This is a genomic window from Sorangium sp. So ce375 (assembly GCF_051473855.1).
GTDB lineage: Bacteria > Myxococcota_A > Polyangia > Polyangiales > Polyangiaceae > Sorangium.
The window spans coordinates 3,115,051-3,172,721 of record NZ_CP150335.1 but is presented as its reverse complement, the minus strand read 5'-3'; the positions used below and the strand labels follow the sequence as shown (position 1 = coordinate 3,172,721).

Here is a 57,671-nt window from a genome sequence, read left to right as displayed (position 1 = left end):
GCGGTGATCATCGCCGGCCAGGCGGCGAGCCACTGTGTCCGCAGCTCGATCGAGGACATCTTGACGGAGATCGCGCTCACCGACCGCGCGCTCGCCAAGAAGATCTACGTGATGACCGACTGCATGTCGTCGGTCACCGTGCCTGACGGCAAGGGGGGCTTTGCCGTCGACTTCACCGCCGAGGCGGACAAGGCGCTCGCCCGCTTCGCCGCCGCCGGCATGAACCTCGTGAAGAGCACCGACCCGATCGCGTGCCTGGGCGCATGACCTTGGAGGATCCGATGAGCAAGAACAGAGAGGACGAGGACCGGATGAAAGGCAATGGCTCGCTCGACATCGAGCAGCTCTTCGAGGCGGCGCGGGACGAGGGCGCGCTCTCGCCCGAGGCGATGCAGGCGCTGCACATCACCGACCTGGGCGCGCAGATCCAGGCCGGCTTCGGCGTGCAGGTGGACGACGTCGCGTCGTCGGAGGTGGTGCTGGTCACGGTGATGCCCGACGACTCGGGCTCCATCAAATTCGCGGGCAACGCCCCGTCGGTGCGCGACGGGCACAACCTCGTGGTGGGCGCCCTCGCCGACTCCAAGCAGCGCGACTCCATCCTGGCGCACAACCGCTACCTGAACGGGACGGTGCTGTATCCGTACTGCCCAATCGCCCAGGCCGTGAAGATGGACACGAAGAACTACGACCCGATGCTCGGCACGCCCCTCTACGATCAGACGGTGGTGCTGCTCGGGACGGTGATCGCGAAGGCGCAGGAGTTCGCGCTGAGCGGCGTCCCGGCGCGCACGGTCACGCTGATCATCTCGGACGGCGCCGACGCGGGCTCGACCTGGGCGAAGGCCAAGGACGTGAACGCGCTCGTCCGCGACATGCGGCGCGCCGAGGCGCACATCGTCGCTGCGATCGGGATCGACGACGGGAACACCGACTTCCGCGCCGTCTTCCGCGACATGGGGATCGAGGACCGCTGGATCCTGACGCCGAAGAGCGACGCGGCGGACATCCGCAAGGCGTTCGCGCTGTTCTCCCAGTCGGCGGTGCGCGCCAGCCAGGGCGGCGCGTCGTTCTCGAAGGCGGCGGCCGGCGGCTTCGGCGGGTGAACGGCGCTCGCCCCGGGCTCGCCGCGCGCGCTGGCGCGGCCCCCGGGACGCCGGGCGCCGCGCGGCGCGCGGCGGCCTGATACGTCGCAGGCGCGATCCGGCGGCGGGCTCGCCGGAGATCGCCCGAGATCCGGTCCGACGCGGCGCGCGCGCCGAGCTACACAGTCCTGTCGCGATCCTGTGGCCGATCCCGCTGCCGTGAGCTGGGTACCCTCAGCGCGCATTCGGACCGGCTCCGGCGGCGCCGGCCGTGGAGGGAAAGATGATTTCCAAGCTGATCCGAGGGCAGTTCCTGATCCTGGGCAAAGAGCCCGACGGCGACAGCATCCGTTTCGTACCGGACGACGCGCTGCTGTTCGACGACCTGTACCGGTATCATCGCATGCGGTTCAACGAGCACGATGGGAGCATCCAGCTCCGGCTGGAGGGGATCGACGCGCCCGAGACGCACTACGGCCCGAAGTACGCGCAGCCGCTCGGGGAGGCGGCGCGCAACGCGCTGCTGGAGACGCTCGGGTACGATTTACGCAAGATCGAATGGTCCGGACAGAAGGTCGTCGTCGACGAGAACGCTCCTGTCCGGGGCGCGATCATCACCGACGGCGCGGACGCGAACGGCAGGCCCATATCGTACGTCTTTCGAGAGGACGCCGAGGTCCTCGCCCCGTTGAGCGACGGCGCGGAGCTCGCGCCCTCGGTCCAGGCCGTCGAGCAGTCGTCCAACTACGCGATGGTGACGAGCGGCCACGCTTACACGACCTTCTACACCTCGATGCCGAAGAAGCTCCGTCGCTACGTCCGGACGGCGGCCACCGAGGCCAAGCGGCACAGAAGGGGGGTATGGGCGGCCGACAGCACGGATCAGTTCTGGTTGAGCGAGATCGAGGACGTCGCCGTCCCGGCCGGCGCGCTGATCTTGCCGAAGCTCTTTCGCAGATGCGTCGATTACATCAAGTCCGGGTTCGACGGCACGATCGAGGAGTGGATGAGGGCGCGCGACTCGGGTCCGCGCCCCGAGAACGATCGGGTGCTCCTCGAGTCGGTCGGCTTCGAGACGTCGCTGAGCGAGCTCGTGGAGACGGTCAACGGCTATGTCCGGCTCAAGCACGATCTCCTCGACCTCGTGTTCGTCGAGAAGTGATCTCGCGGCGTCGGCTCGGCCCCACCGGCCGGCCGTCGCGTCGATGGGCTGACGTCCCGCGCACGCGCGTGGGTGCTCGGTCCCGCGCCTCCGACGCGCCCATGGCTCGTCGTCCTCGACGGCGGCCGCCTGCGGCCTCGGCGGACGACCCGGGTCATGCAGCGGCCTCCCAGGGGACGACACCGTAACGGCGGCGCAGCTCCTCGAGATCGACCGCCATGTCGGACCAGAAGTCCCAGTCGTCCATCAGGTCGATGTTCATCTTCGTCCCGCGAACGAACGATCGCACGAGCTCGTCGGCGAGCCCGGGCGTCGCGAGCATCCCCTGCTGCGATGGCGCGAGCACGGTGAGCTGGACGCCTTGCTGGAGCTGCACCAGCAAGAACACGAGGATACCGAACGGGTTCTCGCGGCGATACCCCGCCTGGAAGGCGATCGTCATCGCCTCCCCGCGCAGGTCCGTGCCGTAACCGGCGATGATGTGGCTCAGATCGTGGGTGAGCACGCCCTCGGGCACGCCGCGCTTCTCGCCGGGGAACGAGAAGCCGTTCTCTCGATAGAAGATGAAGAGCGCCTTGCCGAGGGTGCCCTCCCCGTACGCCTCCAGGGCGCGGTAGCGCGCCGCGACTGGCTCGTTCTCCAGGATGCCCGCGAAGCTCGCGACGTTCCGGGCGAGCCCGTAGAGGCCGCCTTCATCGAGCATGCGCCGCACGTTCTTGCCGAGCAGCGAGCTCCGGCTGATATCGATGCGCAGGAGGAGCAGCTGCCGCTCGTAGAGGCGGTGCAGCTGGCGGACCGCGTCCGGCCGCGCCCCGAGCGCCGCGGCGAAGCGCTCGACCTCGAGCAGCTCGCGCTCGTCGACGCGCTCGCCGCACAGGGTCATGGCGCAGAGACCGTTGACGAGCTGCTCGCGCAGCGCGGGGTGCTCGACGGCGCGCGCCAGCTCCTCGGGCGCTATCGGAGCGAGCGCGTCGATGTCGACGTCGGTGTGGAGGAGGTGCCGCTGCACCGCGGCGATCGCGTCGCGTCGCGACCCGTCGAGGGGGCCGGCCGAGGTAAGGACGACCTTGATGGCACGCAGTCCCGCGTGCGCCTGCTCTTGGCTCGGAACGATGTAGGTCATGCGAAGAAAGATGATGCCGAGCGCGCGTGTCGTCCTTGACCGAAGGCGCCAATATCTTGACCGCGCGCGCCGCCTGCACCGAGCCGCCGAGCCGCGGGGCCGCGCTCGCTCGATGTCGCGGCGGCGCCGCCCGGGAGGACCTTCGCACCCGCCCTCTTGCTCTTGATGTCCGCCGTCGCGCCTGGTAGCCGTGCTCTCGCCGTGCGGCCGCCCGTGCTCCTCTCCCCTCCGCGCGGGCGCCGGAGCGGCCGCGGCGCCGAGGTGGGTTGATCATGACGGTCGTGCGGTGGAAGGCATTGGAGCGGCGCGTGATCCAGCACTCGCCGTGGCGGAGGATCGAGGATGTCGCCTTCGAGCTTCCGGACGGACAGGTCCGCACGTTCTCGCTCAAGAAAGAGGGGCGAGTCGTCTGCGTCCTCGCCATCTCCCGCGAGAAGAGGGTGATCCTGGCGCGCCAGTACAGGCCGGGGCCCGATCGGATCCTCGACGAGCTCCCCGGGGGCGGCGTCGAGCCGGGGGAGGCCCCGGAGGAGGCGGCGGCGCGCGAGCTGCTCGAGGAGACAGGGTATGTCGCAGGACGGCTCCTGCCGCTCGGCCGGCCGCTGGAGTGCGCTTACTCGACCATCGAACGACATGCGTTCCTGGCCGTGGATTGCGTGCGCCACGGGGCGCAAGCGCTGGATGAGACGGAGTTCATCGACGTGGTAGAGAAGCCCATCGCGGACTTCGTGGAGCAGCTCAGGGAGGGCGCCTGCACGGACCCGGAGGTCGGGTGGATGGGGCTTTACGAGCTGGGCTGTCTGAAGGCGAGCGCGTGATCCACGCGCGCCCGCGCGAGCACGCCGGCGCCGCGATCCCCGCCGGTCGCTGGCTGCGCTATGGTGGAGGCCATGCGCAGGCACGATCACGTCCTCCTCGCTCCGGGCGCCGGCGCGTCCGGTCGCACGGCCCACGCGCCCCCGGCCGGCAGGGCGCGCCCGCACGTCGATGACCGGCTGGCCCCGCCCGAGACGCGGGTGGAGTACCTCCACGGCGTCGAGGTCTACGCCGCCCCGGCCGATCCGCCGCACGCGACGCAGCATTTCGATCTGACCTACGTCCTCGGCGCCCATGTCGCCGAGGGCTACCGGGGCGCCGTCGACATGCTGACCCGGACCGACCTCGGCAGCGATTATGCGGCCGACGCCAGCATCTTCGCGCAGAAGCCAGACCGCGCGGGACGCCGGCGGCTGGAAGAGCTGGCCTTCGAGGTCAGCGACAAGCAGGCCCTCGCCGTCCCGACCAGCAAGGCGCGCCTGCTGATCGAGCGCGGCGTGCGGCGGGTGTTCTGCATCCTGGTGAAGCAGCGTCGGGTGATGGAATGGTCGCGTGAGACCGACGGCTGGCGCCCCCTGCCGAAGGATGCGGTCATCGAGGATCCTTGCCTCGTGCGCCCGCTGCCGATCCAGTCGCTCCTCGACGCCGCGTCCTCGGACGACGCCGTAGCCCGCGCGCTGCTCGACAAGCGCGTGCCCGCGCTCGAGGCGGCGCTCGCGGAGGGCGAGGCCCGCGGCGAGGCCCGCGGCGAAGCGCGCGGTGAGGCCCGCGGCGAGGCGCGCGGTGAGGCCCGCGGCGAAGCGCGGGGCGAGGCGCGCGGCGAGATCAAGATGGCGCAGGAGGCCATCCTCACGGTGCTGGCGTCGCGCGGGGTCGCGGCGCCGGCCGAGGTCGCTCGCGCGATCACCGGCTGCGACGATCTGAACAAGCTACGGCGATGGCTCAAGCGCGCGGCCATCGCGACGACCGCGGCCGAGGTCGTCGCCGGCTCCCGGCGCAAACGCTGAGCGAGGGCCGCCGCGGCGCGGGCGAGCGATGGACGCCGCGTCCGCGCGCCCCGTCACTCGTGATCCCCCCTGCCGCGGCGCACGTGCTTCTTCTCGCCCGTGCGCCGCTTCTCGTCGAGCCGCCGCGCCTTCGACGCCCGCGTCGGCCGCGTCGGCCTCCGCGTCGCCGGCACCTCGAGCGCGCGCAGGATCAGCGCGCGCAGCTTCTCGCGCGCGTCGTCCAGGTTGCGCAGCTGGTCACGAGTTAGCTGGCTCACGATGAAAAGCCGCCCCTCGGCGTCGAGCCGGCCGCGCGCCAGCGCGCGCAACCTCGCCTTTGCGTCGTCGGCGAGCTCCGGCCATCCGTCGAAGTCGAAGCGCAGCTCGACCTTGGAGGCGACCTTGTTGACGTTCTGACCGCCGGGCCCTGACGCGCGCACGGCGCTCCAGCTGAGGAGCGCCGCCGGAGCGGTCAGCGCATCGTTGACGACGAGGGGGTGAGACACGGCGGCTCTCTTTCCTGCGGGCGGCGCGAGCGCCTGACGCCTAGCACGCGATCCGAGCGGGCTCCACACCGGCCCCGGCCACCGCCCTGCGTGTGCGGCCACGGTCGCGGCATGGAGCGCGGGCGGGCCCACGAGGGCGCGGTGCTGCTGTCCGCCCTCTACCCGTCTAGGGAGATCTCCTATGCGTTCAGCAGCGGCTATGCCCCCACCGAGCACCGCTGTCGCGTGGCCCGCGCCGACGGCCGGCGCCTGCCCGAGATCGACGGGCTCCCGGCCGCCGAGGTCTACAACCGCTGGACCGGCGGCCTGATCTCCGCGCAGCTCGGCGGCGGGACGATCCTCGAGCACACGGCGCTCCACCCCCTCGGGCGGCCCTCGGGCTGGATCGGCAAGGTCCCCCAGTTCGTGCTCATCCACCCGGACACCGTGCAGAAGGACAACTCCATGACGCTCGGCGCGAACATCAACGAGGGCGACGAGCTCGTGCTCATGCAGGGATCGCGCGAGAGCGTGATCGGCCGGGTCCGCTCCGTGGTCGACGCCGCGCTGGGGGCCGCGCCGCCCTCGTTCCGCGCGCAGGGAGCGCTCGTGATCTTCTGCGCGGGGTGCATGCTCGCCGTGCGCGACGAGCTCGATCGCGTGGTCGAGGGGGTGACCGCGTCGCTCGGGGCGACACCGTTCCTCGGCAGGTTCACCTTCGGCGAACAGGGGTGCTTCACCCGGGGCAAGAACCAGCACGCGAACCTCTCCATCGGCGTCATCCTGCTCGGAGCCTGAGGTGTGATGGAAGAGGCTGCCCGCGAGACCATCGCCGAGCTGCAACGCGCGCATGAGGAGGAGCGTGCGCTCCGGCTGGAGGCCGAAGGGCTCGCGGAGGTGCTCCTGCGCTTCACGGAGCCGGGCAGCTTCGCGGAGACGCTGGCGCGCGTCGTCGAGGCGACCGCGCAGCGGCTCGGCGCCGCCGCCGGCTTCGTGATCGCGTTCGGTGAGGGGGCGGGCGGCCGCGTCCTCGTCGCGACCGATCCGAGCCTGCCGGCGACCGCGTGGGAGGCCGGGCCCGCGTTCACGCGCGCGCTCGAGGGCCGGCCGGTGGCCAGCTTCGACCTCCGCCAGCTCGCCGAGTGGCAGCGCCAGCCGGCGCCCCTGCTCGAGCGCTACGGCTCCGGGCTCCACGCGCCGCTGCAGGCCGGCGCCCTGCGGTCGCTGCTCGTGCTGGTCCATCCGGACCGCGCCTTCTTCGACGCGCGCCACGTCAGCCTGGTGCGCCGCCTCCTGCCCGCGGCGTCGCAGGCGCTCGCGCGCGCCCGCGCCGAGGAGGAGCTCGCCCACGCGCGCGAGCTCGCGCACGAGCGGGAGATCACCGAGAAGCTGACCCTCATCGAGAGCCAGCGCGCCGCGATCCGGGCGCTGTCCATGCCCATCCTCGAGGTCTCGAGCCGGATCCTCTGCGTCCCCGTGATCGGCTTCGTCGACGAGGAGCGGTGCGCGCACCTGATGGAGCGGCTCCTCGCCGCCGTGATGGCCAGGCGGGCGCGCGCGGTGGTCATCGATGTCACCGGCCTCGACCGGATGGAGGCGAGCGCGCTCACGCTCTTCCTGCGGGTGGCGACGGCGGTGAGGCTGCTCGGCTGCACCTGCGTGCTCGCCGGCATCGGCCCGGACGTCGCCCGGGATCTCGTGCGAGAGGGCGTGGCGTCCGGCGACGTCGTGACGTACCGCCGCCTACACGACGCGCTGAGGGAGCTGCTCCCGCGCTCGAGCCGGTGAGCCGGTAGAGGACGCAGGCCCATCCCTGGGCGTCGCAACGGCGCGGAGGCACCCCCGCGCCGTTACCGGACCGGGCGCCCACTGCGGGGCCCAGCCGCGTCCCGTGGCCAGATCCGGCGCCCGCGCGCAGCTCAGGAGAGCTTGCGCCGCGCCGACTCCCACCCGCGCCGCACGGCGCTCTTGGCCTCGTCCCAGGTGCGCCCGCCCTTGAGGTCGTTCCACTCCTCCTTGAGCTTGCGCTCGACCCGATCGTCCCAGTCGGTGTGATCGCTGTAATGGCTCGCCGCGCCCCAGCCGTAGCGCAGCCCCGGCTCGACCTGGTCCCAGTCGCTGTTCGGCGCGTAGCGCGGCGGGATCGGCTGCTTGCCGAGCGCCTGCTTCACCGTGTCGCCGACGTCCTGGTTGAGCTCCTGCCCCTTGTCGTCGGTGAAGTCCGCCTTTGTCTGCTCCCAGTCGCGGCGCAGCGCTTCCTTCACGCGCTCCCAACCGGAGGCCTTCTGCTCATCCCACCACCTCGGATTGCTCGCCTGGATCATCGGTACCTCCAATCGACTCCCGTTGAACGAGCGCCGGCCCGAAAAGGCCGAGCGCTGCCGTGGGCCTGGCGATACACGAAGGGTGCCGCCCCGAGCATCTGCCCGAAACCGCCGTGAATCTGGCTGCTTACAGCGATGTGCCCGGTCCCGGATCGCCCCTCTCCCGGGCCCTGGCGGAGGCTCGCCCGCGGCAGGCCGTCACAGATGGGACAAGCTGCCTCGACGCCCCCTCGGGCGTTCCCCGCATCGGCGGACACGGCAGCGGGGCCGCTGCCGGCTCACCGAGGTCGTGCTCGAGCGAGCCGCCGGTCCGGCGCCGGTGCCTCGTCAGGCGCGCCTCGATCGCGCGCGGCCGGTCTCCGAGCCGCCCGAATCAGCCGGCCGGCGGCCCCGGAAAGCGCTCGGCCATGAACGCCCGCCACGCGGGCTCGTCGCGCGCCGCCGCGGCAGCAGCCTTGTCGCCGTACAGGTACACGCGGATCGGCAGGAAGACCTGGCCGGCCATGGGAAGGGCGAACAGGTGGGCGATGCCGGGCGCCGGATCCTCGAGCCGGAGGAGCAGCTCCGGGTGCTCGCTCGGCCCGACGCGCTCGACCACACCCGCGAACGGCGGCGCGCCTGCGGCGGAGCTCACCCGCTGGCCCTCCGCCACGCCAGCGAGCCCGAGCGGGCCGATCAGCGCATCCCATGTCGCGGACCGGGGCTCGGCTCCGGCGCCCATCAGCTGGAACGCCGCGCAGCGCTGGCCACGGAAATGGGCGAGATAGAGCCGCAGGATGCGGAAGAAGGCCGCCCAGCCGTGCATGTGGCCCTCGAACTGGTTGTCCCAGTCATCGGTGCTCGCGAACCAGCTGTGCACCACGCGAACGACGCACGTCCCGCCGGACTGCGCCTCCACGATCCACTCGGTGGCGACCTTGGGGCCGCCTGGTCCCATGTCCTCCCGGGCCTCGGCCGTGAACGCGCGAGGCGGATCCCAGGCCGTGATGGTCGCGACCGCGTCCATGCTCGCGCCCGGGCCGAAGTGGGAGACGGTCGCGCCGCCTTCGCGCTCATCGACCTCGCTCGGCACGAACCACGACGAGATCCCGGGCCCGGTGGCGATGGCCGCCCACACCTCTTCGGGGCTGCCGGGGACCTCGACCTCGGCCTGGACGTGCCGACGGCCAGACGCGTCTTTTCTCACGGGCATGACGACTCCTTTCTTGGGGCTTCGTTCGGTGTGGGGTGAGAGACGATCACCAGGCGGTGCGATCGCCCGCCAGGCGCCGAATCGTCGTGGTAACGCGCGACGAGCGCCGTCACCGCGCGGGTGAGCTCGCCGGTGAAGGCGGCGCGCTCCGCCGGGGATCGGAAGCGGACCTCGGCGTCGATCGACAGCGACGCCAGGCGCTTGTCGGCCTCCCGTGACCGCCGCAGGAGATCGCTGACCTCGCGCACGACGCGCGCGCCGAGGGCGATGAGGTAGCTCGCGGAGAGGCGGTCTGCTGTGCGCTCGGGATCCACGGCGACGGGCCCGAGCGCGCCGGGCGACACGACATAAGAAGCCGCGCTCGCGACGAGCAGCCGCTCCGTCAGCCCACCCCACTTGCGCGTCCCGGCCATGCGCACGAGCCCATGCGCCTCGAGGGCGCGCAGGTGGTAGTTGATCTTCTGGCGCGCGATCCCGAGGCGCGTGGCCAGCGTCGCGGCGGAGGCGGGCGCCGAGAGCTCCGAGAGCAGCCGGCTCCTGACAGGCTCGAGCGCCGCCGCAGCCGCGGCCGGATCCTCGATGACGTCGACGTCGAGCATGCACCCGTGGGTATCATTGACAATTTTTTTTGTCAATGACCCCAGGCCGCAGGTTCCCCGCCACGGCGAGGGGCGCGAACCCCTCGCCGTCCGGTCACGACCCCCCGCCTACGACGTCACCGAACGGGGGCGACGCCCGGGGAGAGATCGCTCATATCGACGCCGCTCGCCTCGATGGCCCGGTAGCTCGCCGCGAGGCGCTGGGCCCAGGCCTCCACCCCCTCGTCGCTCATCAGGCCGTCCTGGCGGATCTCGAGGAGCACGCAGGGCAGGCCTCGGGCCTCGCCGTGCGTGGGGATCCCGTAGTCTCCGCCGTCGGTCACGCGGTAGGGCTCGTTGTCGCCGACGCAGAGCCCAGGCTCGCGCCGCAGCGCCTCGAGGAACGGCGTGGCGAGCCTGCGGTCGCGCCCGTAGAGGACGGCCGCGTGCCAGGGCCGGTCGAAGCCGAGCATCGAGGGCGTGAAGCTGTGGATGCTGAGGATCGCCGTGCGCTCCCGGCGGTCCCGCCGCGCGTCGAGGAGCGCGGTGATCGCGCGGTGGTAGGGCCAGAAGCACGCGTCGGCCCGCGCGCTGGCCTCCGCGGCGCCGATGGCGTTGCCGGGGATGGGGACGCCGCAGCTGATCTCGGGGATGGACGTCGGCGAGCCCAGCGGCCGGTTGCAGTCGATGACGAGGCGCGAGTAGCCGGAGAGGACGAGCGGCGCGTCGAGGAGCGCGGACAGGCGGCGCGAGAGGCGCGCCGCGCCGATGTCCCAGCCCGTGTGCTCGCGGAGCGCATCCTCTTGCCTGCTCAGCTCGGGGAGGCTCCGCGGAACCGCGTTGGACGCGTGGTCGCAGAGCAGGACCGCGCTGGAGCGGCCCTCGGGGTTCACCACCTCGAACGCGGGCGGCTCGTCGGGCGCGAGGATGCGCAGGGCTGGCGAGGGAGGGCTCATGGCGTCTCGCTCAAGACATAGCAGAAGCCCGCGCGCGCTCTCGCGAGAGCGCGCGGCGGCGCGCGCTCAGGGCGGCGACGTCATGCACGCGCGCAGCGCGAGCTTGGCCCGGTGCAGGAGCACCGCGACGTGGCCGGCCGAGATGCCCAGCGCGCGCGCCACGTCCTCTCCGGGTTGCTCCTCGAGCATGCGCAGCGTCACGACGGCCTTCTGGATCTCGCAGAGCTCCTCGACGCACGCGCGCAGGCGGACGTGCTCCTCGGCGCGCGCGATCGCCTCGTCGGTCGCCGGGACGTCCCCCACGGCCTCGGGGTGCGCGTCGACGTCCTCGTGCGGCCTGGCGCGGAAGTGACGGCGGCGCCGGTTGCGCGCGGCGTTCCGCACCATCCCGGCGAGCACGCCGCCCCACGCGCCCGCGTCCTCCGGGAGCGCGCCCCGCTGCGCGAGCGTGAGCAGCGTGCAGAGGGCTTCCTGGACGCAATCGACCGCGTCCTCCGGCGTCACCCCCTCCGCGCGCGCCAGCGCCGCGAGCGCCGAACGCTCGGAGCGCACGAGGTGCGACACATGGTTCAGGAGTTCGTCCGCGTCCTTGATGGCGCCCATGGTCCAGGAGGTCAGGTGTCGAGCCGCGCCCACATTACAACGGCGCGCGCTGTAATGGATGCCGGCCTCGAGACCTGGCAGGGCATGGAGGTTCACGCCATGTCCACGAATCCTGTCCGCGAGATCGACGAGGCGAGCTTCGACGCCGAGGTGCTGGAGGCCGGGGTGCCCGTCCTCGTCGAGCTCACCGCCACGTGGTGCCCGCCGTGCCGCGCGCTCGCGCCGATCCTGCACAAGCTGGCGGAGGAAGGCGCAGGGCGCCTGAAGGTGGTCGCCGTCGACGGCGATCGGTGCCCGGCGATCGCCCGCCGCCTCGGCATCCGCGCGTTCCCGACGGTCGTCGCGTTCGCCGGGGGCGTGGAGGTGGCTCGTCACGTGGGGCTGACCACGAAGGACAAGCTCCTGAAGCTGATCGAAGGGCGCGCGCCCGCCGGCGGGGCGCCGAGGGACCGAGCGCCCTCGCCCTCGTGAGGGTGGCGCGGTCGCGCTCCTCGGGCTGTCGGGGGGCCGCGGCGGGCGCGCGATCCGTGCGCGCACGCGGCGGGGCTCGTGCGCCCGCGGCGCGGTCCCCCTCTGGCCTACCGGCGTGACCTTTCGGGCCGCCGGTGTGTATCGCGCTGCCCCTCGGCGGCGGGGAAGCTGACCTTGCGCGTCGTCGACTCGGACCCGGAGACCTCGAACGGCCCCACCGCCAACGGCTCGCCGACCGGCCTGCCGTCCTCGTCGACGAGCGAGATCGTCCCGACATAGTCATCGGCGACGACCTGCACGCTCGCGTCGAATCGGTCGCAGGGGACCACCTGCCGCGTGACCTTGTTGTTCTTCGTGTTGATGAGGACCAGCTCGACCGCGGTCGCGCCGTGCGCCTTGCACTGAGCGGCGTCGGTCTTGTCCTCGATGGACCACTGGACGGTGACGAACCCCATGTCCTCGGGGTGTGCGCCCCCAGGCTCGGCCTCGCCGGTCGTTCTCTCCATGCACCCGACCATCGTCGCTGCACATAACGCTGCCAGAGCGTAGACACTTCGCATAGGTACCTCGCTGTGCTCGGCGCGGACTCCAGCGCCGCGCTCCGCCTCCAGCAACGCGGGTGCCACGCGGCCCGCGGCGAGGCGGCAAGCTCGGCGCGCGCAGGCGGGGCTTGAAATGGTCGAGCAGGTTCGCCATGTTCGCCGTCCGATCGAACGCGAGCGGTGCCTCGCAGCGGCGGCGCCGGGCGGCGGGCCGCGTCGAGCGACCGAGGAAGCACGACCCCGATGCGCACGCCCGAAGATGCTCGCGACAGCCGCCAGGAGGCCGCGTGGGGCGTCGCCTACGGCGTCGCGGCCTACAGCTCCTGGGGCGTCGTCCCCGTCTTCTGGAAGCAGCTCCGTCACGTCGGCGCGGTCGAGGTCCTGGCGCACCGCACCGTGTGGAGCCTGCTCGCGTTCGTGGCGCTCACGCTGGCCACGGGGCAGCTCCGCGCGCTCGGCGCGGCCCTGCGCGACCGGCGCACCGTCGCGGCGATGGCGGCGACCGGCGCGCTCGTGTCGGCGAACTGGGTCCTCTTCATCTACGCCGTCGCGGCGGGGCGCGTGCTCGACGCCAGCCTCGGCTACTTCATCAACCCGCTGCTCAGCGTGCTGCTCGGCATGCTCTTCCTGCGCGAGCGGCTGCGGCCCGCCCAGTGGCTCGCGCTCGGCCTCGCCGCCTCGGGCGTCGTGTACCTGGCGGTGCGCGCCGGCTCGGTCCCCTGGATCGCCCTGGGCCTGGCCGGCACGTTCGGGGTTTACGGCCTGCTGCGGAAGGTCGTCGCCGTCGGCTCGCTCCCCGGCTCTACCCTGGAGACGTCGTTCATCGCCCCGCTCGGCGCCGCCTACCTGGCCGCTCTCCACATCGAGGGCGCAGGCGCCGCGGGCCGCGCCGATCTGCGGACCCACCTCCTCCTCGCCGCGACGGGCATCATCACGGCCCTGCCGCTCGTCTGGTTCACGAACGCGGCGCGCCGCCTGTCGCTGACCACCGTCGGCTTCCTCCAGTACCTCGCGCCGAGCGGCCAGTTCCTGCTGGCCGTGCTGGTCTATGACGAGCCGTTCACGACGGACCAGGCCGTGAGCTTCGCCTTCATCTGGACCGGGCTCGCGGTGTTCAGCGCCGACGCCGCGCTGCGCGCGCGCCGCCCGGCGAGGACGAGCGCCTCCTGAGCCCACCCGGCGAGGCAGGAAGGATTTGAACCGCCGAATGAGCTCCGAAGAGACCTCACCGAGCGCCGACCTCTCGCAGATCCCGGCGCAGATCACGGGCCCGGCGGCCTGGTACGGCCCCGCGATGGCGCAGAGCGACGGCTGGATCGAGCACATCTCCCAGGCGGAGCTCGAGGAGGTCGAGGCCGCGGTCCGCCGCTTCGCCGAGACGGGCGCCGATCCGGCGCACCTCCGCAGGGAGGCCTTCCCGCTGCCGTCGCTCGCCGCGCGCCTCCGCCGCGTGCTCGCGGAGGTGCTCGACGGCCGCGGCTTCGCCCTGCTCCGCGGGCTGCGCGGCCCGTGGCTCGACAGCGGGGACCTCCGCGCGGCCGCGATCGCGTTCCTCGGCATCGGCAGCCACCTGGGGAGCGCGCGCTCGCAGAACGCGCGAGGGCACCTCCTCGGTCACGTGAAGGACCTCGGCCTGTCGAGCCAGGATCCGAGCGTGCGCATCTACCAGACGCGCGAGCGGCAGACCTTCCACACCGACTCGTGCGACGTCGTGGCGCTGCTCTGCCTCCGGACCGCCAGGGCGGGCGGGCTCTCGGCGCTGGTCAGCTCGGTCACGCTGTACAACGAGATGCGCCGGGCGCGCCCGGACCTGACGGAGGCGCTGCTCGCGCCGATCGAGACCGATCGCCGGGGCGAGGTGCCGGCCGGCGAGCAGCCTTATTTCCGCATCCCGGTGCTGAGCTGGCACGCAGGGCTCCTGTCCGCCATCTACCAGCGGCAGTACATCGAATCGGCCCGGCGCTTTCCCGGCGTCCCGCCGCTCACCGCGCGGCAGATCGAGGCGCTCGACCTGTTCGATGCCCTCGCCAACGACCCTGCGCTCCACATGACCATGGAGCTCCGCCCGGGCGACATCCAGCTCGTGCACAACCACACGCTGCTCCACGATCGCACGGCCTTCGAGGACTGGCCCGAGCCTGATCGAAAGCGGCACCTGCTCCGCCTCTGGCTCGCTCCGCCCGGGGCGCGGCCGCTGCCGCGGGTGTTCCGCGAGCGCTTCGGCTCGCTGACCCCCGGCGACCGCGGGGGCATCGTCGTGCCCGGCACGCGGCTCCACGCCCCGCTCGATCCGGCGTGAGCGGCCGCGCCCGCGAGGCCCGCGAACACCGGGGCGCTCACCGCTGCTCGTCCGGAGGTCCCCACGTGAGCTCCTGCTCGCCGAGAAGCTCGACCCCTCACCGCCGCGTGCGCGCGCTGCATGCCCATGGCGCGTTCTCTGCGAGGCAGCTCACCGCCGCGTGCGCACGCTGCTCCCACACGGCGCCGGCACGCTCCTCGCAGCGCACCCCCTTCCCATGGCTCCCTTGCCTCCGGCCCGAGCGGCAGAGGAATGCGCCGGCGGCGATCCCCGGCCCGCGCCCGGCGGCGGGGCGCGCGTCGATGCCGCTCCGCCCGCCGCCCCGGACGCGCCCGCCGCCCGCCGCGCGCGGCGAAAGGCGCTGCTCCATGTGGCGCTCGGCGGCCTCGGCCTGGCCGCCCTGGCCGCGCTCATCCGCCACGTCGGCGCGGCGGAGATGCTCGCCGCGGTGACCCGCGCCGCGCCCTTCGTGCCTCTCCTGATCGCGCTGGAGGCGGCGCGCGTCGGCTGCGAGGCGCTCGCGACCGGCGTGCTCTGCGCGCCGCGGCGCGTCCCGGTCGCGGAGCTCCTCCGCATCCACGCCGTCACCTACCCCGTCATCACGCTGATGCCGGCCGGCCGCCCCGCGGGCGAGGCGGTCAAGGCCGCGCTGCTCTCCCCCCACGTCGGCGCCCCGCGCGCGGCCGCGATCGCCACGGCGAACCAGTCGCTCGCGCTCCTGTCCTCGGCCCCGCTGTCGCTCCTCGCGGCCATCGCCCTCTTCCGTATCGGCGGCGGCGCCTCCCCGCTCGCCCTCGGCGTGCTCGCGCACGCCGCCCTCCTTGTCGCGAGCGGCCTCGGCGTCGCCTTCGCCGCGCGGCAGCGCACCGCCTCGGCGTGGATCACCCGGCGGTTCGCCCGAGCCGGCCAGCTCGCGACCGCCTTCCAGGAGGCCGTCCACGAGCGCCCGCCCGTCCCGGCCTGGCCGTTCGCCGCCTGCCTCGCGGGCCGCGCGCTCCAGGCGGTGCAGTACGGCGTGCTGCTCGCCGTCGTCGGCGCCGAGAGCGGCCCCGTCCGCGCGCTCGCCGCGTACGGCGTGGGCGCCGCCGGCACGGCGGCCGGCGACCTCATCCCGGGCCAGGTCGGCGCCACGGACGGGGCCTTCGCGCTCGCCGCCCCGCTGCTCGGCCTCACCGAGAGCTCCGCCATCGCGATCTCGCTGCTCGTCCACCTCCTCCAGGCGGCCTTCGCGCTCGCGGGGATCGCCGCCGCGTTCCTGTGGCGCCGCAGCCCTCCGGCGCCCTGAGCCGAGCTCGGCTGGGACCAGGGGAGTCGCGCGCGCCCCCGGCGTGCGCTCAGCCGCGCTCGCGCTTGATGCGCTCCAGCTCGGCCAGGGCCTCGGCCAGCCGCCGCTCGGCCTCGTCGGCGCGCTGCCGCTCCGCATCGAGGCGGCGCCGCTCTTCGTCGAGGCGGCGCCGCTCTTCGTCGAGGCTCGTCTCCGTCTCTTCGATGCGCGCCTCGAGGTCGCCCACCATCGAGCCGAGCCGGGCGAGCAGCTCGTGCGTCTCCGGCAGCGGCGCCAGCCCGTGGAAGAAGCGCAGCCGGTCTCCCTCCAGGCTCAGGTCGAGGTCGAGCACCGTGCTCGCGAGCCGGCCCTCCTGCGGGACGATCGGCTGGTACCGCGCGCTGCCCTCGGCGAGCCGGAAGCCGCGCAGCCGCCTTCGCCTGCGATCGAAGACGAAGTACTCGGAGATGCCCAGCGACGCGTAGCGGGTGACGTTTTCCTCGAGGTCCTTCTTGCTCTTCCCGCGCCAGAGGATCTCCAGCGCGAAGTCGAGCCCCTTGCCCTCGGCGCTCACCGACCAGTGGGCGCGCTCCTTCACCTCGACGTCGAGCACCGCGAAGACGTCGGGCGCGAACATCCGCTCGGCCGGGTAGTACACCGGCAGCTCGCACGCGAGGTACACGCGCCGGCCGATGCGCTGGAAGTACCCGCCCAGCGCGTCCCTGGCCGCCACCTTCGGGTTGAAGTGGAAGTCGCCCTCGGGAGGGCACGCCTCGGAGATCTCGAACTCCGACGGGAGCGTGTCGAGGACGCGCTGCCGTTCCTCCAGCGTCATGCGGTCCCAGAGCTCCTGCGGAGGGGCCCGCGGATCGTCGGAGTCGATCACCCAGGACGTCGGCGCGCGCTGCATGATCCGAGCATAGCGGGCCCGCGCAAGCGCAACCACGGCACAAGGCATCGACCCCTCGAGGCCCTCCAGGCCACGCCGAGCCGCGCTGCGCTCCCCCGCTCGCGCTCCTGCGCCCAGGAGGGGTCCGGCACCCCTTGAGCGCTCTGCACTGCGGTCCGGAGGGGTCCGGCACCCCCTTGAACGCTCTGCACTGCGGTCCGGAGGGGTCCGGCACCCCCTTGAGCGCTCTGCACTGCGGTCCGGAGGGGTCCGGCACCCCCTTCTGGCACAACGGGAGCGGTGCGTGCGGGGTTGTTGGCACAGAATTTCGCAAAAAACGCGTAATTTGGCACAAATTTGCCCTGAAAATCGCTCGGCCGAGCGTTCTCGAGGGGTCCGGACCCCGGTGTGTCGCAATGCATTGTGCTTGAGCCAGTGCCGGACCCCCCTCCCCTGGCACAGAGCCGCGCCGTTCTGGCACAAAATCAGGGCACGCCGCTCTCTCCGGAGGCCGCCCGCGGCGTCGTCCGCTCCGACGGCGCAGCGACCGCGACCGCGGCAGATCGCTGGCACACCTCCTGCGGTTCGTCCTACGGTGTTCAGTCATGACGGAGACGACCGGCGGCCCCGGACGGGATGTGCTCACCCAGAAGGAGGCCGAGGAGCGCGCGGCGCGCATCGGCAACGCGCGCTACGAGCTCTCCCTCGACCTCTCGCGCGGCGCCCGCGGCTACCGCGGCGAGGCGCTCGCGTGCTTCGACGTCCGAGGCCACGGCGACACCTTCATCGACTTCCGCGGCCGGCACATCGAGCGGATCGAGATCAACGGCACCCCGGTCGAGCCCGCGTGGTCCGACTGCCGCATCCTCCTCCCGGGGAAGCTGCTCGCCCCGGAGACGCGCGTGCGCGTCGTCTACGAGAACGACTACGATCACACCGGCGACGGCTTCCACCACTTCAGCGACCCGGAAGACGGCGAGGACTACCTCTACTCGGACCTCGAGCCGTTCAGCGCTCACCGCGTGTTCCCCTGCTTCGATCAGCCGGACATCAAGGCGAGCTACAGGCTCTCCGTCACCGCGCCCGAGGACTGGGAGGTCATCGGCAACGCCCGCATCGCCCGCACGCTCGGCGCGGGCCTCGGCCGCACGACGCGGGTGTTCGAGGAGACGACCCGGTTCAGCACCTACATCTTCGCGCTGATCGCCGGCCCGTACGCCGGCGTCCGCGACGAGCACCGCGGCATCCCCCTCGGGCTCTACTGCCGCAGGTCGCTCGCGAAGCACCTCGACCCCGCGGAGCTCTTCACGATCACGAAGCAGGGGTTCGATTTCTACCCGGAGTTCTTCGACTACCCCTACCCCTTCACAAAGTACGATCAGGTCTTCGTCCCGGAGTTCAACGCCGGCGCCATGGAGAACGTCGGCGCCGTGACCCACAGCGAGCGCATGATCTTCCGGGACCCGCCGACGGAGCACCAGCACCTCACGCGCGCAGAGGTGCTCCTCCACGAGATGGCCCACATGTGGTTCGGCAACCTCGTGACCATGCGGTGGTGGAACGATCTCTGGCTGAACGAGAGCTTCGCCACGTACATGTCGTTCCTCGCGATGGAGCAGGCGACCCGGTTCAAGCCGGCCGTGTGGAAGGCGTTCAACGTCATGAAGAGCTGGGCCTACCGCCAGGACCAGCTCGTGACGACGCACCCCATCGCGGGGGAGCTCGCCGACACGGAGCACACGTTCCTGAACTTCGACGGCATCACCTACGGCAAGGGCGCCGCCGCGATGAAGCAGCTCGTCGCCGCGATCGGCCTCCCGGCCTTCCGCGACGGGATGCGCCGGTACTTCAAGCGCTACCAGTACGGCAACGCGACGCTGCGCGAGTTCCTGTCCGCGCTGGAGGAGGGCTCCGGCCGCGACCTGGGCGCGTGGTCGCGCCTCTGGCTGGAGCAGGCGTCCCTCAACACGCTGACCGCCGCGTGGGAGCCCGACGGCGACCGCATCGGCCGGCTCCGCGTGCTGCAGACGGCGCCCATCGACTACCCGACCCTCCGGCCGCACCGCATCGACGTCGCGCTCGCGCGCGAGGAGGACGGCGCGCTCGTCGTCGAGTCGGTGCCCGCGGAGATCGCCGGCGCGGCGACCGAGGTCGCCGCGGCGCGGGGGCAGCGGGCGCCGCTCCTCGTGTTCCCGAACCACAACGACCTCACGTTCGCGAAGATCGCGCTCGACCCGGCCTCGCTCTCGTTCGTGCGCGAGCACATGGGCCGCGTGGAGGATCCGCTCCTGCGCCAGCTGCTCTGGTCGTCGCTCTGGGGCATGGTGCGCGACCAGAAGCTCGCCTCCACCGCGTACCTCGCGCTGGTGAGGGACAAGCTGCCCTCCGAGCCCGACCTCTCGCTCGTCGAGCCGGTGCTCACGAACGCCGCGACGGCGCTCGCGCGCTACGTGCCGGACGCCCTGCGCGACGCCGAGGCGAGCGCGTTCACCGGCACCGCCCTCGCGGCCCTGCAGGCGGCGCCCCGCGGCGACGCGCAGATCGTGTGGGCGCGGGCGCTCTTCAACGCGGCGTACTCCGCGCCGGATCTCGCGCTGGCCGCGCGCCTCGCGGACGGCGAGATCGAGGTCGATGGCCTCGAGATCGACCAGGAGATGCGCTGGACGGTCGCCGTGAAGTGGGTCGCGCGCGGCATGGGGGGCGCGGCGGAGCGGCTCGCGGCGGAGCGCGAGCGCGACCCGTCCGATCGCGGCCAGCGCGCCGCGCTGCGCGCCGAGGCGGCGCGCCCGGATCCGGCGGCGAAGGCCGCCGCCTGGGCGCGCTTCCACGAGGACGGGTACGGCTCGCTGCACCTCACCAGCGCGGCGATGTCGGGCTTCAACTGGTCGTTCCAGCGCGCGCTGCTCGAGCCGTACGCGCAGGCGTTCTTCGAGCGGGTGCAGCACGTCTTCGAGACGCGGACGCACGAGCTCGCGTCCGCGTATTTCACCCACCTGTTCCCCTCGTACCGCGTCGACCGGGACCTCCTCGCCCGCGCCGAGGCGCGGACCGCGGCGCTCACGCGGCCCCCGGACGGCGGGCCGGCGACGCCGCGCCTGCCGATGCTCGTCCGGATGCTCCGCGAGGCGAGCGACGACCTCGTGCGGGCGATCGCCTGCCGGGAGCTCGCGGCGGCGAGCGCCGAGGGGCACCGCCCGGGGAGCGGGGGCGCCCCCGGCTGAGCGAGGGAGCGGCGCTCGAGGCGACGATGATCGTGCAGCTCGGGAAGACGTCCCTCACGTGGACGCGCGCGGACCTCGAGGCGAAGCTCGCCGGGCACGCGCGCGTCCTCATCGACGTCGGGACAGGCGACGGTCGCTTCGTGTACCGCTCGGCCGGCGCCCACCCCGACACGTGCTGCATCGGCATCGACCCCGCGGGGGAGCGGATGCGCGAGGTGTCGTGGCGCGCCAGCCGCAAGGTCGCCCGGGGTGGCCGGCCGAACGCGCTCTTCGTCGTCGCGTCCGTGCAAGCGCTGCCCGAGGAGCTCACCGGGCTCGCCCACACCCTCACCGTCAACTTCCCCTGGGCCTCGCTGCTCTCGGCCCTCGTGCTGCCCGAGGCGCCGGTGCTCGAGGCGCTGCGCCGGCTCGTCCGGCCGGGCGGGGAGCTCATCGCGCTGCTCAACCAGAGCGTCTTCGACGACCGCCCCTACGCGGCGCGGCTCGGCCTCCCCGAGCTCTCGGACGCGTGGGTCGACGAGACGCTGCGCCCCGCCTACCGCGCCGCGGGCTTCGAGATCCGGGCGAGCGAGCTCGTCGAGGGGGACATGCCGCACCAGACGAGCTGGGGACAGCACCTCACGCTCGCGTCGGGCCGGAGGACGCGCCTCCTCACGGCCGAGGCGATCGGCCGCGAGGAGCCGCGGTGACGGCGCCATGAGGCGCGCTCGCGGCGCCACCGGTCGCCCGGCGCGCCGGGCGACGGGTGACGTCGATCGAGGGCGGAAGCCGCAGGTTCGTGGCTCGCGCTGCGCCGCCGCGGAGGTCAGACGATCACCCGTCGAGCTATCGAGTGCTCTCCTGTTGCACCGCCTCCCGCTCCGTCACGCGGCGGATGGTCTGCGCGGTGTGCCTGTCGTCCTCGCTCTGCGCGATATCCGACAGGCTGATGATGCCGACCAGGCGGCCGTCCGCCTCGGTGCACAGGACGCGCGACTTGTGGTGCTGCCCCATCAGCTGCTCCGCGCGCTGCACGTCGTCGTCGGGCCGGCACGCGACCACTCCGCGCGTCATGACGTCGCCCGCCTTCGTGCTCAGCGGCCGGTTGTGGGCCAGAACCCGGATGGCGAGGTCGCGGTCCGTCAGCGCCCCCAGCACCCTCCCGGCGCTGTCGCAGACAGGAAGGAAGCCGATGTTCGCGTCGCGCATCTTGCACGCGGCCGTCTGGATGGTGTCGTCGGCCATGACGCTCTGGATGTCTTGCTTCATGATGTCCTTGCACAGCATGGTTCCCTCCTTCGGTTCCGTTTGCAGCGCTCGGTAGCGTCACCGCTCACGAGGGACCTTAGGGGACAGTCGCTGGCGAGGGATGGAGCATCATGATGAATGCGGCGTCAGGCATCGCTTGATGGTGCCCCAGCCGGCGAGCGCGCTGGGCGGGACGGCGCGGGACGGCGCGGGACGGCGCGGGACGGCGCGGGACGGCAGCAGCGCGCCGCGGCGCCATGCACACTGGACGCGAGAACCCATGTCAGAGCGGATCACAGGGGCGGTCATCCGCCGGGCGCAGCCGGCAGACGCGGCCGTCATCGCGCGCATCGAGGTCGACTCCTGGCGGGCGGCCTATCTGGGCCTGGTTCCGGCGGCCGATCTCAACGCCCTCTCCGTGCCGGCGCGCGAGGCGAGCTGGCGGCGCATCCTGATCGGCGCCGCCGCGACGGGGACGCGGACGTGGCTGCTCTGCGCCGAGGACGCCGGGCTCGGCTTCGCGAGCGCCGGACCGACGCGCGACGACGACGACGATCCAGGCGACGTCGGCGAGCTCTACACGATCTACCTCCTGCCCGCCGCCTGGGGGCGCGGGCTCGGCGCTGCGCTGCTCGACACGGCGCAGGCCGACCTGGCCCGGCGCCGCCACAGGACGATGACGATCTGGGTCCTCGAGGGGAACACCCGCGCGCGCCGCTTCTACGAGCTCGCCGGCTTCACCCGCGACGGCGCGCGGCGGTGGACGCGGGCCGGCGCCGGCAGCCTGCCGGAGATCCGCTACCGGCGAGCGCTGTAGCGCCCCGGATGCCACGCCAAGGGCGACCGCGGCCCGCGGACCAGCGGCGGACCGGGCACCAGCGCGCTCGCGCGCTAGCCGAAGCGCACGACGATGCTGCTGTAGCCTCCCCGCGGATCGTACTCGGAGGTGATCTTGCCCCAGGGATACTCGTACGGCGGCGCGCCGAGGATCGAAGCGAGCCAGGCGTCGTGGCTGGCCTTACGCTCCGCCTCCTCCTTTTCGGACCAGTCGTTCCAGAACGCCTTCGACTCGGCGCCCACCTCGAAGAGCTCGACCAGCGCGATCTTGCCGCTGCAGAAGTGCAGCGTGATGCGGAAGGTCCGGAAGCCGATGCGCTGGCGCGACGTCCGGTATCCGCTCCACGGCTGCGTCTGGCTCAGAGCGTTGGCCATCCGCGCGAGCGGCGACGACAAGAACTGCGCTTCCGAGTACGAGGGCCCGATACGGAGCCCGGATGTGAGCTCGATCTCGCCCGTCTGTCGATGGATCATCCAGCCCTCCGACCGCTCGGAACAGCATACACCACAGCTCCCGGCCCGGTGTGGCCCAGCCGAGCCCCACCGACGTCCGCGCGCGACAGTCAAGCCACGACGACCCGACTCCACCTCTCCGCAGGTGGGTGTTCAACGGATATTCACCCCCCAGCCAGGCGCTCGGCCGCTCCGATGACAACGGGCGCTGTCCCTCCGAACACGCAGCGCAGCGCATGTCGCAGCTGTCCCCCGGTGTCGACACGACGCCCACGGTGTCGCGGGCGACCGGGGCACGCACTTTCGATATGGGCATAAGGCGATGTCGCGCAATGCGGTTTTCCTGCTCGTGACAACCCCGATAACCGGTAATATCGGTCACGGATCGCGCCGGGCCCCACCCGAGGTCATCCGAAGTCTTCCGAGGTCTTCCGAGGTCTCCTTGCCGCGCTGCCCTTCCTGTCATCGCCGACTTGCAGTCTTCGCTTCCTGCCCGACCGACGGAGCCACGGCCCCGCTCCGCCCAGCGCCGATCGATCTCGGCGCCGAGGCGCCGCCGTCCGTCGCGGGCTTCCAGGTCGGCCCGACGCTCGCGGTGGGCGCCTTCTCGGTCGTCTGGGGCGCGACGCGGCTGGAGGACGGCGCCTCCGCCGTGCTCAAGGTCAGCAGGGCCCACTCGCTGCTCGCGCGCGAGCGGTTCCGCAGCGAGGCGTGGGCGCTCGAGCAGCTCGGTCCCCCGGCCTCGCCGCGCCTGCTCCAGAACGGCGTGCTCGAGGACGGCCGCGCGTACATCGCGATGGAGCGGCTCCACGGCGAGACGCTGGCGGCTCGCCTCGAGGGCCTGCCCGCCGCGCTCGACCTGCGCTCCGCCCTCGACATCGCGCTCGGCGTGCTGAGCTGCCTCCAGGTGGCGCACGAGCGCGGGCTGGTCCACCTGGATCTCGCGCCCGAGAACGTCTTCCTCGAGCCGGGCGGCGGCGCGCGGCTCCTCGACTTCGGCCTCGCGCAGCGCGATCGCGGCGTCGTCTGCCACCCGGCCGACGGCGCGCTCACCACGCTGGGCGCCATGCTCGGGACGCCCGAGTACGCGTCGCCCGAGCGCCTCCGGGCCGAGCCGATCGACGCGCGCGCGGACCTCTACGCCTTCGGCGCGCTGCTCTTCGAGCTGCTCACGCTGCGCCCTCCGTTCGCGGGCGATCGCGTGAACGTCGCGCAGGGGCACCTCGGCCGGCCGCCCCCCAGGCCGAGCGAGATCGCCCCGGTCCCTCCGTCCATCGAGGCCCTCGTGCTCGCCTGCCTCGCCAAGGAGCGGGCGCTCCGCCCGCACGACGCCGCAGGCCTGCGCGCCGCGCTCGCGTCGGCGGGCGCCGAGGCGCTCGCCCTGGCCGCCTCCGCCGCGGCGACCGCGGGGGATGAGGCCGTCACGAGCTCCACGGACCGGCACGACACGGTGGTGCTCGCGCTGGAGGCGCGCGGCGCCGAGGCGGAGGTCCGCGCCGCCGTGGCCCGCCACGATGGGCACCTCGCCCGGCAGCGCGGCTACCGCTTCGTCGCGATCTTCCCCGGACCCAAGGAGGCCGCCGCGGAGCGCGCGCTGCTCGCGGGGCGGGAGATCGTCGCGTCGGTCGGCGCGCCGCTCGCCATCCACGTCGCGCCGCTGAAGCTCCGCCGCGACGGCGAGGGCGTCCACGCCGCCGGGATCGCCGTGGAGCGGCCCGAGGCGTGGCTCCCGGCGGATCCGTGGCGCGGGCTCGCGCTCAGCGCCGAGCTCGTCACCGCCCACCCCGGGTTCGACGTCGCCGCTGCGAGCGAGGACGGCCGCTACTTCTTCGCGCCGGACGCGCCCCCGCCCTCGGGCGATCGCGACGCCGTGCGCGCCGCGCCGCCGCTCGTCGGGCGCGGCGACGCCCAGGGCGCCGTCGAGGAGAGCCGCGAGCGCGCGCTCGCGGGCCTCGGGCCCGGCCTCTGCGCGCTGATCGGCGACCGCGGCGTCGGAAAGTCGCGGCTCGCCGAGGAGATCGCCGAGAGCAGCCGGCGCGCGCACCCCGGCGCGCTCGTGATCTCGCTGCGCGCCGAGCCGGAGCTCGTCGCGCGCGCCCGGGGCAGCTCCGGCCAGACCGCGGCCGCCCTGCTCGCCGAGGTGCTCGGCGCGAGGGACGGCGCTCGCGCGGCCCCCGGCGACCCGCGCGCGTTCTGCGTCGAGCGGCTCGGACAGCGGCTCGGCGGCGAGGTGTGGCCCGCCGTGGCCGCCCTCCTGGGCTGGCCGAGCGGCTCCGCGGGCCGGCCGCCGCCGCGCCGCGGCAGCGTGATCCGAGCGCTCGCCGAGGGGCTCCGCCGCCGGGCGATGGATCGGCCCGTGATCGTGATCGTCGACGACGCGCACCTCGCCGACGGCGCGACGCTCGACGCGCTCGACCTCGCGACGCGGCGCGAGGCGTCGGTCTCGCTCTGGGTGCTCCTCGCCGGCGCGCCGGAGCTCGCGACGCGGCGCCACGCGCTGAGCGCCCGCGGCCACGCGCGCGACCACGTCGCGCTCCCGCCGCTCGACGACGCCGCGGGGCGGCTGCTCTGCGCGGAGCTCCTCCGGCCCGCGGAGCCCCCGCCGAGCGCCGCCCTCCGGCGCATCTGCGCGTGGGCCGGCTACAACCCCCGCGCGCTCGTGGAGCTCACCCGGGCGATCAAGCGCGCGGGCCTCGTGCGGATGCGGGCGAGATCGAGCGGCCACCAGCTCGCGACCGCCGAGCTGGAGAGGCTCCCGCCGTCGCCCGCGTGGCAGTGGTTCGCGGCGCGGCAGCTGGAGGCGCTCCCGCCGGACCTCCGCGCGTGCGCGGAGCTCTGCGCCGTGCTCGGCTTCGAGCTCTCGGAGGACGTGGCCGCGCGCGTGCAGCGCTCGCTCGAGCGGGAGGACGCGGCGGCGGCGAGCGTCGACCGCGTCGATGTCCCGAGCGCCCTGCGCGCGCGCATCGACGTCCCGAGCGCGCTTCGCGCGCTCGTGGCGCGGGGGCTCCTCGTCGCCCGCGGCGCGCCCGACGTCGCGCAGGGCGAGGGTACGCCCTGCGGCGGAGCCGGCTACGCCTTCCGGAGCGCGCTCTTGCAGGAGGCCATCTACGCGCTGCTCGCGGAGGAGCGGCGCACGGCGATGCACCGGCACGCGCTCGCCGTCTGGGAGCTCATGGCCGAGGCCCGGCCGACGGCGCCGGACCTGCTCGAGCCGATCGCGCGCCACGCCGCGGCCGCCGGAGCGCGCGCGCGCGCGGCGCACGCGTACCTGCTGCTCGGCGATCTCCAGCGCGATCGGCACAACAACGCGGTGGCGGAGGGCCACTACGCGTCCGCGCTCCTCTGGGCCGACGGCGACGATCAGCGCCAGCGGTACCTGGCGCTCCTCGGCCGCGCGCGCGTGCGCTACCGCGTCCTGCGCACCGGGGAGGCGCTCGACGATCTCCGCTCCGCGGGGGCGCTGGCGCGGACGATGAAGGACCCGCGGATGATCGCGGAGGCGCTGCTCGAGGAGGCGACCGCGCTCGACTGGGCTGGGTCCTGGGAGGAGTCGGCGGCGCGCGTCGAGGAGGTGATCCCGCTGCTCGACGTCCGCGAGGGCCGCGCCGACGCGACGCTCGCCGCGCGCTTCGAGGTCGCGGCCGGCCGCTCCGCGTTCCGCAAGGGCAACCTGGACGACGCCATCGAGCGGCTCACGCAGGGCGTGGAGCGCGTCCGCGAGGCCGATCACGACACGTACGTGACCGGGCTGACGCTGCTGGCCTGCGTCCTCGCGCGGTCTGGCCAGCTCGACGAGGCGGAGCGGCGCTTCGACGACGCCGTGCGCAGCTGCGAGGAGCGCGGCGACCGGGTCCACCTCTGCGCGGCGCTCGTCCGCCGCGCGGAGCTCTGGCCGGCGGTCGACGCGCCGGATCGCGGGATGGTGGACCTCCGGCGCGCGGTCCAGCTCGCCCGCGAGGAGGCGAACGCCTGGGCGGAGCGCGACGCGACGATCAAGCTCGCGGAGCTGCTCTACCTCTGGGGGCACGAGGACGAGGCGCTTCCCCTGGTGCGGCAGGCTCGCTCGCTCGACGAGCAGCTCAAGGATCGGCCGGCCTACAGCAGCGCGCTCCTGCTCGCGCGGATCCACGCGATGCGCGACGAGCACGCGGACGCGAGCCGGCAGCTCCGGTGGCTCAGGGCGCAGGGGGCGATCGCGGATCTGCCGCCGTACGCCCAGGCGCTCCTCGGCGTGATGCAGCTCGCCGTGAAGGACCCGAGGTCGAGCATGGAGAGCTCGCGCACGCGGGCTACGGCGCGGGAGGAGGGGGAGCAGCACGGCGAGCTGGGCAGCAGCCTCAGCGCCGACCAGCGGGTCGAGCTCCTCTACTGGCGAGCGCGCGCCCTGCTCGACGCCGGCCGCCCCGACGACCTGGCGCTGCTCCTCGCGCGCATAGCGCCGCTCCTGGCCGAGAGCCGCGCCTGGCGCCCGCGCTTCGCGAAGCTCCGGGCCGGGTACGGGCAGCTCGCGGGGTAGCGCCGCGCGAGCGCGGGGCCTTCACCTCGGATCGATGCGGAACACTTCCCCGGTCAGCATGACGACATAGAGCTCGCCGGCGGCGTCCTCTCCGAACGAGGCCGCGGGCAGGCGCGACGCGAGGTCGTCGGTGATCTCCACGTGATCCCGCACGCGCGCGCCGTCCCACCGCAGCGTCCAGAAGCGGTGTGTCCCGTAATCACCGTAAACGTACCTCCCCTGGAGGCACGGGATCGCCGAGCCGCGGTAGACGTAGCCGCCCGTGATCGAGCCGCCCTCTCCGCTCGAGTGGCCGTGCTCCACGGCGGGCGCGACCCCGGTACGGGAGCACCCGGCGGCGACGCAGTGGTCGCCCTCCATCGTCGGCCAGCCGTAGTTGCGCCGCCCGGTGCGCGCCGGCTCGATGTTGATCTCCTCCCAGGCGTTCTGTCCCACGTCGGCGATGAAGAGATCTCCCGTGCTCCGGTCGAAGCTCATGCGCCATGGATTGCGCAGGCCGTAGTCCCAGACGAGCGGGTTCACGCCCTCGCCGGAGAGGTTGCCAGGCGGGCCGAGCCCGCTGTCCACGTCGATCCGCAGGATCTTCCCGAGCGGCGAGGAGAGATCCTTCGCCGGAGAGGTCGAGTACGGCGTGGCGGCCGCGTCCCCGACGGACGCATAGAGGTGGCCGTCAGGGCCGAACGCGAGCATGCCGCCTGCGTGGTTCCAGCCGCCGTGCCTCGCGTCAAGGAGCGTCCGGACAGGCACGCTTCCCGCCGACGTGTCGGCGACGTCGGGGTTCGAGGCCGAGCGGCGGAGCTCGGCGATCGTGACGTTGCCGCTGGGCGCGGCGGTGTAGAAGAGCCAGAACCTGCGATTTGTCGCGTAGTCGGGGTGGAACGCCATCCCGAGCAGCCCGCCTTCCGCGGTCGGGCTGGGCGTGCACACGAGCGGGTTCGCGCTCGCCGGCTGCGACGGCGGGCACGAGGCGCCGCCCCGGATGTCGAGGAACGGGGTGGACCGGAGGACGCCGTCCTTGATCAGGCGGACGGTGCCGGCCTTTTCGAGGACGAACATCCTCGATCCGTCGCCCGGCGGGCTCGCGAGGAAGACGGGCGTCTCCAGGCCGGCCGCCACCTGCGTGAGCTTCAGGCGCGGCACCCCGGCGCACGCGGCGCCGGAGCCGGCGCTGCCGCTGGGACCGCCGCCGGAGCTCGCGCTCGAGCTGCTCACGCCCGCGCTCGTGCCGCCTGCGCCGCCGCCGGCCACGCTGGTGCCCCCGTCCGCGCCGCCGCCAGCCAAGCCGCTGCCGCCGTCCGCGCCGCCGCCAGCCGAGCTGCCGTCTCCCGCGCTGCCATCGCCGCCCACGCCGCCACCGCCGCTCCCTGCCACGGGCGACGGCCCGAGGCCTTCGATCCACGCGCGGACGGCCGCGAGCCCCGCCGCGTCGACGGTCTCCGACGCGATCGGCGGCATCTGCGTCCTGGAGCCGCGGTGCGCCATCCGGCGCACGACGGCGCTCGACTCGGGATCTCCCGGCGTGATCCTGTGGAGCACGCCGGGCTCCCAGAAGCTGGGCGTCACGCCCACGCCGGTCATGTACGTGTCGGTGCTCTCCACCGTTGTGTTCGCCGCGAGCAGGCGTGTCCGCAGGGTCGCGACGCCGGTGCTGTTGTGGCAATTGCCGCAGTTCGCATGCAGATAGCCGAGCGCGGCGGCCGCCTGGGCGTCGCCCGGCGGGCGCAGCCCCGCCCGCATCGGGACGGTGAGCCGCCCGGCGTCGCTCAGCGACGCGATCGTCTCGCCCGGCCCACCGTGGCTCAGCTGCAGCGCGCTGAAGCCGAGGACGCGCTCCGGGAGCTTGCCGTGGCACTCCCAGCACTCCGCGGTCCGCGGGATGTCGTGCCCGGTCCCGCGCGCGTCCTCGACGCCCTCCTCGACGAGGAACGCGTCGTTCCTCGCCGGATCCCACGCGTACGCGGCGAACAGCCAGTCGTCGACGCCCGGACCGAACCGGTGGATGAACCGCGTCTCCACGGCCACCCCCTCCGCGCGGAACTCCTTCCAGAGGCGCGCGCCCACGGGCAGCGACCAGTGATCCATGTCGCTCGTGTCGATGGTCGAGCAGCGCGGCAGGTACACGAAGCGCCGCTTCGCCGCCCCGTCCGACCAGAGCTCGTACGCAGGCCGAAACTCGCGCGTGCCCGCGGCCCGCGATCGCGTCGAGATGTCGGCGTAGAGCCCGGTCTCGGAGAGCCGCACGGGCGGCAGCGGATCGGGCGGGAGCGCGGCCGCATCGGCGCACGGATCGGCCGCCGCGCCCGAGGCGCCGGTCGAGCTCGACGCGGCGGCGCCCCCGCCCGATCCGCCGCCGCCCGTGCAGGGAGCGCAGCGCGGCCCTCCGCAGTCGACGCCCGCCTCGAGGCCGTTCATCACCCCGTCCGAGCACGTCACGTAGCAGACGTCGAGCCTGGGGCGCTCCTCTGCTCTGCCGATCTCGCTGCTCCTCAGGTCGGTCGAGTGCGCGCGCTCCTCCTGGAGGAGCACGCCGTCGTTCCGCGCCGTCCCGAGCGCCCACGATTGCACGAGCGCCGACACGTCCGCCGCGCGAGCGCCGACGCCCGCCTCGGCCGCGATGGTCGCCGCGCTCTCCCCTTCAAAGCCGCTGTCCCCGATGCTCCACCAGGTGACGGTGCGCTCGTCCCACGGGACCGTGACGCGGTGTACGCTCACCGCGCTGCTCTCCGCGTTGTAAGTCTGATGGAAGACCAGCGAGGCAGAGACCACCGTCGCGCCGACCGGCACGGGGGAGAGCCCGAAGTACACGACAGACCGGCGACGGCCAGCGCTCGCGCTCCATCCCGTCGAGAGATTCGGAGATGCGGAGTCGTTCCAACCCGGAGCGTTTTGCCACAGTGTCGCATCTCTCACCGTGCCGAACGTTCCACGCTGGATGGTGACGCACACCGCACCATCGCTCGAGAGCGCGGCGGAGGCCGCTCCGATCGCAACCGAATCGCCCTCTCCGACATCGCGGATCACGCCGGTTCGACGCCCGAGCTCGCCCTCCGTCCCGGGCGCGGTGCTGCAGCCGATCGTCGCCGCGGCGGAGCCGACGAGGACGCCGCGCTTCACGAGCGAACGCACGCTCGACACCGCCGCCGCGCGATGGGGGCGGCGGCGCAACGCCCCGAGTGGCCAGGGCGGCCCGTGCGACAAGCACCGTTGTTTCATACAGCAATACCCTCCTTGCAGGGTCGCCCGCCTGGATCTTTGCCTCAGGTGAAGGCGTATGTGCGCTAGACGCTCGGTGGCGCAACGGGGCCGGGGCCCCACCTCGGCGCCGATGGACGCCATGCTCGGCATCAATGAGCATGCCACTCCGCCCACAGGCAACGCGTCGCGTTATGCCCTGGAGCAAATCGCGTCGCTGCGCCGTGTGCGAAGCGCATCACATTTCGAGTTGCGACGCGCATCACATCGGAGGCTCGATGGCGCTGGTTCGCCCGAGGCCCCCTCTGTCCCGCGGCTCGTCACGAGCGCTCGTGACGAGCCGCGCCGCCCGCGGAAGTAGTGGTTGGATCCTGCGCGAGGGCGGCGTAATATAACAGATTGTGTCATCCCCCGAACCGACGCAGAGCGCCTCGCTCTTCCTCTGCATCACCTTCTTTCCGAGCGAGCGCCTGGCGACGGCGGTGCTGCGGCTGGTGTCCAGCTTCTGCGGCGCGGTGCTGGACGACGCGAATGTGAGCTCGCGGTTCTACATGGCCGCGCACGAGCTCGCCGAGAACATCACCAAATACTCCACCGGCCCTCGCGTCAGCCTCGAGCTCGCGCTGGAGGAGGACGACAGGTCGCACATCATGAAGATCCGCGCGCGCAACGAGGCGTCGCCGGAGCGCCTGCGAGAGGTCGAGAAGCGGCTGCTCGATCTGAAGACCGCGAGCGACCCGCTGAAGCACTACGACGACCTCATCACGGAGACAGCGATGGTCGAGGGCGTCTCCGGCCTCGGCCTCGCGCGCGTCCGCGCCGAGGGAGGGCTCGACGTCGACTACAAGATCGAGGGCAACGAGCTCACGATCATCGCGCACGCGCCGCTCGAGCGGTGGAGGACGAATGAGCAGCTTAAGGGTTGATCGCGTCAGTATCGACAGCTTCGGCATCGAGCCGGCGCTGCTCGGCGATCGCCTCGGCATCAAGCTCACCGGGACGGGCGACATGGCGGCGGCCATGCCTCTCGGCAGCTATTGCAGGGAGATCCAGAACGAGGTGAGGCGCCTCTCGCTCGCAGCCGTCGAGTTCGACATACGCGCCTTGTACTTCCTGAACTCGAGCTGCCTGAAGGCGTTCATCTCCTTCATCGCCGGCGTCGCCGCCCAGGGCCCCAAGTGCGAGATTCGGTTCGTCACCGACGCGAGGCTCGGATGGCAGCGGCGGAGCCTGGCGGCCCTGGAGCGCATGTCCCCCGGCCTCGTATCCATCCACGAGAAGTGAACCGGAGCGAGAGATCATGGCGGCGAAGCGCCTCACGATCGCCCTCCTGACCGACTATCTTTGCGGCGAGTACCAGTCCGAGGCGCGCTTCGGGGTCGAGCGCGCGGCCGAGGCGCACGACGTCAACCTCATCGTGGCCTTCGGCGAGACGCGCGCCCGCCAGGGCTACGCGCTGGACGCCCGGGTCGGGATCTATTCGCTCATCGGCCCGGCGACGGTCGACGGGGTGGTGATCATGTCGTCGGCGCTGACGAACCACGTCGGCCCCGACGGAGCGCACGAGTTCTGCCGATCGTTCGCGCCCTTGCCCGTGTGCAGCGTGGGGCTCGCGCTGGACGGCATCCCGAGCGTCGTCGTCGACAACGCGGTCGGGGAGGAGGCGGCGGTCGCGCATGTGCTCGACGATCACGCGTGCAAGCGCGTCGCCTACATCAGCGGGCCGGCCAACAACGAGGAGGCGAAGCTGCGCGCCAGGGCGTACCGGAGGGCCCTCGAGGCGCGCGCGCTCCCCTACGACGAGCGCCTCCTCGTGTACGGCGATTTCATGATCGACGGCGGCCGCCGCGCGATGCGCGAGCTCCTCGGGCGCAGGGTCGAGTTCGACGCCGTCGTGGCCGGCAACGACAACATGGCCCTCGGCGCGATGGACACGCTGAAGGCGCACGGCGTCGACATCCCCGGCGACGTCCTCGTGTGCGGGTTCGACGATGTCGCCGTGTCGCGCGTCACCAGGCCGTCCTTGACGACCGTCCGCCAGCCGATCAAGGAGCTCGGCGCGCTCGCGGTCAGCACGGTCCTGCGCCAGCTCCGCGGCGAGCGCGTGCCGGAGTGCAGCCTCCTTCCGGTCGAGCTCACCCGGCGCGAGTCGTGCGGCTGCGGTTACTACGCCGCCCTCCCGCGCCCGTCCTCCGTGGCGCCTGCGCGCCGCGAGCCGCTCTCCGTCGCCGCGCAGCGGGAGAGCCTCGAGCGCGCGCTCGCGCGGTGCGCGACCGTCCCGGTCGCGTCGCTCCAGGCCTGGCCCCGAGACCTGCTCTCGGCGCTCGAGAAGGAGCTCGCCGGGCGGGAGGGCCGCTTCCTGAGGGCGCTCCAGGACCTCCTCGACGCGGCGGGGCGCGCGGGCGTCGCCCTCGACCAGTTCCAGGGCGCGATCACGCTGCTCCGCGCGAAGATCGCCCGCGTGCCCGGCGTCGAGAAGGACAGCCTGGAGCAGCTCTGGCACGCGAGCCGGATCCTGATCAGCCACGCCTCCTTGCGCGTCGAGGGAGAGAAGCGACTGTACCTGGAGAGCGCGTCGGTCAACCTCAGCTGGACCGGCATGTGCTTCTCGACCTCCCTGGGCATGCCCACCCTCCGGCGCACGCTCGCGACGGAGCTGCCGAAGCTGGATCTCACGCACGTCGCCATATCGCTCTTCGACGACCCCCAACACGCCACCTTGCAGTCGCTCTTCCTGATGGAGAACAGCCGCGAGGTGGAGCCGCCGCCGGCGAGCTTCGCGTCCTCGTGCCTCGCGCCGCCCGGGTTCCTGAGCTCGTCGGAGCGCTGGAGCGTCGTCGCGATGCCGCTCATGTTCGGCGAGACGGAGCACTACGGCGTCGCGCTCGTCAACAGCGGCGCGAACGAGGTGGTCTACGACGCGGCGCGCCTCCAGATCGGCTCCGCGATGAAGGCGGTGTCGATGCACCGGGAGATCGTCCGGCAGGTGGAGATACGCGAGCGGCTGGAGCAGGAGAGGGTCCGCCAGGAGACCCTCGTCGCGGAGCGCATCCAGACCGCGCTCCTCCCGACGCAGCTGCAGGTGGAGGGGCTCGAGCTCTGCGCGAGGATGAGGCCGGCCGCGGAGGTCGGCGGCGACTACTACGACGTGCTCCCGACGCGGGAGGGCGGGTGGCTCGGGATCGGCGACGTCGCGGGGCACGGGCTCGTGGCGGGGCTCGTCATGCTGATGATCCAGAGCATGGTCGCGGCCATGACGCGCAGGGATCCGCGCGCCCGCCCGGGAGAGGTCATCTCGGCGCTCAACCGGGCGATCTACGACAACATCCGCGACCGGCTGAAGCGCGATGAGCACGCGACCCTGCTGCTGCTGCGCTATGAGCGCAGCGGCCGGGTGACGTTCGCGGGCGCGCACGACGACATCATCGTCTGCCGCGCGAGCACGCGGAGGTGCGAGTGCATCCCGAGCTCCGGCGTGTGGGTCGGCGTCCTCCCGTCCGTCGACGCGCTGACAAAGGACGCCGAGCTCTTCCTCGAGGACGGCGACGTCCTCGTGCTCTACAGCGACGGGGTGACGGAGGCGCGCAATGCGCACCGCGAGCTGTTCGGGCTGGAGCGGCTCTGCTCCACCGTCGAGGCCGCCCAGGATGCCCCCGTCGACGACATCCGCGACCGGATCCTGCGGGAGATCGATGGCTGGTGCCCGAGCCCGGACGACGACATCACGATCGTCGTGGCCAGGTACCGCGCGCCGCCGGGCGAAAGGCTCGTCAGCCCGTGACGCGCCCCTCGATGATCCCGCCGTCCGCGGTGATGGCGACGACGACCTCGGAGTCGACGAACAGCGACACGACCGGGCCGACCCAGGCGTCGTTCTCCCAGACGCACTCCCACACCCCCGCCATCGGCGGGATGCCGCCGCGCCGCACCCAGATGCGCCCCGCGCTGCCCGCCCAGGCGCGCCCCTCCGCGTCGATCGTCGCGGCCGACAGGGCGCGCCGCGGCTCGATGTTCTCCGTGAAGACGCTCTGCCCGTACCGCCAGACGACGCTCCCCTCCGCGCCGACCGCGATGCCCACGCCGAGATCGGGCCGCCCGGCGCACGCGACGAACGCCCGCGCCGGCGGCGCCGGGAGGCGCTCCAGGTGCCAGTCGAGCGGGGCGTAGAGCGCGACCAGCCCTTCGCCCGCGCTCGACCGGCCGACGACCAGCCACCGCTCGTCCTCGACGCGCGCGACCGCGGCGAGGAGCGCGACGCCGTCGGCCGGCATCGGCCGCAGCCAGCGCTTGGCGATGAACGCGTGAAGGAGCGGCCGAGGATCTGTCGGCGTCGTCGAGACGAGGATGCCCATGTCCTCGAGATCGCCGCTCAGCGCGACGTGGCTCTGCGGCTCGCCCGGCAGCTGGAAGACGCCCGTGACGCCGCCCGTCGTGTACACAGCGAGCGTCGAGGCGTCGCCGCCGATCAGCCACCGGCCGGGCCCGATCCGGTGCACGAAGCGCACGCCCTGCGGGCTCGGGAGGCCGCCGGACGACGCCTCGCTCCAGCTCGTCCCGTTCCAGAAGAGCAGCCCTCCCGTGGCCGCCGCGAGGCACCGGCCGTAGCCGTCCCAGGCCACGCTCCGGATGACCGAATCGAGGCTCGGGTGATGGAGCACGCTCCACGTCCAGCGCTCGACGACCGTCGACAGCCGCGGCGAGGGCTCCCGCGAGGCGCGCGGGGGCGCGCTGATGAGCTCGGCCTCGATCGAGCGGTCCTGGCTCGGGCGCTCGGCGGCCGTACGGTGGGCGCGCGGCGACAGCAGCGTCTGGCCGAGCTCCCCCTTGATCTGCACCGGCGCCTTCAGGTGGGTGGACGGGACGGTCATCGGACCGACCTCCTCCGCGACGCGCACGCGCTGCTCGCCTGCGCTCGCCACGATCCGCTGCTCCAGCGCGGAGATCGGCGAGGCGGGGCGGAGGTACGGCGAGAGCATCGCGGCCACGGCCACCGCCTCCTGGAGGCGCTCCTGCGCCTCGCCGGCGGACGCCCAGCGGAGCGCGAAGTCGATCGACTTGCACGCCTGCTCGCTGCTGCGCAGCGAGGGGTGGAGCCACCGCGTCTCGGTGATGCTCCGGCGCGAGCGCGCCATGGCGGCCATGAGCGCCTGCGCCTGCGACTCCGCGACGATGTACTCCTCGCCCGTGAGCAGGAAGAAGATGACGGACGCGAGGTTGAAGATGTCGGTCCACGGGCCGATCGTGCTCGGATCGGCGGACAGCATCTCGGGCGGCGCGACCCCGGTGTTGCCGACCACGCCGGCCATGATCGTCTCGCGGATGCCGCGCGGCCGCGCCAGGCCGAAGTCGCTGATCTTGAACAGCTCGTCGTCGCCGGAGCCGCAGCAGAGGATGCTCTCCGGCGTGAGCTGCCGGTGGACGACGCCCACGTCGTGCACGGCCGACAGCCCGCTCGAGATGCACTCGATGGCGCGCGTCGCGCGCGCCGGATCGAACGCGTGGCCCGTGGCCTGGATCGTCCCCTGCACCCGCTCGCGGAGCGTCACCCCCTGGACGCCGCCGTGCACGTACTCGATGGTGATCCAGGGAAGATTGAGCGCCTTCGTGCCGCGGCGGACCTCGATCGTGCCGGTGTCGATGAGCCGGACCACGAAGGGGGTCGGAGGGACCTGCTCGTTGAGGCGGCCGAGGGACACCGCCTCCTTCTTCACGATGACGGCCGCCGACGGACCCATCTGCCTGAAGAGCGACGGCCGCAGGATCTTGACGACCACGGGCGTCTCGCCCTCGGGCGCGGTGCGGACCGCGTAGTACGAGACGAACATCGTCCCGGCCCCGGCGCGCGACACGATCCGGTAGCCGATGCTTGACGAGAGGTCGCTGGCGATCGTGGCACCCTGCAGACCTCCGAGGGCCTCTTCATCGCTGGGGATTGTGAGCACGTGAACGACCATAGCGCACCCGGCGCGCCGTGGAACAACTTGCCGAAGGGGAGCGGCGCCGCCGCCTCGGGCATCGCCGGCGCGTCGCCCGAACGCCGCGGGAAGCGCCCGTCGGTCTGCTCGCGACGCTCGGCGGGCGGCCTGTAAGCTGGCGTGGACGGCGCGCGTTGCACGGGCATGAAGAACAAGAGCTCCCTCTTGCGCCGCACGGGTCTCGTCGGGCTCGTGCTTTCGGTCGCGCCGCTGCTCGCCGCGTGCGCGGCGCAACCGACACCGCCCCTGGCCAGCGCGCCGGAGGCCAACTCCATCACGGTCATCGGCCGCGGCGAGGTCAGCGCGAAGCCTGACGTCGCGCGGGCGCAGATGGGCATCGAGGTCATGGCGCCGACCGTTCACGAGGCGACGACGACCGCCGCAGCGCGCATGGCCGAGATCCTCGCGGCGCTCAAGAAGGCCGGCCTGGCCGAGAAGGACATCCAGACAAGCAACTACTCCATCCAGCTCGTGCGGCAGCCCGACGTGCCGCCCTGGATGGCCATGGGCTACGCGCAGCCCTCGCCGGCGCCCGCCCCGGCGGTGGCGCCCGCCCCGGCCGCGCCGGCCGCGGCCCCCGCAGGGCGCGGCCAGAAGCCGGCGCAGCCGCCCGCGCCGAAGCCGCCGGCTGCCGACCTGGCGCCGGCAGCGCCGCCTCCGCCGACGCACGTCTATCAGGTGAGCAACACGGTGATGGTCGTCATCCGCAACCTCGATCAGGTCGGGCCGGTGCTCGACGCTGCCGTGGCCGCCGGCGCGAACAACGTCTGGGGCGTCGCATTCGGCCTCGACGAGACCGACCCGCTGGAGGCGCGCGCGCGGGAGAAGGCTATCGCCGACGCGCGGGCTCGCGCCGAGGCGCTGGCCAAGCTCCAGGGCGTCTCGCTCGGCCGCGTCGTCGCGATCAGCGAGATCGTCGAGCACGGCCAGATCTACGCCCCCCGCGCCGCGCTCGCCTCCGGCGGCTACGCGGCCGACATGGGGACGCCGGTCTCGGCCGGGGAGGTTCCGTTCGGCACGCAGGTGAAGGTCGTCTACGCCCTGGAAAACGCGTCGCCGGCCCCGCGGAAGTGACCTCGCGACGCGAAGGGAGGGGCCTCGCGCGGCGGCTGTCGGATTCCAGCTAGATCAACCGCGCGTCGCCCCAGCGGGTAATGTTCCAGCGTCCAGCACGGCCCCCATCGACCCACGCACAGCGCCACCATGATCGCTCCGTCTCGCCCTTCCCACGTCCGCGCCGCTGTCCTCGCGGCGCGCCCGCGCTCCTCCGCCGCGCTCGCTCGCTCGCTCGCGGCGGCGGCGCTCGCTGTCTCGACCGCGGGCTGCCTCGTCATTTCGCCGCCGGAGTACGAGCACCCCGAGCAGACCGCGCCGGTGCTCACGGCGGTGTACCCTCCGCCGCACATACCCGTGTTCATCGGCGAGCAATCGGGCAATTTCAAGGTGTTCGGCGCGACGGTGCTGTCCGAGGACAACGGCACCCCTCTGACCGCCGTCCTGTACATCGATTATGGGCGGCGCAGCAGCGGAAGGCTCCCGTTCCCGTTCCGGAGGATCACGATCCCACGAGAGTTCCCGCCCGGGACCATCGCCGGCGGACAGCGCCTCATCGAGCTCACATGGGATGAGAACGCGCCAATGCCGTCAGAGGGGAAGACGCCGGAGGAGAAGGAGTGCCACACGATCACCATGATCGCATCGCACGCGTTCAACGACTGCAGTTGCCCGGACGACCCGGACGACAAGAGCACGCTCACCTGGCAGATCATCCACTGCGACCCGAACGAGCCTACCTGCCCCAAGTCGTGCCCCGCGCTGGACTGCGAGACCACCCCGTGCGTCTTCTGCGATGATCCCTCGCTCAAGGATGGCTGCACGGGCGGCTGACGCAGCGGGGCCGCCGCGCGCGCAATCCCCCCGGAGCGGCCCCGCTCCGGGGGGATTGCGCGGGCCCCGGACGCCGCGGGGGCGTGGTACATGGGCTCGATGATCGCTCCCCCTGATGTCCAGCCCTCCCTCGCGCCGAGCGGCGGGGTCGTGCGGCCTGCGCGCCGGCCGCCCGGGTGGGTCGCCCCCGGACCGCGGCCGGCGACGCCGGAGCGCCCGGAGGTCTGGCCCGGCCCCGGCGAGGACCTCTGTTATCTGTCGGGCGACTTCCGGATCCTGCAGCGGCTCGACGGCCACCGCTGGTCGGCCGACGACCTCGTGACCGCCTGGTTCGCGGCCGAGCGGGTGGCGCACGCGCCCCCGAGCCGCACGGTGGACCTCGGCTGCGGCATCGGCACGGTGCTCCTGTTCACCGCGTGGCGCTTCCCGGACGCGCGCTGCGCGGGCGTGGAGGCGCAGGAGGTGAGCGCCTCGATGGCGCGGCGCTCGGTCGCGTGGAACGGCGTCGACGTGCGCGGCGAGGTCCGGTGGGGGGATCTGCGCGATCCGGCGGTGCTCGACGGGCTCGGGCCAGCGGACCTCGTGACGGGGACGCCGCCGTACCTGCCGGTCGGCACGGGCATCGAGTCCGGTCGGGTCCAGTGCGGGCCGTGCCGCTTCGAGCACCGCGGCGGCGTGGAGGACTACTGCCTCGCGGCGGCGCGGCTGCTGGCTCCCGTCGCGCCGTTCGTGGCCTGCGCGGCGGCGCGCCAGCGGCCTCGCGTCGAGGCCGCGGCGGCGGCGGCGGGGCTCGCGCTCGAGGCGTGGCGCGACGTCGTCCCCAAGGAGGGAAAGGCGGCCTTGTTCTCGGTCTATGCCGTGCGCCGCGCCGAGGTCGTCACGTCGTGCCACGACGAGCCGCCGCTCGTGCTGCGGGGCCGGAACGGGCGCTTCACCGAGGAGTTCGACGCGCTCCGCCGGACGATGGGAATGCCGGTGTAGCCCGGGCTCCTGCGCGGGTGCGGAGCGCCTCGCTCGCCCGGCGGTCAGCTCGGCTGTGACACGAGCGGAAGGGTCATGGTCTGCGCGCGGAACAGCGGCCGTCCGTCGCGCGACGCGAGCGCGTCCTTCGCCTGCTGGCCCTGCGCCGGCCGCGATCGCGCCGGGCGCGCCGGTTTGTCTCCGGGCTCTGGCGCAGGCGCAGGCGCGGGTGCAGCGGACGCCATCTCGACCGGGGCCTCCCATGCGTTCCGCGTCCCGCCCGCCTCGTTGGCCTGGAAGAACACCGCGCGGAGCGCCCTCCCCTCGACGTCCGTCTCGACGGCCATCATCCAGAACCAGGGGCCATCCGGCTCGGTTTCTTGGCCCATGAACGAGAACGTCATCTGTCGCGTTTCCGCGCGGCGACCGTGCTCGCTCCGCGCGGCCTCGAGGTGCCGCTGCGAGGGTTTATCGGCCGGACCTCGGTACACGCGCACGGCGACGCCCTCGATGTGCGGCATGAAGTACAGCCCGTCTCGATGCACGGAGAGCCACGGGTGTTTTCCGCTCTCTTCCAGCTTGCAGAGGGCATGACCGAACCGCTCGTGCGCCTTGCAGCCGATGCCCCAGCTTGTATCGCCCTCCTCGCGGTTCGCCTCGCTGAACGCCTTGTTGCGGACGTCGACCGCCGTCTGCGCCAGGAGGACGAGCCGGCTTTGCTGGAGGACGGGGTTCAGCTCCCAGGGCAAGGACGCATCCATCAGAGCTGGCACGGTACGCGCGTTCACTGAAAAGTCAATCGGCGCCGGCGCTTGTGCGCTCACCTCACGGCGCGGCTCCACGCGCGGCGCCGCTGCGCGCCGTGTGGGGAGCGCGCCGTGCTAGAGCGCGCTCCGCGCGCGCTGCATCGCGTGCAGGGAGGTGTCCTTGGGAGAGGCGATCGTCGGAGGCGCCGCCGCGGATCGACCGCTGGTGGGCGTGGGCGTCATGCTTGTGCGCGACGGGCGCGTGCTGCTCGCGCGGCGGCGCGGCAGCCACGGTGACGGCAGCTACTCGTGGTGCGGCGGCCACCTGGAGCTCGGCGAGTCGTTCGAGGACTGCGCCATCCGCGAGGTGCGGGAGGAGAGCGGCCTCGTTGTCACGAAGCTCTCCTTCCTGTGCCTGAGCAACATCCTCGCCTACGGCAAGCACTACGTGGATATCCAGCTCCTCACGGAGGAGTTCGACGGCGAGCCCGAGGAGCGCGAGCCCCACAAGATCGCCGGCTGGGGCTGGTACCCGCTCGACGCGCTGCCCACCCCGCTGTTCCGCCCGGTGGAGCTGGCCATCGCGAGCTACCGCAGCGGCTGCAGGTACAATCCCTGATACCGCCTGCCGTGCGCACGACGGCGCCGCCGCCCGCCGGATGGCCTCCGTCCTGCGGGTCGCGCGGTCCCGCTCCGCCCGGCGGTCCCCACAGAGCGGCCGCCGCCACGGCGGCCCCATCGTCGGCGAGGCCTACCTCGTGGACCTGGACCACGTTCGGGTGCCGCATCTGCGCGAGCACCTCTCCCTCCAGTGCGTCCGGGCATCGGGCACAGGCGCGGCGTAGGCCTCCATGAGTCCCGGGAGGCCTCCGACGGCGACCGAGGCAGAGGTGAGGCGCGCCGGCGAGCTCGGGCCTGCGCGCTGCCGGGTCCGCTGCAGTTCGTCTGGGAGCGGTCGTACAGCTCCGCCATGGCCGATCGCGACGCCGGATTCGGATAGCGGGGCGTATGGGCGGGGTGTGCGCTCGCCGTCCGGGCAAGCGTAGCCGGACCCGCCTTGCCTGGTTGGCTGCATTTCCATTTTTGGAACGCAGACTCATGACGCCTGCGACGTGAGGCACAAGATCCACACTCATGTCGACAGCGCATGGCATCACGGTCCGTCACGTCTTCACAGGATCCTGCCGGCACGGGGCGCTGAGCCCGGCTGGTATGGATTCGAGCCCGCGTGATGCGCTCAATCGCGTTCTCGGCCCGGCTCGGCGGCCCGGCCGACGATGCCCGAGCCCCGTGGAGCACCGCGCGCGCGGCCTCATCGTCCTCGCCGAGCGTGTCGCGCATCAGGAACCCTCTCCATGCCCCTCGCCTCCCCGTACACGATCACCATGCCTCTCTCCCTCGATGGCAGAGCCGTCGTCTATCGTGCGGTCAGGAGCGCCGATCGCTGCCCGGTGATCCTCAAGGTGCTCGATCCGCGGCGCAGCCGCCCGAAGGACCGCGAGCGGCTGAAGCACGAGTATGAGCTCGGACAGCTGCTCGACGCCCGGGCCGTCATCAAGCCGCTCGCCCTCGAGACGTACCAGGGCATGCCGGCCCTCATCCTGGAGGACTTCGGCGGCCAGTCCCTCGATCGCCTGCTCGGGACGCCCATGGGGATCGAGCGCTTCCTCCCCCTCGCGATCCGCATCGCGGCGGCGGTCGCGGACGTTCACCAGCAGGACATCATCCACAAGGACCTGAAACCCGGCAACATCCTCGTCAACCCCGCCTCCGGCGAGGTCAGGATCGCCGACTTCGGGTTCGCGTCCCGCCTCCCCCGCGAGCAGCAGCGCGCGCAGCCCCCCCGGCTCATCGAGGGCTCCTTGCCCTATCTATCGCCGGAGCAGACAGGCCGGACGAGCCGGGCCATCGACAACCGCACCGATCTCTACTCGCTCGGCGTGACGTTCAACCAAATGCTCACCGGCAGGCTCCCCTTCGAGGCGCGCGACCCGGTCGAATGGGTCCATTGCCACGTGGCCCGCATTCCCACGTCGCCGTCGGAGCTCGTCCCCGAGGTGCCCGAGACGATCTCGCGCATCACCCTGAAGCTCCTCTCCAAGATGCCCGAGGATCGCTACCAGAGCGCTCGCGGCCTCCAGCGCGACCTGGAGAGGTGCCTCGCAGAGTGGAGCGCGAGCGGGCGGGTGGAGCCGTTTGCGCTGGGCGAACGAGACACGACAGGCCGGCTCCAGATCCCGCAGAAGCTCTATGGCAGAGAGGCGGAGGTCGCCGCCTTGCTGCAGGCCTTCGGCCGCGTGGTCGCCACGGGGACGCCGGAGCTCCTGCTCATCTCCGGATACTCCGGGATCGGCAAGAGCGCGCTCGTCCATGAGCTGCATAAGCCGATCATTCGGGAGCGGGCCTTCTTCCTTTCGGGCAAGTTCGATCAATACAAGCGCGACATCCCCTACGCCACGCTCGTCCACGCCTTCCAGGAGCTCGCGATCGAGCTCCTCGCCGAGAGCGAGGAGCGGATCGCGGCGTGGAGACGGCAGCTGCTCGACGTCCTCGGGGTCAACGCCCAGCTCATCGTGGAGGTGATCCCGCAGGTCGAGCTGATCATCGGACGGCAACCGCCGGTCCCCGAGCTGCCGCCGACCGAGGCGCAGAACCGCTTCCGCATGGTGTTCCGGCGCTTCATCGGGGTGTTCGCCCAGAAGGAGCACCCCCTCGCGCTCTTCCTCGACGATCTCCAGTGGGTCGACGCGGCCAGCCTCGGGCTGCTCAAGGACCTCTTGGCCCACCCTGAGATGCGCTATCTCCTCATCATCGGCGCCTACCGCGACAACGAGGTGTCCCCCACCCACCCGCTCCTGGTGACGTTGGACGAGGTGCGGAGAGGTGGCGCGCGCGTCTCGAACATCGTGCTCGGCCCGATACCGCGCGAGCACCTCGCCGCGTTCGTCGGCGAGGCGCTTCGCTGCCGCCTCGAAGACGGCGCGCCGCTCTCCGATCTCGCCTACGAGAAGACGGCCGGCAACCCCTTCTTCGCCATTCAGTTCCTCCTCTCGCTCCATGAAGAGCGCCTGATCGAGTTCGACGAGCGCACGGAAGCCTTTCGGTGGGACGTCGCGAAGATCCGCGAAAAGGGCTACACCGACAACGTGGTCGACCTGATGGTCGGCAAGCTCAGGCGGCTGCCTGCGAAGACCCAGGAAGCGCTGAAGCAGCTCGCCTGTCTGGGGAATACCGCCGAGGTCGCCCTCCTGGCGATGGTTCGCGGCAGTGTGGAGCACGACGTGCACGCGGACCTCTGGGAGGCCGTCCGCGCGGGCCTCGTCATCCGCGTGGACAGCACATACAAGTTCCTCCACGACCGCATCCAGGAAGCGGCCTATTCGCTCATCCCGGCGGAGCTGCGCGCCGAGATGCACCTTCAGCTCGGCCGGCTCCTCTTGTCTCGGTTGCCAGAGCAGGGGATCGCAGAGCGGGTCTTCGATGTCGCAAACCAGCTCAATCACGGCGCCCACCTCCTCACCGACCCGCGCGAGAAGGAGGCGCTCTGCCGGCTCAACTTCCTGGCGGGGACCAAGGCAAAAGCCTCGGTGGCCTACGCGTCGGCTCGCAGCTACCTGGCTCAGGCGACATCCCTGCTGCCACCGGACCCCTGGAGCGCACGGTACGAGGATGCATTCACGGTCCACCTGGAGCTCGCCGAATGCGAGTACCTCGTCGGCCGCTTCCAGCAGGCCGACGAGCTGTTCGACCTGATTCTCCAGAACGCACGCTCCAAGCCCGACCGATCCAGGGCGTACCGATTGCGCCTGCGGCTCTACCAGATCGCCGGACGGCACCGCGACGCCGTGGCGGTCATGATCCAGGCCCTGCAGCTCTACGGGGTGACGCTCCCGGAGTCCGATGAGGAGCTCCAAATGGCCGCGGAGGCCGAGATCCGGCAGGTCTCGATCAACCTGCGGGGGCGCCCCATCGCCGACCTCGTCGATGCGCCTGTAGCCACCGACGAGATCGCGCGGGCGCTCATCGGCCTGATCGCCGAATCGTTCCCCATCGTATACACGTCGCGACCGGCGCTCTGGGTCCTGCTCACCGCCAAGGGGGTGAGCGTCTCCCTACAGCACGGGCACGCCGAGGAGTCCTCTTTCATCTACAGTAATTACGGCATGGTGCTGGTCTCGATCTACCGCGACATCCCGCGCGCGCTTCAGTTCTCCGAGATGGCGCTCAGGCTGAATGAAAAATTCAAGAGCGCCACGGCAAAACTGAAAGGGAAGCTGCTCTTCCAGAACGCGAGCGTCATCAAGGTCTGGTGCGGGCGCTTCGCGGCGAGCCTCCCGCTCATGGAGCAGGCCTTTCTCGCTTGCCTCAACGTCGGAGATCTCGTCTTTGCCGGCTACTTGACCTACAACATGACATGGCTCGTTCTGGAGAGCGGAGAGCCGCTCGTTCATGTCATCGATGTCGCGCGGAAGCACATCGCGTTCGCCCGGCAGACCCACAATGACGTGGTGTACCATGTCCTCCGGCTCGAAGAGCAGTTTGCAGCGAGCCTGAAGGGAGCGACGCAGGCGCCCACGAGCTTCAGCGACGGCACCTTCGACGAGGAGAGCTCTATCGCGGCCCTCAAGAAGGCGGGCTTCGGCCTCGGAATTACGTACTACCACGTCATGAAGCAGATCGCGACACTCACTTATGAACGCGATGCCGAAGCGCTGGAGTCCGCGATCAGCGCCACGTCGACGCTGCACCAGGTGGCATCCATGGCGATCGAGGCAACGCATCACTTCTACCACGCGCTCACGCTGACAGCGCTCTATGCGCAGGCCCCTGCCGAGCAGCAGCGGCAGTTCGCGCAGACGCTCGCGAAGCAACTGCAGAAGCTGGAGCTCTGGGCCGACAACTGCCCCGAGAACTTCCGGGCCCGCTACGCCCTGGTATCCGCCGAGGTCGCCCGTACCGAGGGCCGGGACCTCGACGCCATGCGCTCCTATGAAGAGGCCGTCCACTCGGCGCGCGACAGCGGCTTCGTCCACGTTGAAGCGCTTGCCTACGAGCTCGCATCTCGGTTTTACCGGGCGCGAGGGTTCGTGCGCTTCGCCGACACCTACTTGCGCGAGGCCCGCTCCTGCTATGTCCGCTGGGGCGCCGACGGCAAAGTCCAGAGCCTCGACCGATGCTACCCCGAGCTCGTCGAGCGACCATCGGTCGCGCTCACCGCCACGTTCGTGGCCGCGCCCGAGCAGCTCGACCTGCTCTCGGTGGTCAAAGCCTTGCAGAGCATCTCGTCCGAGATCCTCTTGCCGAAGCTCAGCGAGACGCTGCTGCAGATCGTGCTCCAGCAGGCGGGCGGGCAGAGAGGGGCGCTGATCCTGGTCCGCGACGGCGAGCTCGCCGTCTACGCCGAGGCAACGATCGACGGGACGGAGATCCGCGTCGTGAGCCACAAGGGCGTCCCGGCGTCGGCGGCGGCGCTCCCGATGTCGATCCTCCACTACGTCGCGCGGACGCGTGAGCCCGTCATCCTGGACGAGGCCGCCGTGGCGACGCGGTTCGCTTCGGACGAGCACCTCACCCGGAGACGGCCGCACTCGCTGCTGTGCCTCCCCATCGTACGGCAGGCGCGCCTGAGCGGCCTTGTATACCTGGAGAACAACGTCGCGACGGGGGCGTTCACGGCCGGCACGATCCGGGTGCTCGAGCTGCTCGGCGCCCAGACGGCCATCTCGCTCGACAATGCCATGCTCTACGCCGACCTCGAGCGGAGCCAGATGGAGATCAAAGCGGTGCTCGACAACATGGTCGACAGCGTCTTCGTCGTCGACCGGGACGGGCGCGTCACCCTGGCCAACCATGCGGCGGCGCGTCTCGCAGGGCTCGCGAGCCCGGACGAGGCGCGCGGGCCCATCGCGGAGCTGGTGCGGCGGCTCCGCTTCGACCACCCGAACGGGACGCCCTACGAAACGGAGCAAACGCCGCTCGTGCGCGCGCTCGGCGGCGAGACGGTGGCCCTGGATGAGGGGACGATCTCGCTCCCCGGCGCGGAGCGGACCCGCCACGTGCACACGAGCGCGTCGCCCATGCGCGACGCGGGGGGGCAGGTGGTGGGCGCGGTGGCGGTCGTGCGGGACGTCACCGAGCTCGTGGAGCTCGACCGGCTCAAGGACCAGTTTCTCCGCGTGGCCGCGCACGAGCTCAAGACGCCCGTGACGGTGATCATGGGCTTTGCCGAGATGCTCTTGCGCACGGCGACGGAGCTGCCGCCGAGTCAGCGCCGGATCCTGGACGGGCTGCTGCGGGGCGCCGACCGAATCGAGCGGATCGTGGCCGATCTGCTGTTCCTTTCGCAAGTCCAGCTCGGCCGGCTGGATCTGGTGCTGGAGCGCGTGGATCTCGGGGAGCTTGTCGACCGCATGGCGGCGCGCCTGGAGCAGGGGGCGCGGTCGCGCCGCATCCGGGTCACGTGCGCCGAGCCCGTGGTGCTCCAGGGGGACCGCGAGCTCTTGGAGCGGGTCGTGGCGCACCTGCTCGACAACGCCCTGCGGTACTCACCGGATGGCGGCGAGGTGGAGCTCGACGTGCGGATGGCGGACGCGCTCGACGCCCTGGTGTCCGTGCGCGATCAGGGGGTGGGGATCCCCGTGGAGAAGCAGGCGCGGATCTTCGAGCGCTTCCATCGCGCCCACACCGATACGCCCCACGATTACGGAGGGATGGGGACGGGGCTCTACCTGTCGCGCGCGATCGTGGTGCGCCACGGAGGCGAGATGTGGTTTGAAAGCGAGGAAGGCCGTGGCAGCACGTTCCACGTCCGCCTGCCCCTTACATGCGAAGGTGCGATCGTACCATCCTGACCAGCTGGTCGCAGTGAAAGGGCTTCGCGATCCACCCTGCGGCGCCGATCTCCTGGGCTCGAAGGGCGGCGTGCTCGGCCGCGGTCAGGACCATGATGGGCACCGACCGGCCGTATCGGTTCTGAAACTCCCGCGCGAACGTCCGGCCGTCCATGACCGGCATCTTCATGTCGAGCAGGATGAGGTCGGGCATGTGTTCACCTATCCTCTCCAGAGCCTCTTGTCCGTGCCGCGCTGTCTGCACATGGAATCCCTCCACCGAGAGCGTCATTACCACGAGCTCGCGCAGGTCGTCGTCATCTTCCGCAACGAGAATATGCATCGTCACCTTGATCTCCATGGCCCCCAGAGTGACCGATAGGGCTCAGGCCACCTTTCCGTTCACTCAGCGCGGGAGCCAGATGACTCCGTCGAGCTCTCTTCAATATCGATCCGCTAGCCGTTAGCCATCAGCACTCATTTTCTGTACAGCACTGTACTGCCGTTCCTCGCTCCTGGCGCGCCGGCACAGACGGACTCGACCGAGAGCGTCCTCATGGCCATTCGAGTATAGCCATTCCGATTCACGTCGGCCTTCAGAAACCCCCTCATCGACGGACGGTTACTCCCTCGGCAACCGCCTTTCCGCCGACAGGCAGGTCCGACGGCAGGCATGCGGCCTGGCTCTGCCTGCAAGCCCACGACCGAGGTGATCGTGACGCCGCTGCCGCCGTGCTGGCTCGCCCGTGCCCCGCGCCGCGCTGCCGCGAGCCCGGGACGGGCTCGCCAGGCCCCGCGCACACGAAGGCGCACCAGCGGTTCCGAGCGCCCGACGACCTGGCCGTCCGGCGAGCGCGGCGCTAAGCCACGGTCGCCGCGCAGCGTGGCATCCTGCCACAGCGGCGACATCCCGCCTGACCGTGACGCGCCCGCGACACGCCGTCAGACCGCTGCGTGCACCGCGCTTCGCAGCTGCGCGGATGTCGCTCTTCGTTGATAGGCAAGACCAGGGCACGTATCATGCGCACCATGGCAGACGCGGCGGACGGTCCGCCTGGCTTCAGGTCCGGAAGCGCGAGCGGCGGCGATCCCGCCGCGCCGCTCGCGCCCGACGTCGCGGATACCCTGCGGGGCGTCGACACCGTGGTACGCGACCGACCCCCCGCGCGGGCGGAGCCGCCGGCTGAACGCCAGGGCGACGGCTCGACCCTGAGCGACGAGGACCTCTGGCTTGCCGCCACGCGCTCGAGCATGCACGAGGGCGGCAGCCCCGTTCAGGTGCCACCCGACGGCACTTTGCTGGGAGGGGTCTATCGCGTCATCGGTCGCCTCGGAGAGGGGGCGATGGGCGTGATCCTCCTTGCGCGCGACGAGCAGCTCCAGCGGGACGTCGCCATCAAGCTGCTCCGGCCCGAGCAGCTCGACAACGCGCAGATGCAGGCCCGGCTGCTGGCGGAGGCGCGGGCGATGGCGCGCGTCCACCACCCGAACGTCGTCGAGATCTATGCGTTCGGCGAGTACGGGAACGCGCCGTATTTCGTCATGCAGTACGTGCCCGGGGTCACGCTTGACACCTACGTCCACGGCAAGGGAGGCCGGCTCGGCCTCGACGAGGCGCTGAGCATCCTCGACCAGGCCTGCCTCGGCGTCTCGGCGATCCACGCCTCGGGCATCGCCCACCGCGACGTCAAGCCGAGCAACATCCTCGTCGGTCAGGCCCTCCGCGTGGTGGTGGCCGATCTCGGCCTCGCCAAGCGGATCCCCCGCGGCGATCGGATCGAGCTCGCCTTCTCCGGCACCCCGGCGTACCTGGCGCCCGAGGTGGCGCTGGGCCGGCAGCTCGATCCCGCGCTGCTCCCGCGCATCGACGTCTACGCGCTCGGGGTGGTCGCCTACTACCTGCTCGCCGGCCGGCTGCCGTTCCAGAGCACGAGCACCGTCGATCTGGTCATGCAGCACGCATATCAGCCCCCGATCCCGCCCAGCGAGCTCTGCCCTGACCTCCCGGCGTCGTTCGACGCGCCGGTGCTCGCGGCGCTGGCCAAGGAGCCCGAGCAGCGCACGGCGAGCGCGGAGGCGCTGCGCGAGGCGCTGCTCGACGCGCGCGGCGCCATGGCGGCGTACGCGCGCACGACGCGCGTCCTGGTCGCCGACGACAGCCCGTCGTTCCGCAGCTTCCTCACCAGCGTCCTCGCGGAGGCGCTGCCCGGCGCGGCCATCGAGACCGCGCCCGACGGCGCCGCGGCGCTCGCGGCCATCGAGGGGAACCGCCCGTCGCTCGGCGTGTTCGACCTCGACATGCCGGGCCTGGACGGCATCGCGCTCACCGCGGCGGTGCGAAAGCTGCCGCAGGGGGATTTCCCGATCATCGTCGCGACCGGGACCGGGGGCGCGGCCGACTGGCAATGCCTGTCGCGCCTCGGCGCCTCGGCGTTCCTCGTCAAGCCGTTCGACGCGGGTCAGCTCATCACGCTGGCGCGCGCGCTCGTGGGCGTCGCCGAAGAGCAGAAGCGCCGGCAATGAGGGGCGGGGTGAGGACGATGACCGCGGCGCTGGAAGGGGCGGGGCCGGTGGACCGCGCGGCGTGGCGCAGAGCTTGCTCGCGGCAGATCGCCGATGTCCGGCGTGGTCGAGGCTCCTGATGAACGACAGCGAGATCAAGGTCCTTGTGGTGGATGACGACGAGGTCGACCACCTCGTCACGCGGAGGCTCCTCCGCGACGTTCCCCGCACCCGGTACGACGTGACGTGGCTGAGCAGCTCGGACGAGGCGATCCAGGCGCTGCGCGCCGGCGGCTACGACGTCTGCCTCCTCGACTTCCGGCTCGACGCCCGGACGGGCCTCGACGTCGTGCGCGAGGTCAACCACCTCGGCTGCGCGATCCCCATCATCATGCTGACGGGAGTCGGCGACGAGGAGATCGACATCGCCGCGATGAGCGCTGGTGTGGCGGATTACCTGGTGAAAGGGCGGTTCGACGCGCAGAACCTGGAGCGCACGATCCGCTATGCCATCGAGCACAAGAGGACCCAGCTCAAGCTCAAGCAATATGCCGACACGCTGGAGGAGAGCAACCGGCAGCTCCTCCAGATGCACGAGGAGCTCGCGGCGAAGAACGCGGAGCTGGTCCGGCTGAACGAGGAGAAGAACCGCTTCGTCGGCATGGCCGCCCACGACCTCAGGAATCCGCTCGGCGTCATCCTGGGCTACAGCGACTTCATGCTGATGACCCAGCGGCGCGGGGAGCCGTCCTCGCTCCTCAAGGAGGGTGGCGTCGAGATCGTCAACATGATCAGGAGCTCGAGCAAATTCATGCTCTCGCTCATCAACGATCTGCTGGACGTGTCGATGATCGAGCTCGGCAAGCTGAACCTCGACAAGAAGAGCACGGATGTCGTGCAGCTCGTCGCGTCGAACGTGGCGCTCAACATGGTGCTGGCGGGGCAGAAGAACATGAAGCTCGTCGTCGAGAGCGACGATGGCGTCCCGCGGATCGAGGTGGACGTCCACAAGCTGGAGCAGGTGCTCAACAACCTCATCAGCAACGCGATTCACTACTCGCCTCCGGGCACGACCATCCGCGTCCGGGTCGAGGGCGGCCGCGGCCAGGACGCCGAGGTGATCCTGTCGGTGAAGGACGAGGGGCCCGGGATCGCGGCGGAGGACATCGGGAAGATCTTCCGGCCGTTCGGGAGGGCGAGGACGGTCAGCACCGGCGGGGAGCGCTCGACGGGGCTGGGGCTGGCGATCGCGCAGCGGATCGTCGAGGGCCACGGCGGGCGGATCTGGGTGGAGAGCGTGGTGTCGAGGGGGTCGACGTTCTTCGTGGCGCTGCCGGTGGCACCGTCTGAGGAAAAGGAAGAGGCCGCCTGAAGGCGGCGCCGCTCCGCCGGTGCCCCTTCGCAACGCGCGGGAGCCGACAGCCCTGTCAGTGGCCGTTGAGCTCGACGATCGCCCGCTCGTGGAGCCTCTTGAGGCAGGCGTTGCGATCCGAGGCGAGGACCAGATCGCGAAGGTCGTCACGGTCGAGGAGGAGTACGAGATGATCGTCCTTGCGCTCCCCGCGGAGGTCGTCCCTGAACGAGCTCGTGAACCCGCCCATGGCGACGAAGAGGCCGAGCCGACACCGGCCATAGCGTCGCTCTAGCTTCCACACGAAGCTCCGCAGCTCGTTGACGCCGGCCGGCTTCGTCCAGTTCTTGCACTCGATCAGGATGTAGGACGTCCGCTCGTTCACCCAGAAAGGGTCCGTGGATTCGTTGCGGATCAGGATGTCGATCTCCTCGACGTCGTTGCGACGCCGCGGCTGGGCCTGACGGAAGCCCGGAATGGTCTTCACGAGGAGCAGCATCAGATCTTCGAGGAGCTTCCCTTTCCGGTTCGGGTCGACTTCGGACTCGACGGCTGCCCACGCTTCCCGGAGGGTCGCCTCCGTCTCCTCCGCGTCGAGCTCGCCGAGCTGCCGCGCGCGGACCACCTCGATCGCGTTCCGGAGCTTGGGGAGCAGGAGAACCCGGAAGAACTCGTCCTTCTGCAGGTAGTCGTAGACGCCCTCTTGAAAGGCCCGCGTGATCGCGCCCGGCGTCGCGTAGGCCGTCACTAGGATTGCCTTCGCCGCTGGCGCGCGGCGACCGATCTCGGCGAGAAGATCGAGCCCTGAGTCCGGCCCTTCGCGTCCCTGGAGCTTCTGGTCGAGCAGGACGACGTCCCACCCTGGCTGCTCGAGCATGACCAGCGCGGCGCTCGCGTCGGGCGCCGCTTCGACGAGGTATCCCTCCTCTCCGAGGCGGCTCTCGTAGAGCCTCACGAAGCTCGGATCATCGTCGATGATGAGAATCTTTCCCGTCGATCTCATTGCTCCACCTTCTGTCGTACTGGAATCCGGAGCCTGAACCGGGCGCCACCGAGGGGGCTCTCCTCGCAGCGCGCCTGTCCATGCATCTCCTGCTCTACCACCTCGCGCACGAGCGCCAGCCCTTCCCCGGTGCCTCCCGGACGCATCGAGAACCCTCGTCTGAAGATGGCCTGCCGGTGCTCGCTTGGCACGCCGGGGCCGTTGTCGTCTACCAAGATCAAAAGCTCATCGCCCCCGGCGGCGGCCTCCGCCGTGACCCGCACATCCGCCGGCGCCTCGGAGGGCGCCTGCGCGGCGTTTCGGAGCATGTTGACGATGGCCAGGGTGAAGCGACGGCGATGACCGACGACAGGAGGCAAAGGACCCCCCTTGGGGAAGGACATCCGAGCGCCGAACTCTTCCGCCACCGCAGCGAGGGCCTCCTCGATGGCCGGCGCGACGTCGAACGGCTCCGCTGGCTCGGCGCCCAGCGCGGCGACGTTCAGCATGTCCCTCAAGAAGCGGAATATCCGGTCGATCCCGCCGTCTATTGCGTCCTGATAGGACGCGACGGCGGGTCCCGCGCCGCTCCGCTCGGCGTCGCGATAGAGGTCGTCGAGCGCTCCCCGCACCGGCACGAGCGCGTTTCGGACCTCGTGGACCACCATGCGCGCGTGCCGCGTCGTCGCCGCCGCTGCGCTCTCGCTCTGGATGCGCGCGGCGACAGGGCGAATCTGCCCGAGCACGGCGGAGGTCTCGTCCTGGAGCAACGCCTCCGCGAGGACGGAGAAAGGCGTGTTGGCACCGGTGGCGACCTCCTCTAGCAGCGGGCGCCCCTCGGCCAAGATCAAAAACTGCATGGTGGCCGAGGGCGGCTCGTCCTCCACGAGGAGCAGCCCCATCTTCGAGAGCCGTAGCATCGTTCCCGGGGTTATGGGCCAACCCGAAAGTCGCCCCTCGACCACGACGCCATCCGAGCTCCCCAGCAGCTCGGCGGCAGCGCCGCGTGAGAGGCGCCAGTCGTCGTTGCGCCCCCTGGACTGCACGGCCTCGACCGTGAGCAGCCATCGGACGGCATCCCGGGTCGGCAGGTCGATCAGAAGCTTGCCGATAGGCGTTAAGGTCCAGCGTTCCCCGGCGCGAGCGACGGCGCGGATTTCACGGGCGTACTGGGCGACGTCGAGCCCCAGCTGCTTCGGTACGCCCACAGCCCGATCGGCAGCCTGGGACGCCAACTTCTGCAGACGATCGAGCTCACGATCATTGACTCTGGAGCCCGTCGTGGCGGTAAGCCCCACCGCACGGCGCAGAGACACGTTGATCAGTGCCGCGAGCTCGTCGGCTGGTAAGCCCTCGGCGAAGCTGCCGAGGAGCAATCGACCCAGCTCTGAGGCGAACGGCGCGAGGCGTTCTGCCCAGTAGCTCTGATACCATCGGACCATTCGGTCGGCCGCGCCGCCCCGCTCGACTTCCTCCAGGGCGGACAGCAGGTGCCGTCGGTGGGCCGCGACGTCCGGCGTGAAGGCAGGTCTCGCCTGCGCGATCCCTTCCAGGTGGTCCTTCAGATCGTCGAGGAACGCCATGGCCAGAGCAGATGACCGCGCGCCGCCGACGTCAAGCGCGCGCTCCTTACCCCCAGCAAGCTCCGATGTTTCCGCTGCTCTGGCCTTCTGCACGAGCGGTCACGGCAGGAGCACCGTCCTCGTCACCGCGACGACGCGGAGCGGAGAACGCCAGTGGACCGCGGGCGTGGCTCGTCATCGCCAGGCACAGAGCACAGGGTTGCGCAGACGCCGCCCGGCGCCAGGGGCGAGCGCCCCGGCGCTGCACAGCGCGGACGGCGGCCAGCGCCGCCCGACGTGTGGGCAGACGCCGCCACGTGTGAGCGTTCAGCGCTCCCCCGCGCGGGGTGCCGTCCTCGATCACGCAGGGCGACCCGCTCTGCCTCCGTTTCGCCACAACATTCCACATTGAGCAGGCCTTCCAGAAGGTGGATACTCCGCTGGATGCAAGCTCACGGTCCGCGGTAGCGCGAGGTCGCGAGGACCGGATCGATCGCGGGCTGCGCCGTGCCGGACGCGCCCTCGACCGCGCGCCGGAGACTCGCCGCACCGCCGCCCTCGGACCGTGACGTTTCGACCACGTTGAACCGTGCAAGGCCCATCGATGTTTCGCAGTCTCCGCACCTCAGGCGAGGTGCAGGGAGGAGTCGCAGTGGCGAACAGAAGAGCACTATTCAGAGGCGTGCTGTCAGCGCAGGCCAGCGTGATGGCCGCGGTCCTCTTGCTGCTCGGACAGGGATGCGGGAGCGACAACAAGCCCGATCCCCAGGAGCAAACCCCGCCGGAAGAACAGGACCAGGACCCTCCGAAGGAAGAAGAGCCCGATCCCGACCCTCCCAAGGAAGAGCCCGACGAGGAGGAGCCAGATACCCCGGCCGGGCCCACCGATTTCGTGTCGGCCGATGATCCGTTCACTGAGGGGTTCCTCGGCGAGGAGGAGGAAGAAGAGGAAGAGGAGGAGGAAGAAGAGGAAGAGAGCCGCGAGCTCGAGGAGGGCGATATCTACCGCGTCCTCGGCGACGGGCAGCTCCTCAACCTCAACACCTACCGAGGCCTTCAGGTCATCGACATAGCGGACCCGGCGGACCCGAAGTTCCTCGGTCAGATGCAGATCGCCGGCACCCCGGTCGAGATGTACGTCGTCGGCGACCGCGCTGTCGTGCTCCTGAACGACTGGGCCGGCTACCAGCTCAAGGCCGACGGCCTCACCGTGGAGCGGCGGACCGGCGGGACCGTCCTGTTCATCGATATCGCCGACCGCGCCGCGCCCAAGCTCCTGTCGCAATACCCGGTCACGGGCGCCATCATGACGAGCCGCCTGGCGCGCGGCGAGAGCGCGAGCTCGCTCTACATCGCGTCGAACGGATCGGAGCTCCAGGAGATCAACCCCGGGCAATTCCAGTGGGTCAACAAGACCCTGGTCCGGAGCTTCGATGTCGGCGTCGAGGCGCTCGTCCCGCGGAGCGAGATCGAGCTCGGCGACACCGTGACCGCCATCCACGCGGAGGCGGACGTGCTCCTCGTGGCGCGCAACGGCGGCAGCTGGTCGGAGGATCCCAGCGAGATCTCGATCATCGACATCTCGAGCCGCGACGGGTCCATGGTGCTGCGCGACACCGTGAGCGCGGCCAGCTACGTGCGCTCCCAGTTCCACATGGACTTCCGCGACGACATGCTGCGGGTCTTCTCCGGCCCGCGGTGGGCCGACGGGTCGCCCAGCTACCTCGAGACGTGGAACGCGGCCGATCCCGACAACATCGTGCCGATCGACAGCGAGGAGTTCGGCGCCGACCAGTCGCTCTACGGCGCCATCTTCCTGGATGACAGGGCGTTCGCGGTCACCTACCGGCGCCAGGATCCGTTCCACGCCTTCTCCATCGATCCGAGCGGGAACGTCACCGAGGAGAGCGAGTTCGTCGTGTCCGGGTGGAACGACTTCTTCCGCCCCGTCCTCGGCGCGAGTCGCCTGATCGGCATCGGCGTGAACGATCAGAACGGCCGGCAGCTCGCGGCCAGCCTCTACGACATCACCGATCTGACCCGTCAGGATCCCCTCCTGGCGCGGGCCGAGGTCGACGGCGGCGCCCAGGGCTGGAGCTGGTCCGAGGCCAGCTGGGACCACCGCGCGTTCACCGTGCTCGACGACGCGGTGGACGCCGTGGCGCCGACCGGAGAGCCCGAGACGGGCCTCGTGCTGCTCCCGTTCTCCGCGAGCAGGATCGTGGACAACACCCGGCGACCGTTCTCCGGCGTGCAGATCTTCACGTTCTCGGACACCACGCTGACCCGACGCGGCGTGATGGAGCACGGGACCCCCGTGCGCCGCACGTTCCGCGCCGAGGACACCGCCACCGCGAACGTGTCCGACGAGGAGCTCACCCTCTATGCGCAGGACAAGCTCGACACGCCCGAGAAGCTCGGGCACCTCGATCTCGCCCCGGATTACGTGAAGGTCTTCGCGTTCGGCGAGCACCGCGTCCGCGTGAAGATGCCTTACGATCTCTACTGGACCCCCGTCGAGGACCGGAAGATGACGGCGGAGGTCGTCTCGAGCGCCGGGCTCACCCAGCTCGAGCAGCCGATCGCCACCTTCGATCTGCCGGCCGACGCGCAGCTCCATCAGGTGGGCGATCTGCTCGTGTCGCTGACCACCACCTTCGAGAACTGGGTCGGCAAGGTGACCCACATCGAGGTGATCGATCTGTCCGATCCGACGCAGCCGCGGCGGGCGGGCACGCTCGACACGAGCGATCTCCCCGCCACGGGCGGCTACTACGGCGGGGCGAGCTCGTTCCAGACCGTGCACCCGGGGCGCGATGCCCTCGCCTTCCTGCGCGTCATCGGCCACTCCGAAGACCTCGGGGTCGGCTGGGCGTGCCGGACGAGCTCGGTCGAGGATCCGGGCTGCTTCGGGCAGGAAGGCTGCACGTACATGGCCGGGGAGCGGACGTGCCGCAACATCGGCGGCGAGGAGTACTGCAACGGCGGGTTCGCGGAGTGCACGGACCACCCAGGCGCGGACACGAGCTGCACGCCGGTCGAGGTCGACCGGAACGACATCGTGGGGATCACGTCGACGTATTGTTATGAGTACGTCCCGCGCCGGAGCTGGGCACAAATCGAGGTCCACGTCGTCGACCTCTCCGACCCGGACCACCCGACCGTGGCGCCGGCCGTCGCGCTGCCTGACGACAGCGAGACCGTGAACGTCCTCAACGACAACGGGGAGCTCTACTTCAACATCAAGCGCTCGGTCGCCGGGCGCGCGCCGGACGATCCGCGCCCGCACACGCAGTATTTCCTTACGCACCTCGACCTGACCGAGCCGTCGCAGCCTGCGCTCGATCCGGGGATCAACGTGCCAGGCGAGGTCCTCGCGATCCAGGGCACGTCGATCTATGCGAGGGACAGGGTGTGGGGCCAGCAGTTCATCGAGACGGCGATAGCGCGGCTCGAGGTGCAGGAGGGGCTCGCGTACTTGCAGGAGTACCAGCAGTTCCCGGATCGCCAGGTCAACGCGATCTCCATCGACGGCCGCGGGCTGCCCGTCCTCTCCCACAGCCTGATCTGGCGCCCGAGCAACGGGTGGTACGCCGGCTGGGATCCCAACCAGAAGCTGACCACGCTCTCGCCGACGGGTGAAGCGCCGCCGCCCGAGCCGGAGAACGAGGACGAGAACCCCGCGATCCCCGGGTTCGACGTGCTCTCCACCGTCCGACTCGCGTCGTGGGCGTCGCTGCGCCACACCGAGGACATGCGGGCGCTCTTCGAGGTGCCGGGCGGCGCCCTGGCGATCTCCCTCGAGGAGCCCGAGTCGCCGAAGGCACAGGCGTTCTTCCCCCTCTGGGGCTGGCCCGAGCGGTTCGTGACCAGCGGGGACGAGGTCCTTTTCGCCGCCGGCCGCTTCGGGATTCACCAGCTCGACCGCGAGACCGTCAACCTCGTCCCCTACCTGGGCGAGTAGCCGGAACGCCAGGCAAGCCGGCCGGGGCCGAGCGCCCCGAGCCGGCTTGCCACAATGGCGCGACGGAGCCCTCGGCCATGAGGGAAGCGGTGAGATCCGGTTTCGCGGAGCGCCGGACAACGCTATGGAGGGGCCCATGGTCGAGCAAAGCACAGCGGAAAACGGGGAGGGGCAACCGGAGAGCGCGGGGCCCGTCGAGGGGCGCGCGACGGACCAGAGCGCGACGGAAGCCGCCGGAGGGGCGGCAGAGGCGGGCGTGGAGGCCTCTTCCGGCGGCACGACGGTGAGCGCGGCGGACGCCGTGGCGGCGCCGACCGCCGCTGCTGCGCCCGCCGAGGCTGCGCCCGCTGCACCCGCTGCGGCGCCCGCCGAGGCTGCGCCCGCTGCACCCGCTGCGGCGCCCGCCGAGGCTGCGCCCGCTGCACCCGCTGCGGCGCCCGCCGAGGCTGCGCCCGCTGCACCCGCCGAGGCTGCGCCCGCTGCACCCGCCGAGGCTGCGCCCGCTCGATCGCGGCCGCCGCGGGTCATCGACATGCGCCGGCCGCGCACGCCAGCGCCCGCGCAGGAGCCGCCGCCGCGGCGCCCGGCGCGGCCGATGGAGCGTGGACCTGCCGACCGTGGAGCGCGCGAGCGCGGGCCGGACCAGCGCGCAGGACGCGACAGCGGGCCGGACGAGCGCGGGGCGCGCGAC

Annotated in this window: 44 protein-coding genes (2 of these 44 only partly in view); 27 read left to right on the top strand and 17 right to left on the bottom strand. The window is 71.7% G+C overall.

The annotated features are described in order from the left end of the window. From WME90_RS12045 to WME90_RS12035, 3 genes are all read left to right on the top strand, one after another. Positions 1-267, top strand: partial view of a nicotinamidase gene (locus WME90_RS12045; RefSeq protein WP_437281245.1) — the end only. It extends 780 nt beyond the left edge of the window; 267 of the gene's 1,047 nt are visible here — the last part of the coding sequence; the start codon falls outside the window, past its left edge; the stop codon is at positions 265-267. A 14-nt stretch (positions 268-281) separates the two neighbouring features. Continuing rightward, on the top strand, positions 282-1,106 hold the full coding sequence (locus tag WME90_RS12040) for a hypothetical protein (protein WP_437281244.1): 825 nt from the start codon (positions 282-284) through the stop codon (positions 1,104-1,106). Between the two features lie 262 nt (positions 1,107-1,368). Further along, the gene (locus tag WME90_RS12035; protein WP_437281243.1) at positions 1,369-2,247 is read left to right on the top strand and encodes a thermonuclease family protein; all 879 of its coding nucleotides are present in this window, start codon (positions 1,369-1,371) and stop codon (positions 2,245-2,247) included. Between the two features lie 154 nt (positions 2,248-2,401). On the opposite strand, the gene WME90_RS12030 is transcribed toward WME90_RS12035, so the two are convergent. Next, positions 2,402-3,370, bottom strand: a complete 969-nt coding sequence (locus WME90_RS12030) for a hypothetical protein (protein WP_437281242.1) — start codon at positions 3,368-3,370, stop codon at positions 2,402-2,404. Between the two features lie 272 nt (positions 3,371-3,642). Here WME90_RS12030 and WME90_RS12025 point away from each other — a divergent pair, with 272 nt between their 5' ends. Together WME90_RS12025 and WME90_RS12020 are read left to right on the top strand one after the other, a co-directional pair. Continuing rightward, positions 3,643-4,188, top strand: a complete 546-nt coding sequence (locus WME90_RS12025) for an NUDIX hydrolase (RefSeq protein WP_437281241.1) — start codon at positions 3,643-3,645, stop codon at positions 4,186-4,188. A gap of 72 nt (positions 4,189-4,260) precedes the next feature. Then, on the top strand, positions 4,261-5,193 hold the full coding sequence (locus WME90_RS12020; protein ID WP_437281240.1) for a Uma2 family endonuclease: 933 nt from the start codon (positions 4,261-4,263) through the stop codon (positions 5,191-5,193). 53 nt (positions 5,194-5,246) lie between these two features. Here the strand turns inward: WME90_RS12020 and arfB are convergent, their stop codons facing one another. Further along, positions 5,247-5,678: an alternative ribosome rescue aminoacyl-tRNA hydrolase ArfB gene (gene arfB / locus WME90_RS12015; RefSeq protein ID WP_437281239.1), complete on the bottom strand. Its 432-nt coding sequence runs from the start codon at positions 5,676-5,678 to the stop codon at positions 5,247-5,249. 111 nt (positions 5,679-5,789) lie between these two features. Here arfB and WME90_RS12010 point away from each other — a divergent pair, with 111 nt between their 5' ends. Both WME90_RS12010 and WME90_RS12005 read left to right on the top strand, forming a co-directional pair. Further along, positions 5,790-6,455 (top strand): FIST signal transduction protein, encoded by a 666-nt coding sequence (locus tag WME90_RS12010; protein ID WP_437281238.1) that lies wholly within the window; start codon positions 5,790-5,792, stop codon positions 6,453-6,455. A 6-nt stretch (positions 6,456-6,461) separates the two neighbouring features. Further along, the gene (locus WME90_RS12005) at positions 6,462-7,445 is read left to right on the top strand and encodes an STAS domain-containing protein (protein ID WP_437281237.1); all 984 of its coding nucleotides are present in this window, start codon (positions 6,462-6,464) and stop codon (positions 7,443-7,445) included. A 131-nt stretch (positions 7,446-7,576) separates the two neighbouring features. Here WME90_RS12005 and WME90_RS12000 read toward each other — a convergent pair whose 3' ends face one another. From WME90_RS12000 to WME90_RS11980, 5 genes are all read right to left on the bottom strand, one after another. Then, positions 7,577-7,981 carry a hypothetical protein gene (locus WME90_RS12000; protein ID WP_437281236.1) on the bottom strand — a complete coding sequence of 135 codons (405 nt, stop codon included), beginning with the start codon at positions 7,979-7,981 and terminating at the stop codon, positions 7,577-7,579. A gap of 373 nt (positions 7,982-8,354) precedes the next feature. Then, on the bottom strand, positions 8,355-9,173 hold the full coding sequence (locus WME90_RS11995) for an SRPBCC family protein (RefSeq protein WP_437281235.1): 819 nt from the start codon (positions 9,171-9,173) through the stop codon (positions 8,355-8,357). Further along, positions 9,164-9,772: an ArsR/SmtB family transcription factor gene (locus WME90_RS11990; RefSeq protein WP_437281234.1), complete on the bottom strand. Its 609-nt coding sequence runs from the start codon at positions 9,770-9,772 to the stop codon at positions 9,164-9,166. The genes WME90_RS11995 and WME90_RS11990 overlap by 10 nt, the downstream gene beginning before the upstream one ends. A gap of 116 nt (positions 9,773-9,888) precedes the next feature. Then, a complete protein-coding gene (locus WME90_RS11985) occupies positions 9,889-10,707 on the bottom strand; it encodes an N-formylglutamate amidohydrolase (RefSeq protein WP_437281233.1) in 819 nt (272 codons plus the stop codon). A gap of 66 nt (positions 10,708-10,773) precedes the next feature. Further along, the gene (locus WME90_RS11980; RefSeq protein WP_437281232.1) at positions 10,774-11,406 is read right to left on the bottom strand and encodes an RNA polymerase sigma factor; all 633 of its coding nucleotides are present in this window, start codon (positions 11,404-11,406) and stop codon (positions 10,774-10,776) included. Between the two features lie 3 nt (positions 11,407-11,409). Between WME90_RS11980 and WME90_RS11975 the strand changes: the two genes are divergently transcribed. Then, complete coding sequence (locus WME90_RS11975) at positions 11,410-11,781, top strand: thioredoxin family protein (protein WP_437281231.1); 372 nt, start codon at positions 11,410-11,412, stop codon at positions 11,779-11,781. A 107-nt stretch (positions 11,782-11,888) separates the two neighbouring features. Here WME90_RS11975 and WME90_RS11970 read toward each other — a convergent pair whose 3' ends face one another. Continuing rightward, on the bottom strand, positions 11,889-12,287 hold the full coding sequence (locus tag WME90_RS11970; RefSeq protein WP_437281230.1) for a hypothetical protein: 399 nt from the start codon (positions 12,285-12,287) through the stop codon (positions 11,889-11,891). Between the two features lie 279 nt (positions 12,288-12,566). Between WME90_RS11970 and rarD the strand changes: the two genes are divergently transcribed. The 3 genes from rarD to WME90_RS11955 all read left to right on the top strand — a co-directional run bounded on the left by rarD (position 12,567) and on the right by WME90_RS11955 (position 15,907). Beyond that, on the top strand, positions 12,567-13,493 hold the full coding sequence (rarD, locus tag WME90_RS11965) for an EamA family transporter RarD (RefSeq protein WP_437281229.1): 927 nt from the start codon (positions 12,567-12,569) through the stop codon (positions 13,491-13,493). A 37-nt stretch (positions 13,494-13,530) separates the two neighbouring features. After that, positions 13,531-14,622 carry a TauD/TfdA family dioxygenase gene (locus tag WME90_RS11960; protein ID WP_437281228.1) on the top strand — a complete coding sequence of 364 codons (1,092 nt, stop codon included), beginning with the start codon at positions 13,531-13,533 and terminating at the stop codon, positions 14,620-14,622. Positions 14,623-14,848: 226 nt separating this feature from the next. After that, entirely contained in the window at positions 14,849-15,907 is a 1,059-nt protein-coding gene (locus WME90_RS11955) for a lysylphosphatidylglycerol synthase domain-containing protein (protein WP_437281227.1), read from the top strand. Positions 15,908-15,956: 49 nt separating this feature from the next. Here the strand turns inward: WME90_RS11955 and WME90_RS11950 are convergent, their stop codons facing one another. After that, positions 15,957-16,796, bottom strand: a complete 840-nt coding sequence (locus tag WME90_RS11950) for a Uma2 family endonuclease (RefSeq protein ID WP_437281226.1) — start codon at positions 16,794-16,796, stop codon at positions 15,957-15,959. A gap of 584 nt (positions 16,797-17,380) precedes the next feature. Between WME90_RS11950 and pepN the strand changes: the two genes are divergently transcribed. Both pepN and WME90_RS11940 read left to right on the top strand, forming a co-directional pair. Next, a complete protein-coding gene (gene pepN / locus WME90_RS11945) occupies positions 17,381-19,996 on the top strand; it encodes an aminopeptidase N (RefSeq protein ID WP_437281225.1) in 2,616 nt (871 codons plus the stop codon). Between the two features lie 26 nt (positions 19,997-20,022). After that, entirely contained in the window at positions 20,023-20,685 is a 663-nt protein-coding gene (locus WME90_RS11940) for a class I SAM-dependent methyltransferase (RefSeq protein WP_437281224.1), read from the top strand. Positions 20,686-20,821: 136 nt separating this feature from the next. On the opposite strand, the gene WME90_RS11935 is transcribed toward WME90_RS11940, so the two are convergent. Next, complete coding sequence (locus WME90_RS11935) at positions 20,822-21,262, bottom strand: CBS domain-containing protein (protein ID WP_437281223.1); 441 nt, start codon at positions 21,260-21,262, stop codon at positions 20,822-20,824. A gap of 241 nt (positions 21,263-21,503) precedes the next feature. Here WME90_RS11935 and WME90_RS11930 point away from each other — a divergent pair, with 241 nt between their 5' ends. After that, positions 21,504-22,040, top strand: a complete 537-nt coding sequence (locus WME90_RS11930) for an N-acetyltransferase family protein (protein ID WP_437281222.1) — start codon at positions 21,504-21,506, stop codon at positions 22,038-22,040. Between the two features lie 74 nt (positions 22,041-22,114). Here WME90_RS11930 and WME90_RS11925 read toward each other — a convergent pair whose 3' ends face one another. Then, entirely contained in the window at positions 22,115-22,534 is a 420-nt protein-coding gene (locus WME90_RS11925; RefSeq protein WP_437281221.1) for a hypothetical protein, read from the bottom strand. A gap of 421 nt (positions 22,535-22,955) precedes the next feature. Here WME90_RS11925 and WME90_RS11920 point away from each other — a divergent pair, with 421 nt between their 5' ends. Beyond that, the gene (locus tag WME90_RS11920) at positions 22,956-27,029 is read left to right on the top strand and encodes a serine/threonine-protein kinase (RefSeq protein WP_437281220.1); all 4,074 of its coding nucleotides are present in this window, start codon (positions 22,956-22,958) and stop codon (positions 27,027-27,029) included. A 21-nt stretch (positions 27,030-27,050) separates the two neighbouring features. On the opposite strand, the gene WME90_RS11915 is transcribed toward WME90_RS11920, so the two are convergent. Then, positions 27,051-30,143 (bottom strand): PQQ-dependent sugar dehydrogenase, encoded by a 3,093-nt coding sequence (locus WME90_RS11915; RefSeq protein ID WP_437283597.1) that lies wholly within the window; start codon positions 30,141-30,143, stop codon positions 27,051-27,053. Positions 30,144-30,622: 479 nt separating this feature from the next. On the opposite strand from WME90_RS11915, the gene WME90_RS11910 reads away from it, so the two are divergent. Genes WME90_RS11910 through WME90_RS11900 form a run of 3 tightly spaced genes read left to right on the top strand, consistent with a single transcriptional unit; the run spans position 30,623 to position 34,002 of the window. Continuing rightward, positions 30,623-31,147, top strand: coding sequence for a hypothetical protein (locus WME90_RS11910; RefSeq protein WP_437281219.1), 525 nt, complete (start codon positions 30,623-30,625; stop codon positions 31,145-31,147). Continuing rightward, positions 31,128-31,505 (top strand): hypothetical protein, encoded by a 378-nt coding sequence (locus tag WME90_RS11905; protein ID WP_437281218.1) that lies wholly within the window; start codon positions 31,128-31,130, stop codon positions 31,503-31,505. Before WME90_RS11910 ends, WME90_RS11905 begins: the two co-directional genes overlap by 20 nt. A gap of 16 nt (positions 31,506-31,521) precedes the next feature. Beyond that, positions 31,522-34,002 (top strand): SpoIIE family protein phosphatase, encoded by a 2,481-nt coding sequence (locus tag WME90_RS11900; RefSeq protein ID WP_437281217.1) that lies wholly within the window; start codon positions 31,522-31,524, stop codon positions 34,000-34,002. Here WME90_RS11900 and WME90_RS11895 read toward each other — a convergent pair. Next, complete coding sequence (locus WME90_RS11895; RefSeq protein ID WP_437281216.1) at positions 33,992-36,163, bottom strand: serine/threonine protein kinase; 2,172 nt, start codon at positions 36,161-36,163, stop codon at positions 33,992-33,994. The two genes, WME90_RS11900 and WME90_RS11895, sit on opposite strands and share 11 nt — an antisense overlap. Before the next feature lie 177 nt (positions 36,164-36,340). Here WME90_RS11895 and WME90_RS11890 point away from each other — a divergent pair, with 177 nt between their 5' ends. The 3 genes from WME90_RS11890 to WME90_RS11880 all read left to right on the top strand — a co-directional run bounded on the left by WME90_RS11890 (position 36,341) and on the right by WME90_RS11880 (position 39,064). Beyond that, entirely contained in the window at positions 36,341-37,270 is a 930-nt protein-coding gene (locus WME90_RS11890; RefSeq protein ID WP_437281215.1) for an SIMPL domain-containing protein, read from the top strand. Between the two features lie 129 nt (positions 37,271-37,399). Next, entirely contained in the window at positions 37,400-38,083 is a 684-nt protein-coding gene (locus tag WME90_RS11885; RefSeq protein WP_437281214.1) for a hypothetical protein, read from the top strand. Between the two features lie 99 nt (positions 38,084-38,182). Then, positions 38,183-39,064, top strand: a complete 882-nt coding sequence (locus WME90_RS11880) for a tRNA1(Val) (adenine(37)-N6)-methyltransferase (RefSeq protein ID WP_437281213.1) — start codon at positions 38,183-38,185, stop codon at positions 39,062-39,064. A gap of 44 nt (positions 39,065-39,108) precedes the next feature. Here WME90_RS11880 and WME90_RS11875 read toward each other — a convergent pair whose 3' ends face one another. Then, positions 39,109-39,792, bottom strand: coding sequence for a hypothetical protein (locus WME90_RS11875; protein WP_437281212.1), 684 nt, complete (start codon positions 39,790-39,792; stop codon positions 39,109-39,111). A gap of 178 nt (positions 39,793-39,970) precedes the next feature. Between WME90_RS11875 and WME90_RS11870 the strand changes: the two genes are divergently transcribed. Together WME90_RS11870 and WME90_RS11865 are read left to right on the top strand one after the other, a co-directional pair. Further along, complete coding sequence (locus WME90_RS11870; protein ID WP_437281211.1) at positions 39,971-40,408, top strand: nucleotide triphosphate diphosphatase NUDT15; 438 nt, start codon at positions 39,971-39,973, stop codon at positions 40,406-40,408. 736 nt (positions 40,409-41,144) lie between these two features. Further along, positions 41,145-46,640 (top strand): AAA family ATPase, encoded by a 5,496-nt coding sequence (locus WME90_RS11865; RefSeq protein WP_437281210.1) that lies wholly within the window; start codon positions 41,145-41,147, stop codon positions 46,638-46,640. Here the strand turns inward: WME90_RS11865 and WME90_RS11860 are convergent. Beyond that, a complete protein-coding gene (locus tag WME90_RS11860) occupies positions 46,609-46,980 on the bottom strand; it encodes a response regulator (RefSeq protein WP_437281209.1) in 372 nt (123 codons plus the stop codon). The two genes, WME90_RS11865 and WME90_RS11860, sit on opposite strands and share 32 nt — an antisense overlap. Before the next feature lie 659 nt (positions 46,981-47,639). On the opposite strand from WME90_RS11860, the gene WME90_RS11855 reads away from it, so the two are divergent. Then, positions 47,640-49,142 carry a protein kinase domain-containing protein gene (locus WME90_RS11855; RefSeq protein ID WP_437281208.1) on the top strand — a complete coding sequence of 501 codons (1,503 nt, stop codon included), beginning with the start codon at positions 47,640-47,642 and terminating at the stop codon, positions 49,140-49,142. A gap of 118 nt (positions 49,143-49,260) precedes the next feature. After that, on the top strand, positions 49,261-50,493 hold the full coding sequence (locus WME90_RS11850; RefSeq protein ID WP_437281207.1) for an ATP-binding protein: 1,233 nt from the start codon (positions 49,261-49,263) through the stop codon (positions 50,491-50,493). A 55-nt stretch (positions 50,494-50,548) separates the two neighbouring features. Here WME90_RS11850 and WME90_RS11845 read toward each other — a convergent pair whose 3' ends face one another. Together WME90_RS11845 and WME90_RS11840 are read right to left on the bottom strand one after the other, a co-directional pair. After that, positions 50,549-51,475, bottom strand: a complete 927-nt coding sequence (locus WME90_RS11845; RefSeq protein WP_437281206.1) for a response regulator — start codon at positions 51,473-51,475, stop codon at positions 50,549-50,551. Then, positions 51,472-53,037: a sensor histidine kinase gene (locus WME90_RS11840; RefSeq protein WP_437281205.1), complete on the bottom strand. Its 1,566-nt coding sequence runs from the start codon at positions 53,035-53,037 to the stop codon at positions 51,472-51,474. The genes WME90_RS11845 and WME90_RS11840 overlap by 4 nt, the downstream gene beginning before the upstream one ends. Before the next feature lie 661 nt (positions 53,038-53,698). Between WME90_RS11840 and WME90_RS11835 the strand changes: the two genes are divergently transcribed. Then, the gene (locus WME90_RS11835; protein WP_437281204.1) at positions 53,699-56,980 is read left to right on the top strand and encodes a beta-propeller domain-containing protein; all 3,282 of its coding nucleotides are present in this window, start codon (positions 53,699-53,701) and stop codon (positions 56,978-56,980) included. A gap of 136 nt (positions 56,981-57,116) precedes the next feature. Continuing rightward, positions 57,117-57,671 carry the beginning of a hypothetical protein gene (locus WME90_RS11830; RefSeq protein WP_437281203.1) on the top strand. It continues 840 nt past the right edge of the window, so only the first 555 of its 1,395 coding nucleotides appear in the window; its start codon is at positions 57,117-57,119; its stop codon lies off the right edge, out of view.

What these genes read in the sequence shown, in the direction of transcription:
- WME90_RS12040 (WP_437281244.1), top strand. Translation starts at nt 282, where the DNA reads ATGAGCAAGAACAGAGAGGACGAGGACCGGATGAAAGGCAATGGCTCG.
- WME90_RS12035 (WP_437281243.1), top strand. Translation starts at nt 1,369, where the DNA reads ATGATTTCCAAGCTGATCCGAGGGCAGTTCCTGATCCTGGGCAAAGAG.
- WME90_RS12030 (WP_437281242.1), bottom strand. Translation starts at nt 3,370, where the DNA reads ATGACCTACATCGTTCCGAGCCAAGAGCAGGCGCACGCGGGACTGCGT.
- WME90_RS12025 (WP_437281241.1), top strand. Translation starts at nt 3,643, where the DNA reads ATGACGGTCGTGCGGTGGAAGGCATTGGAGCGGCGCGTGATCCAGCAC.
- WME90_RS12020 (WP_437281240.1), top strand. Translation starts at nt 4,261, where the DNA reads ATGCGCAGGCACGATCACGTCCTCCTCGCTCCGGGCGCCGGCGCGTCC.
- WME90_RS12010 (WP_437281238.1), top strand. Translation starts at nt 5,790, where the DNA reads ATGGAGCGCGGGCGGGCCCACGAGGGCGCGGTGCTGCTGTCCGCCCTC.
- WME90_RS12005 (WP_437281237.1), top strand. Translation starts at nt 6,462, where the DNA reads ATGGAAGAGGCTGCCCGCGAGACCATCGCCGAGCTGCAACGCGCGCAT.
- WME90_RS12000 (WP_437281236.1), bottom strand. Translation starts at nt 7,981, where the DNA reads ATGATCCAGGCGAGCAATCCGAGGTGGTGGGATGAGCAGAAGGCCTCC.
- WME90_RS11995 (WP_437281235.1), bottom strand. Translation starts at nt 9,173, where the DNA reads ATGCCCGTGAGAAAAGACGCGTCTGGCCGTCGGCACGTCCAGGCCGAG.
- WME90_RS11990 (WP_437281234.1), bottom strand. Translation starts at nt 9,772, where the DNA reads ATGCTCGACGTCGACGTCATCGAGGATCCGGCCGCGGCTGCGGCGGCG.
- WME90_RS11985 (WP_437281233.1), bottom strand. Translation starts at nt 10,707, where the DNA reads ATGAGCCCTCCCTCGCCAGCCCTGCGCATCCTCGCGCCCGACGAGCCG.
- WME90_RS11975 (WP_437281231.1), top strand. Translation starts at nt 11,410, where the DNA reads ATGTCCACGAATCCTGTCCGCGAGATCGACGAGGCGAGCTTCGACGCC.
- WME90_RS11970 (WP_437281230.1), bottom strand. Translation starts at nt 12,287, where the DNA reads ATGGAGAGAACGACCGGCGAGGCCGAGCCTGGGGGCGCACACCCCGAG.
- rarD (WP_437281229.1), top strand. Translation starts at nt 12,567, where the DNA reads ATGCGCACGCCCGAAGATGCTCGCGACAGCCGCCAGGAGGCCGCGTGG.
- WME90_RS11960 (WP_437281228.1), top strand. Translation starts at nt 13,531, where the DNA reads ATGAGCTCCGAAGAGACCTCACCGAGCGCCGACCTCTCGCAGATCCCG.
- WME90_RS11950 (WP_437281226.1), bottom strand. Translation starts at nt 16,796, where the DNA reads ATGCAGCGCGCGCCGACGTCCTGGGTGATCGACTCCGACGATCCGCGG.
- pepN (WP_437281225.1), top strand. Translation starts at nt 17,381, where the DNA reads ATGACGGAGACGACCGGCGGCCCCGGACGGGATGTGCTCACCCAGAAG.
- WME90_RS11940 (WP_437281224.1), top strand. Translation starts at nt 20,023, where the DNA reads ATGATCGTGCAGCTCGGGAAGACGTCCCTCACGTGGACGCGCGCGGAC.
- WME90_RS11935 (WP_437281223.1), bottom strand. Translation starts at nt 21,262, where the DNA reads ATGCTGTGCAAGGACATCATGAAGCAAGACATCCAGAGCGTCATGGCC.
- WME90_RS11930 (WP_437281222.1), top strand. Translation starts at nt 21,504, where the DNA reads ATGTCAGAGCGGATCACAGGGGCGGTCATCCGCCGGGCGCAGCCGGCA.
- WME90_RS11925 (WP_437281221.1), bottom strand. Translation starts at nt 22,534, where the DNA reads ATGATCCATCGACAGACGGGCGAGATCGAGCTCACATCCGGGCTCCGT.
- WME90_RS11905 (WP_437281218.1), top strand. Translation starts at nt 31,128, where the DNA reads ATGAGCAGCTTAAGGGTTGATCGCGTCAGTATCGACAGCTTCGGCATC.
- WME90_RS11900 (WP_437281217.1), top strand. Translation starts at nt 31,522, where the DNA reads ATGGCGGCGAAGCGCCTCACGATCGCCCTCCTGACCGACTATCTTTGC.
- WME90_RS11890 (WP_437281215.1), top strand. Translation starts at nt 36,341, where the DNA reads ATGAAGAACAAGAGCTCCCTCTTGCGCCGCACGGGTCTCGTCGGGCTC.
- WME90_RS11885 (WP_437281214.1), top strand. Translation starts at nt 37,400, where the DNA reads ATGATCGCTCCGTCTCGCCCTTCCCACGTCCGCGCCGCTGTCCTCGCG.
- WME90_RS11880 (WP_437281213.1), top strand. Translation starts at nt 38,183, where the DNA reads ATGATCGCTCCCCCTGATGTCCAGCCCTCCCTCGCGCCGAGCGGCGGG.
- WME90_RS11865 (WP_437281210.1), top strand. Translation starts at nt 41,145, where the DNA reads ATGCCCCTCGCCTCCCCGTACACGATCACCATGCCTCTCTCCCTCGAT.
- WME90_RS11860 (WP_437281209.1), bottom strand. Translation starts at nt 46,980, where the DNA reads ATGGAGATCAAGGTGACGATGCATATTCTCGTTGCGGAAGATGACGAC.
- WME90_RS11855 (WP_437281208.1), top strand. Translation starts at nt 47,640, where the DNA reads ATGCGCACCATGGCAGACGCGGCGGACGGTCCGCCTGGCTTCAGGTCC.
- WME90_RS11850 (WP_437281207.1), top strand. Translation starts at nt 49,261, where the DNA reads ATGAACGACAGCGAGATCAAGGTCCTTGTGGTGGATGACGACGAGGTC.
- WME90_RS11845 (WP_437281206.1), bottom strand. Translation starts at nt 51,475, where the DNA reads ATGAGATCGACGGGAAAGATTCTCATCATCGACGATGATCCGAGCTTC.
- WME90_RS11840 (WP_437281205.1), bottom strand. Translation starts at nt 53,037, where the DNA reads ATGGCGTTCCTCGACGATCTGAAGGACCACCTGGAAGGGATCGCGCAG.